Raw genomic sequence first — 55,503 nt, 5'->3', positions numbered from 1 at the left:
GTCGAGATGCGCCGCTGGGCGCCTCAGGGTGGCGCCGGCGCCAACGCCACGCCGCTGGCTTTCGCGCCCAAGGACCACGTCGACCTCGGCGCGCCGCTGGGGCTCGATTTCGAGATGGGCGCCAAGCTCTCGGGCTCGCGCTTCACCGTCATGAAGGGCCCGATCGCCCGCCTGCACCGCGCGCTGGCCCAGTTCATGGTCGACCTGCAGACCGAACAGCACGGCTACACCGAGTGCTACGTGCCCTACGTGGTCAACGCGGCCACGCTCAGCGGCACCGGCCAGCTGCCCAAGTTCGAAGGCGACCTGTTCGCCGCGAAGAAGGGCGGCCAGGACGGTGAGCCCGCGCCCGACCATTCGGCGCTGTACCTCATCCCGACCAGCGAAGTGCCGCTGACCAACTTCGTGCGCAACGAGGTCGTGCCCGAGGCGCAACTGCCCATCAAGCTCACGGCCCACACGCCGTGTTTCCGTTCCGAAGCCGGCAGCGCCGGGCGCGACACGCGCGGCATGATCCGCCAGCACCAGTTCGACAAGGTCGAGATGGTGCAGATCGTGCACCCCGAGAAGAGCTACGACGCGCTCGAGCAGATGACCGGTCACGCCGAAGCCGTGCTGCAGGCGCTGGAGCTGCCGTACCGCGTGGTGCTGCTGTGCACCGGCGACATGGGTTTCGGTTCCACCAAGACCTACGACCTCGAGGTGTGGCTGCCCGCGCAGAACACGTACCGCGAGATCAGCTCGGTGTCGAACTGCGAAGCCTTCCAGGCGCGCCGCCTGCAGGCCCGTTTCAAGAACGCCCAGGGCAAGAACGAGCTGGTGCACACCCTCAACGGCTCCGGCCTGGCCGTGGGCCGCGCGCTGGTCGCCGTGCTGGAGAACCACCAGAACGAAGACGGCTCGATCAACGTGCCGGCGGCGTTGCGTCCGTACCTCGGCGGCCTCGAAGTTTTGCGCGGTTGAAGCGCAGGGCGTCAAAAGTCAGATTTTTCTGGCTATAATCTGAGGCTCGACAGCACCGGAGAGGTGGCAGAGTGGTCGAATGTACCTGACTCGAAATCAGGCGTACTAGCGATAGTACCGAGGGTTCGAATCCCTCCCTCTCCTCCAGATTCAAGCCCCTGTAGCAGCCCTGCTACAGGGGCTTTGTCTTTGGGCCGCCCATGTCGCCTCATGGCGCCCGCTGCTGCGGCTCCCCACACCCCCTGCGCTGCAGCACCGGCAGCAACTGCGGCCCCAGCGACTTCAGCAGCTGCGTCGGCAGCGCGCTCGTGAACCGATGGCGCGCGGCGTGGGGCTCGTGCACGTAGGCCAGGATCGTGCCGAAGTAGCGGTCGCCGATCATGAACACGAAGGTGGCCGAGCGGTCGATCTTGCGCTGCGAAATCACCCGTCCGCCGCGGCCGGTCTGTTCGTAGCGGTGGTCGCCGGTGCCGGTCTTGCCGCCGATCTCGAGGGCGCGGCCGCTCTCGTCCACCAGCGCGCCCTTCAGCCGCCGTGCGGTGCCGTCGTTCACCACCTCGACCAAGGCACGGCGCACCGTGGCGGCCACCTCGGCGGGCAGCACCTGCTGTGCGCTCGCATGGCGCGGCTCCAGCCGTGTCTCGTAGGGCGTGTCGCGCGCGAAGTGCAGGGCGCCGACCCGTTGCGTGGGCAGCCGCACGCCGTCGTTCGCGAGGATGCCCATCAGCTCCGCCAGGGCGGCCGGCCGGTCGCCCGATGCGCCGATCGCGCTCGCATACGACGGCGTCAGCGACGCGAACGGGTAACCCACGCGCTGCCATGAACGATGAATCTGCGCAAAGGCGTCGAGCTCGATCAGCTCGCGCAGGCGCCTGTCCTGCGCGCTCTTGTGGCGCGTCTTGAAGAGCCAGGCGTAGACCTCCTGGCGTTCGCGCGTGCTCGCGTCCAGCACCTCGGTCAGCGAGGCGCCGGGGTGGCGCCGCAGGTAACCGACCAGCCAGAGTTCCAGCGGATGCACGCGCGCGACGTAGCCGCGATCGGCCAGCGACAGGCCGGCGTAGGTGCTGCGCAGCGCGCCCAAGGCGCGCGGCGAGCCGGCGCCGCGGCCCAGCCGCTGCACCAGGAGCGCGTCGAGCCGTGCGTCGTCGGCCCCGGGCTCGATGGTGAAGAGCACGCTCGCCAGGCGCGGTGCCGATGGCCTCAGGCCGCGCAGCAGCAGCGCCTCGGCGTCCGCGGCCGGCAGGTGCTGGTACTTGCGATGGAAGCGGGTGAGGAAGGCCGAGCCTTCGCGGTCGGCAAAGCGCGCGAGCAGCTCGCGCCGGCCCGGGTCGGCGGGGTCCTTCAGCAGGCGCTCGGCGCCCGACGCGCCACCGAACATGCGGTGGCGCACCAGGTCGCGCATCAGGCGGATGAACACCAGGTTGACCGAATGCTTGAAGCCTTCGCGCACGGTCATCGAGCTGCTGTTGCGCGAGCGCTCGAAGTTCTCGAACTGGTGCAGGCCGCCGCCGGTGAAGAAGGCCTCGCCCGGGTTTGCCGAGTACTTGCGCTCCATCGCCGCCTCCAGCATCGGCTGAAGACGCCGATCCTTGGCGCGCAGGAGGTACTGCCGCGCCCACGTGCCCAGCGGGTCGCGCGGGTTCGGCGCCAGCGCCGACAGCTGGGCCGGGCTCAGGTCGACCCAGCCCGCGTGCAGCTCGGCCACGAGCTCCAGGTAGCTCACCAGGGTGCGCAGCTTGGCGGTCGAGCCCAGGTCCAGCCGCGCGCCCTGGTTCACGTCGAACGGCTGGTCGATGTTGTCGGCCTGGATGCGCAGCAGGTTGCTCCCGGCGCTGCGCTCGAACAGCGTGAAGCTGTAGATCAGCGGGCTGGGGTCGGCGCCCGGGTCGAGCATGTGGGAGCCCACCAGCCCCGCCGCCTTCGTCGCGGCGGGCGTGCGCAGGCCGGCCAGCACGCGCGCCACGAGCGCCTGCGCTTCGCCGTCCAGGCTGGTTTCGGCCTCGAGGTCGAGGCGCTCCAGGTCGTAGGCCCGCGGCACGTCGAGCAGCGTGCCGATGTGGGTGCGCAGCGCGGTCGCGGCCTTGCGCTGCACGAAGTCGGGCCGGGGCGTCGGCGGCAGCGGTGGCTGCAGGTGCAAGGACAGCGGCAGCGCCGCGTCGCGCAGCGTGGGCGAGATCAGGCCGGCCTCGGCCATCAGCCGCAGGTAGCTGTCGGTCAGCCGCGCCAGGCTGGCGCCGTCGCCGAGCAGGTGCTGCGACGGGCGGCGCTGCGCGATCATCAGCGACAGCGCCTGCTTGAAGGCTTCCGCCTGCTGCCGCAGCGCCTCGTCCGTGGGCGCTGCCGCCTCTTCCGCCTGGTCGGCGAGCAGGCGGTTGATTTCACCGAAGTCGCGCCCGTACCAAGCCCACAGGCCGTCGCCCAGCCCGTGCACCTCGCCCATGCCCGGGCGCGCGGCCAGCGGCACGGTGTCGAGGTAGTCGACGACGATCTGGCGGCGCCGCGCCTGCGTGTCGTCGCCGTCCTGGTAGGCACGCAGCGAGGCTGACGCCATCTGGCGCAGCTTGTCGCCGACGGACCCGGTGCGGCCCTGCGGCGAATGGCGGTACTTCTCGAGCTGGGTGGCCAGCGTGCTGCCGCCCGTCGCCGTCTGGCCCAGGCCGACCGCGCGCAGCGCCTGTTCGAGCGCCGCCTTGGCGAAGCGCTCCGGATCGATCGCGGGGTTGCGCTGCAGCGGCTGCGCGTCCAGCAGGTGGCGGTCCTCGACGAAGAGCAGGGCGCTCACCAGCAGCGGCGGCACCTCCTCGAAACGCTCGTAGGCGCGCTGCGGCACGCGGGTGTGCAGCAGCGCCGTGTCCCGGCAGTCGCGCACGGTCAGGCCGGCCTGGTTTTTCTCACGGTAGGGCGCGAAGAGCCCGTAGTCCTGCAGTTCGATCAGCCGTGGCGACATGCGGGCCTGGCGGGTGACGACATAGCCCTGCGGCGCCAGGCGCTCGATGTAGTCCGGCAGCTGGTGGTAGCCCAGCCGCTCGTCGTAGGGCCCGGTCCGGGGAAAGCGGATGGCGTCGCTGGCACCGTCTTCGACGCTGAAGCGGGCGCCCTCGGCCAGGTCGCGCCACAGGGCCGATTGCAGCCGGGACGTCTTCAGTTCGTCCAGCACGAACAGGGCAAGCCCGCCTCCCACGGCGAGTCCCGCGCCGATCCAGACAAGCTTCTTGAACCAAGTCATGCTCTGCCTCGCGAACAGTCCACACCATGGGTTCGTCAGTGACGATGATGCGCTTTTTGAGGCGATTTGGCATGCGTGCGACGACGCAATCGGCCGGAGTCATGCCCTTCCGCCGTGCGGCAGAAGAGGTACCTCGACACGCCGGAGCATGTCGATCTGCGCGGACGTGCGGATTTGTCTCAGGGAGGGCTTGGCCCGCTAACCCTTCACGACCCCGGACACCCCACTAGTCGTCGGAATCCTGCGGGCCCGCCAGCAGCCCGAGCACCAACCCGCCGAGGACGATGGCCAGGGCAAGAATCAGCGATGCCTCTGCGAGTAGTCTCATGGTGTCCTGCAATGAATCTCCCCCTCACGATGTGCCCGCCATTGAACGTGCGTTCACTGACTGTCGGCTGAGTGCGGAAGCAGAAGGGTTTTATGCGGGGCTTCAGCCTGTCTTCAGCTAAGGCGCGGATACTGGCGGCGACGGTCTTCTGGCGTTGGTAGAGGACGCTTCGGCACCCGCCCTTCGGGGTGGTTCCTCGAGGCCGGAGGTCGTCACGGTTTTCTTGTCGCGCGGGCGCATGCTCAGGCCCGCGCGCTTTCGCCGAGCCACACCGGCTCGTTCGAGGTGTCCGGGAAGTCCGCGGTGTCGATCAGCGGCGCCTCGTCGACGTCAGAGGCACACCGCGCGGCCGGCGCCATGTGCCGCAGCTCGTAGCCGCGCCCATACACCGAGACCAGCACGAACTCGCCGCCCTTGTGCAGCGACAGCTTGCGGCGGATGCTGGCCACGCAGCAGTCCAGCGTGCGGCTCGTGCGTTCGATGCGCGCATCCACCCACAGCGAGGCCAACAGCCAGTCGCGCTCCAGCAGCCGGCCGGCGTTGCGAAACAGCAGCAGCGCCAGTTCGAACTCGCGCGGCTTCAGGCGCACCTCGGTGCCGTGGCACACGACCACGCGGCGCTCGCCCAGGAACTGGTAGTCGCCGAAGCACGCGGCCGTGGCGTGCGGCTGCAGCAACGTGCGGTTGCGCCGCAGCGATTCGCGCACGCGCAACTCCACCTCGAACTCGTCGACGGGCAGCACCGCGAAGTCGATGCTCGCGCCCTGCGTCTCGCCGCCCGCGGCCGACAGCACGTCGACCAGCAGGTCGCGCTGCGAGGCGCGCGCCACCAGGAAGATGGGAATGCGCAGCGCGCGGCACATCGCCGTGAGGATCGGCCAGGCGCCTTCGTCCTTCAGCACCACCAGCAGCAGGCCGAACTGCAGGCCCTGGGTGATCGCCAGCAGGAAGTCCGTGCTGTCGTCGAAGCACACGGGATCGCAGCCCATCAGGCGCAGGCGGTTGCCCCAGCCGGCCTGTTGCGCCTCGTCGCAGCCCACCATCGCGATGCGGCGCGCGCCCTGCTGCGCGGCCATCACGCGCGGGCTCCCCGGCGTGCGACCTTCTCGTGGCGGGGCGTTGGCGTGGCAGGAGAGGTCTTCATGTCGGTGGCATCCATGCGAAGGTGGTGAAGGGCGTCCCGGGGCGATGGCATGGGCTCAGGGGCGGGCGGCGGCCGTGCTGCGCGGCAGCTTCCAGCCGATGCCCGCGTTGAAGCCCCAGTCCCGGCCCGTGCTGGACACGCCCATGCCCCAGGCCATGTCGCCGTCGTCCGAGCTGCGCTTGAAGCCCAGCGCCGCGGCCGAATAGCCCCGGTAGCTGCCGAAGGCCAGGCCAATGGACTGTTCGCCGGGCCGGTACGTCGGCACGTAGGCGGCCGACATCGCGATGGCCATGGCCGCGCCCGAGTAGGCGATACGCGCCGTCTCGCCGACGGCCGCGCGCACCGGGTGCAGCTGGCCCAGGTTGATGGCGTCGTCCGGGCGCACGGCGGGCGCCAGTTCGAAGGCCTGGGCGCCGGTGCACGCGAGCCACAGCATCAGCACCCGCAGGATCGCGGTGCGTCGGGGAGCGAAACGTGCGGACGCGTTCACGGCTGCTGTTCAGCCGGCGGCCAGCCGGGTGCCCGTGCCGGCCTGCGTCTTGCGCACACCGTCGGGGCCGTAGAAAGGTTGGGCGCGGGCCTGCAGGAAGTGCAGCGCCTGCTGCGTGAAGTCGAGGTGCGCGTACACCAGCGTGCCGTTGTGCAGGTTGCGGTTGCGCGCGTCTTCGGCGAGCGCGAGCAGTTCGCTCCAGGCCTGGCGCGTCGGCGCACCGCCCGCGGCCGCGGCGGCATCCGCACCCGCGCGGCCGGGCGCAAAGCCCAGCGCCGCCTGCAGCGATTCGCGCTGCCGGTCGAGTTCGGCCATGCGATCCAGCAGCGCGGTCTTGCGGCCGGCGATGGCGTTCAGCGCGTCGAAGTCGCTGGCGGACATGGCCTGCGCCTCCTGGTCCAGCGTGACAAGGAAGTCCCCGATGCAGCCTGCTTCCGCGCGCAGGTGCGCCAGCAAGGTGCTCATGCCTGGCCTTTCGGCGCGAGCAGCTCGCGCACGCTGGCCAGCAGGCCGTCGGCGATGCGCTCGGGGCGGATCTCGTAGCGGCCGGCGCGGATGTCCTCGCGGATCGCGGCCACGCGCGCGGCGTCGAAATCGCTGCCCCCCACGGCGGCGGGCATTGCATGGACGAGCGCGGAAACGGGCGCCGCTTCCTTCGGGCGCTGCACGGCCTCGGCGGGCGTCGACGGAGCCGGCGCGCCCGGTGCGGGCGTGCGGTGCAGGGGCGTGGCCGAAGGGGCGGTGGGATCGATTTTCAAGGTGATTCCTCAGGGGCTGACCCGTATATCGGCAGCCGGTGCAAGAACTTTAGGAAGGGCGTGCATGAAGTGAAGCCTGCGCCAACGCGGCGGCCGCTACTGCACCAGCCGGACCTGTCCTTCCTCGTCGGCCACGCCGCGGATCACCCGGCCGTCCAGCGTCCTGGCTTGCACCACCGCGCCCACCGCGGCGCCGCTCAGGGCCTTGGCCTCGGTGCTGACGACAAAACCCGGCCCCTGCGCCACCACCTTCACGGCCTGGCCCTGCTGGATCACGGCGACGCCGCGCAGCAGCTCCTTGCGGATCGGAGCGCCGGGCGCGACGCGGTTGGCGCTCACCACCCCGACCAGTTCGGCCGCGCTGGTGACCACCGAGCGCGGCAGCCGCGTGAGGTCGCCGGTGCGCTCGACCACGTCGCCGGCGCCCAGCGCCCGGCCCGCGTCGATGGCGCGCGCCGCCACCAGGTAGCGGCCTTCCACCGCGACACGCGCCTGCACGAAGCGCGTCCACGGCCGTTCGGCATGGCAACGCACACCCACCGAGATGCGGCCCCACGGCGTGACGCCCGGCGGCAGGAACACTTCGGGGGCTTCGCACGTGGGCAGGGCCTCGGTGCCGCGCCCTTCGAGGCTGACCGTCACCTTGCCCGGCAGGCCGGCGCTCTGCACCTGGAGGTAGGTCTCGACCGCCTTCGCGGCCGCGTCGCCTGCGATCGCACCGGTCGACATCGCGCACGACAGCCCCACTGCGCAGGCAGTGCGCAGCAGGCGTTGGCGAAGCGGCGAGAGGGTCATCGAAAGCGAAAGAAGAGGGCCAGAAAAATGAGGACGCCGATGCAGGAAAGCCGCAACCGGCGCCCCTGGATTCTTATGAATTCGCCCCGCAGGCGAAGGTGCGAGCAGCAGGCGAAACCCCCCTTTGTTCGGGCGATTGCCAACGCGCCGCATGCATAGACTTGCTTTCCATCGGTCGCTGCGCCCCGTGCACTGGCGACGCCTCAACAGATGGAACAAAGATGATCGACAAGCTGGATGCGGCGTTTCGCTTCCACCGCGAAGCGCTCCATCTCCGGGCCCAGCGCCAGGAGGTGCTCGCGGCCAACATCGCCCATGCCGACACGCCGAACTACAAGGCGCGCGACTTCGACTTCGGCGCGCGCCTGAGCGAGGCCGTTGAGCGCGGTCGCGCCGCATCGTCGGTGTCGATGGCCACCACCTCGTCGCGCCACCTCGCGGGCCAGGCGCAGGCCACGGCCGGCGACGACCTGCTGTACCGCGTGCCGCACCAGTCCAGCCTCGACGGCAACACGGTCGAGATGGACGTCGAGCGCGTGGCCTTCGCCGACAACGCGCTGCGCTACGAGTCGAACCTCACCCTCATCAACGCCAAGATCAAGTCGCTCCTGTCGGCGGTACAGCCATGAACATCTTCGACGTGGCGGGCTCCGCCATGACCGCGCAATCGCAGCGCATGAACGTGACCGCGAGCAACCTCGCCAACGCCGAGAGCGTGGCCGGCCCCGACGGCCAGCCCTACCGCGCCAAGCAGGTGGTGTTCGAGGTGGCGGCTTCGGGCCGGCGCGACATCGGCGGCGTCAAGGTGGCCGGTGTCATCGAAGACCCGTCGCCCGCCAAGCTGGTGTTCGACCCCAAGAGCCCGCACGCCAACGCCGAGGGCTACGTGGCGATGCCCAACGTCAACGTGGTCGAAGAGATGACCAACATGATCTCGGCCTCGCGCAGCTACCAGGCCAACGTCGAGGTGCTCAACACCGCCAAGACGCTGATGGTCAAGACGCTGACCATCGGCCAGTAACCCCCGCACGCACACGCGCCTCCCGCAGGAAGAACACCGACCCCATGGCCCTCTCCGACACCTCGTCCATCAGCGGGCTGAACGCGCCCACGGCGGCGAACAGCAACAACAACGTCTCCAGCGCCGACAGCGAGCAGCGCTTTCTCAAGCTGCTGGTCACGCAGCTGAACAACCAGGACCCGCTCAACCCGATGCAGAACGCCGAGCTCACTTCGCAGCTCGCGCAGATGAGCACCGTGAGCGGCATCGAGAAGCTCAACGCCACACTCTCCGGCCTGGTCAACCAGACCGGCGCCAACCAGCTGCTGCAGGCCACCTCGCTCATCGGCTACAACGTGCTGTCGCCCGGCGACGTGCTCACCACCAAGAAGCCCGAGGACGGCAAGGACCCCGCCACGCAGGCCTTCGCCGTGCAGCTGCCGGGCACCGCCGCCGACGTCGAGATCAAGATCGTCGACAGCACCGGCAAGGTGATCCGCACGCTCGACGCGGGCGCCATGAAGGAAGGCGTCAACGCCGTCACCTGGGACGGCAAGGACGACCTGGGCGTGGCGGTGCCGCCGGGCGCCTACCGCTTCACGGTCGATGCCAGCAACAACGGCACGACGGTGAAGGCCACCGCGCTCACCTTCTCGCAGGTGGCCGCCGTGAAGCAGGGCGCCGGCGGCGTCACGCTGGAGCTGGCCTCGGGCGCCAGCATCGGGCTGGGCGACGTGCGCCTGTTCCTCTGAGCTTTCGTCTTCGTCTTCGGCGTGGTCCGTGCGGGCCGCGCCCTTCGCACTCTTCTTCCTCGCACCGAACAAGGACCCCCTCATGAGTTTCTCCCAAGGCATCAGCGGACTCGGCGTGGCCGCGGCCAACCTCGACGTCATCGGCAACAACATCGCCAACTCGGGCACGGTGGGCTACAAGTCGGCCGCCGCCACCTTCCAGGACGTGTACGCCGGCTCGCGCGTGGGCCTGGGTGCCTCGGTGTCGGGCGTGACGCAGAACTTCACGCAGGGCGTGACGCAGTCGAGCACGCGCCCGCTGGACGTGGCCATCCTCAACGGCGACGGCTTCTTTCGCCTCGCCAGCCCCAGCGGCGAGGTCTTCTACTCGCGCAACGGCCAGTTCACGCGCGACAAGGACGGCTACATCGTCAACGCGCAGGGCCTGCAGCTCACCGGCTACGGCGCCAATGCCAGCGGCGGCATCAGCGGCGGCACGCCGGGCCCGATCCAGGTGCAGGGCGGCATGATGCCGCCCAAGCCCACGGCCAACATCGACGCGCAGTTCAACCTCGACGCGCGCAGCACGGTGCCTGCCAAGACGCCGTTCAACCCCACCGACGCCGCCACCTACAACTACCCGAACGCCATCGGCCCCATCTACGACTCGCTGGGCAATCCGCACGACGTGGCCGTGTACTTCGTGAAGACGGCGGCCAACACCTGGAACGTGTACGGCACCTCCGACGGCGCACCGCTGAACGGCGGCGCCGCGCTGTCCAACGTCACGTTCGACGCCAAGGGCGTCATGACCGCACCGGCTTCGGGCGCGTTCAACATCGGGCCGCTCACCTTCACCAACGGCGCCTCGCCGCTCACCGCCTCGGTCGACCTCACGGGCACCACGCAGTTCGGCAGCGCCAACGGCATGAGCAAGCTGGGCCAGGACGGCTACAAGTCGGGCGAGCTCACCGCGTTCTCGATCAACCCCGACGGCACCATCACCGGCAAGTTCTCCAACGAGCAGACGCGCCTGCTGGGCCAGGTCGTGCTGTCGTCGTTCGCCAACCCGAACGGCCTGGAGCCCAAGGGCAACAACGTGTGGGCCGAGACGCAGGCCTCGGGCAACGCGCTCACCGGCACGCCGGGCGAAGGCACCAAGGCCGGCTCGCTGGCCTCGGGCGCGCTGGAGTCGTCCAACGTCGACCTGACCTCCGAGCTGGTGAACCTCATCGTCGCGCAGCGCAACTATCAGGCCAATGCGCAGACCGTGAAGACGCAGGACCAGGTCATGCAGACGCTCATGAACATCCGCTGATCGGGAGCATTGCGTGGATCGAATGCTGTATGTCGCCATGAGCGGCGCCAAGCAGGCCATGGAGCAGCAGGCCGTGGTCGCCAACAACATGGCGAACGTCTCGACGCCGGGTTTCCGTGCGCAGATCGCGACCTTCCGCGCCGTGCCCGTGGTCGGCGAGGAAGCGCCCACGCGCGCCTTCGTGGCCGCCACCACGCCCGGCGCCGACTTCACGCACGGCCCGCTCACGCAGACCGGCCGCGCGCTCGACGTGGCCGTGGGCGGTGAAGGCTGGCTGGTGGTGCAGGCGGCCGACGGCGGCGAGGCCTACACGCGCGTCGGCAACCTGCAGATCGGCGCCGACGGCCAGCTCACGACGATGGGCGGACGCCCCGTGGTGGGCGACAACGGCGCGCTCACCGTGCCGCCGGGGTCGGCCGTGAGCATTGCGTCGAACGGCCTCGTGGGCTCGCGCGACGCGGCCTCGACCACGCTCACCGGCATCGCCGAGGTGGGCCGTCTCAAGCTCGTCAACCCGCCCGTGACCGACCTCGTGCGCGGCGACGACGGCCTGTTCCGCATGCGCGCCGACCTGCCGCCGGCCGAGGCCGACGAGGCCGTCACGCTCATCTCGGGCGCCATCGAGGGCAGCAACGTGCAGCCGGTCGATGCCATGGTGGCCATGATCGCCAACGCCCGCAGCTTCGAGATGCAGATGAAGTCGCTGCAGACCGCCGACATCAACGCGCAGACCGCCAACAAGCTGCTGGCCTACGGCTGACCCTCTTCCAGGAACTCCTTTCAATGATCCGCTCCCTCTACATCGCCAAGACCGGCCTGGACGCGCAGCAGACGCAGCTCGACGTGGTCTCCAACAACCTGGCCAACGTCGGCACCACCGGCTTCAAGCGCAGCCGCGCCGTGTTCGAAGACCTGGTCTACCAGAACCTGCGCCAGGTCGGCGGCCAGAGCTCCGACCAGACGCGCCTGCCTTCGGGCCTGCAGGTGGGCACCGGCGTGCACGTGGTCGCCACCGAGCGCATCCACTCGCAGGGCAACCTCACCAAGACCGACAAGCCGACCGACGTGGCCATCAGCGGCAGCGGCTTCTTCCAGGTGCTGATGCCCGACGGCACCACCTCGTACACGCGCGACGGTTCGTTCCAGACCGACCGCGACGGCCAGCTGGTCACGGCCAGCGGCTTTCCGGTGCAGCCGGCCATCACCATCCCGGCCAACGCCACCAGCATCACCGTGGGCCGCGACGGCATCGTGTCGGTGGTGCAGGCGGGCGGCACCAACACCGTGCAGGTCGGCCAGCTGCAGCTCGCGACCTTCGTCAACCCCACGGGCCTGCAGAGCAAGGGCGAGAACCTGTATGCCGAAACCGACGCCTCGGGCGCGCCCAACCAGGTGAACCCCGGCGTGGACGGCGCGGGCACGCTGAGCCAGGGCTATGTGGAGGCCTCCAACGTCAACGTGGTGGAAGAGCTGGTCAACATGATCGCCACCCAGCGTTCGTACGAGATCAACAGCAAGGCGGTCCAGACCTCGGACCAGATGCTGCAGCGCCTGGCCCAGTTGTGATGCGGGCGGGGGTGCGTCTTCTTCGCCGGGCGGCGGCGCTGCTGCTCGTGGCCGCGCTGGCCGCCGGCTGCGCGCAGGTGCCGCGCGAGCCGCTGGTGCACCAGCCGATGACGGCGCGTGCCGACCAGTACGCGGCGGTGCAGGCGCGGCGTGCGCCGGGCGCGATCTTCCAGGACGGACCCGGCGCCAACGCACTGTTCGAAGACCGCCGTCCGCGCAACGTCGGCGACATCCTCACCATCCTCATCAGCGAGAAGGTCAACGCGACCAAGAACTCGGGCGCCAATGCCAGCCGCACGGGCAACACGACCAGCGTGTTCGCGGCCATTCCGAAGCTCATCGGCGGCCTGCTCGACGGGCAGGAGACCAAGCTGTCGGGCACCAACACGCTCAACGCCAAGGGCGGCGCCAACGCCAACAACACCTTCAACGGCGTGATCACCGTCACCGTGACCGACGTCATGGCCAACGGCAACCTGCTCGTGAGCGGCGAGAAGCAGATGGGCATCAACCAGGGCACCGAGTACATCCGCTTCTCGGGCGTGGTGAACCCGCGCACCGTGTCGGGCAACAACACCGTGCCCTCGACGCTGGTGGCCGATGCGCGCATCGAGTACTCGGCCAAGGGCTACATCGATGAAGCCCAGCACATGGGCTGGATGCAAAGAATTTTCCTGAACGTGATGCCGTTCTGATGGCACACCTCCAGGCTTCACCTACTTCGAATCGCTGGCGCATCGCGGCGCTGTGCGCGCTCCTGTTCATCGCGCCCGCGCATGCGGAACGCCTGAAGGAGCTCGCTAGCATCCAGGGCGTGCGCGACAACCCGCTCATCGGCTACGGCCTCATGGTCGGCCTGGACGGCACGGGCGACCAGACGATGCAGACGCCGTTCACCACGCAGAGCCTGAACAACATGCTGCAGCAGCTGGGCATCACGATCCCGCAGGGCGTGAACATGCAGCTGAAGAACGTGGCGGCCGTGATGGTGACGGCCACGCTGCCATCGTTCGCGCGGCCGGGCCAGAACATCGACGTCACGGTGTCGTCGATGGGCAATGCCAAGAGCCTGCGGGGCGGCACGCTGCTGATGACGCCGCTCAAGGGCGTGGACGGCGCGACCTATGCGGTGGCGCAGGGCAACATGGTGGTGGGCGGCGCGGGCGCCGCGGCCAACGGCAGCAAGGTGCAGGTCAACCAGCTGAGCTCGGGGCGCATTCCCGCCGGGGCACTGGTGGAGCGCACGGTCGAGGCGCCGGTGGGCGCGGAGGGCTCCTTCACCATCGAGCTGAACCGCTCCGACTTCGGCACCGCGCAGCGCGCCACGGACGCCATCAACCGCCAGTTCGGCGCCGGCACCGCCGAAGCCATGGACGCGCGCGTGATCCGCGTGCAGGCGCCCGAGCCGCAGCGCCGCGTGGGCTTTCTCGCGCAGCTGCAGGAGCTCGAGGTCACGCCCACGCAGGCCGGCGCGCGGGTGGTGGTGAATGCGCGCACGGGCTCGGTCGTGATGAACCAGGCGGTGCGCGTGAAAGACTGCGCCATCGCGCACGGCAACCTGTCGGTGGTGATCAACACCGAGCCGGTGATCAGCCAACCGGGCGCGTTCTCGGGCGGCAGCACGGTGGTGGCGCAGACCTCGCAGATTTCCGTCAACCAGGGCGGCGGCGCGATCCAGATGGTGCGCGGCGGCGCCTCGCTGGCCGATGTGGTCAAGGGGCTGAACAGCCTGGGTGCGAACCCGCAGGACCTGGTGTCGATCCTGCAGGCCATGAAGTCGGCCGGCGCCTTGAGCGCCGAGCTCGAGATCATCTGAGGCCGCAGTCATGACCATCTCCGCCAACACAGCATGGACCGGCGCCGACGCGGCCAGCCGCAGCGGCGCGCTCGACCAGCGCTTTGCACTCGACGTGCAGGGCGTCGATGCGCTGCGGCGCACCGTGCGCACCTCGCCCGAAGAGGGCCTGCAGCAGGTCTCTCGCCAGTTCGAGGCGCTGTTCATGAACATGGTGCTCAAGAGCATGCGAGAGGCGACGCCTTCGAGCGGCTTGCTCGACAGCCAGGACCAGAAGGTCTACCTCTCGATGTTCGACCAGCAGCTCACGCAGAACCTCTCGGGGCGCGGCGTGGGGCTGGCCGAGGCGATGCTGGCGCAGCTGCGGCGGCAATTGCCCTCGGCGGCGACCGAAGCCGACGATGGCATCGGCACGCGGGCGATGTCGCTGGAGCCGCCCCCCGGCCTGCCGTACGGCCCGCGCGCGGGCATCCCCATCGGCTCGGCGCCCGGTGCGCGCGTGTCGACGGCTGCCGATCTGGGCGTCTATCAAGTCAAGAGCGGACCCGCACCAGCCGCGAACGCCTCGCTGCAAGGCCAGGTCGATGCGTTCGTGGACCGCATGGGCGCTTCGGCACAAGCGGCCAGCGCCGCCAGCGGCGTGCCCGCGCCGCTGATCCTGGCGCAGGCCGCGCTCGAATCGGGCTGGGGCAAGCGCGAGATCCGCGCCGACGACGGCACGCCCAGCTTCAACCTCTTCGGCATCAAGGCCGACAAGGGCTGGAAGGGCGCGACGGTCGAGACCACGACCACCGAATACATCGACGGCGAGCCGCAGAAGGTGCGCGCGAAGTTCCGCGCCTACGCCTCGTACGAGGAGGCCTTCACCGACTACGCGCGCTTCATCACGCGCAACCCGCGCTACGCGAACGTGCTGGCCACCGCCGACCCGGCGCAGGCGGCGCACGGCCTGCAGCGCGCGGGCTATGCCACCGACCCGCGCTACGGCGAGAAGCTGGTTCGCATCATGCAGAAGTTCGGCTGAGCCCTTCGCACAGCCTGACTGCCCGGACCCGAGAACAACGACACGAGAGGCCCCGAGAGGAGACAAGCGAATGACGATAAAGAACTGGACGATCGGAATGCGGCTGGGCGCCGGCTTTGCGCTGGTGCTGGCGCTGCTGGTGGCCGTGGCGGGCATCGGCGTGCTGCGGCTGCAGGGCGTGGGCGAGGCCACGCAGGACATGGCGTCGCGCACCCTGTCGAAGGAGCGCCTGGCCACGGCCTGGCAGCTGGGCACGGCCACCAACAGCGTGCGCACCTTCTCGCTGCTCAAGAGCGACGACGCGCAGGTGCAGGCCCACCTGCAAAAGCAGATCGCCGCCACCAGCGCCACCATCTCCGAGACACAGAAGGCGCTCGAGGCGCTGCTCGTGTCGCCGGAAGAGCTGGCGCTGAGCGCCGACATCCAGAAGCGGCGCGGCGAGTACATCGCGCTGCGCCAGCAGATCCTCCAGCTGAAGACCGAAGGCCGCAAGGACGAGGCCGCGACGCGCACCGACACGCAGCTGCTGCCGATGCTCGACGGCTACGACGCGGGCATCCGCGCCATGGTGGCGCACCAGCAGAAGCACATCGACAGCACCGCCGCCGCCATCGACGCGCAGTACCGCACGGGCCTCCTCTACATCGTCGCGCTGGCCGTGGCCGCGCTGGCGCTGGGCGCGGTGCTGGCATGGCTGCTCACGCGCAGCATCGCCGATCCGGTCGCCGAGGCGCTGCTGATCGCCGAGACCGTGGCCTCCGGCGACCTGAGCCAGGAGTTCGAGACCGAGCGCGGCGGCGACTTCGGCCGGCTGCTGCGCGGCATGGGCGAGATGGAAGACACGCTCACCGACCTCGTGACGCGCATCAAGGCCTCGACCGATTCGATCGCGGTGGCGTCGCGGCAGATCGCGGCGGGCAACCAGGACCTGTCGTCGCGCACGGAAGAGCAAGCGAGTTCGCTGGAGCAGACGGCGGCGTCGATGGAGGAGCTGACCTCGACGGTCAAGCAGAACGCGGACAACGCACGGCAGGCGAACCAACTGGCCGTCTCTGCTTCTGAAGTGGCAGTGAAGGGTGGCGCGGTCGTGTCGCAGGTGGTGGACACGATGGGCTCGATCAATGCGTCGTCCAGGAAGATCGTCGACATCATCGGCGTGATCGATGGCATCGCGTTCCAGACCAACATCCTGGCGTTGAATGCAGCGGTTGAAGCTGCGCGTGCTGGTGAGCAAGGTCGCGGATTCGCCGTCGTAGCCTCCGAAGTGCGAAGCCTCGCTCAACGCTCAGCCGCAGCCGCCAAGGAAATCAAGACCCTGATCGGCGACTCGGTGGAAAAGGTCGAAGAAGGCAGCAAGCAGGTCGCCGAAGCGGGCCGCACGATGGAAGAGATCGTCGGCAGCGTCAAGCGCGTGACCGACATCATGGGCGAGATCACGGCCGCGAGCCAGGAGCAGACCTCCGGCATCGAGCAGATCAACCAGGCGATCACGCAGATGGACCAGGTGACGCAGCAGAACGCGGCGCTGGTCGAAGAGGCCTCGGCGGCGGCGCAATCGTTGCAGGAGCAGGCCGGCGCTCTGGTCGAGGCCGTGAGCACCTTCAAGCTCGACGCCGACGAAGCCGTTGCGGCCTGAACGCCCCGTGTCCACGCATTTCCATCCGAAAGCCCTGCGCCGCGTCGGCATGGGCTTCGCCGCATTGCTTCTGCTGCTGGCCTTGGCGCTCTTCCTCGGCTTCCATGTCGGCACCGGCTGCGCCTGGGCGCTCCATGCCGTGTGGGCGCTGGCTGGCGCCGCCGGCCTGACGGGCCTGGGTCTCGCGGGCGTCGCGGCGCACGCACGAGCCCGTGCAAGCCACCACGACGCCAAGGTGGCCGAGCGGCTGGACCGGGTGTTCCAGCACGTCAACGCCACCGACGCCTGACAGGGAACGCATGCGCCCGCGCCCCGATCCGCACCGATATTCAGAAAAAAGACTCAAGTCTGGCGGCGCGCTGCCGATAACAGGGAGACGGGGTGGCGCAGGCCGCCGTCCCGCCATGCCGTCATGTCATGCCGGTGGTCCGCCGCGCGATGCGGCCACCGTCCCCCGTTATTGAAGGAAGAGAAGCGCAATGAGTTTGAAGGATCTGAAAATCGGCACCCGCCTGGGGCTCGGCTTCGCGGTGCTGCTGCTGCTGATGGCGTTCATTGCGGGCACGGGCGTGCTGCGCCTGACGAACGTGGGGCAGGCGACCGACGAGATGGTGCAGGGCGCGCTGGTCAAGGAACGGCTGGCGGCCGAATGGCTCAGCCTGCTCAAGTCGAACACGGTGGCCAACTATGCGATGGTCAAGACCACCGACCCCGAGGTGGCGGCCTATTTCGCCAAGCTCCAGGCGGCGGGTTCGGCGCGCATCACGCCGGCGCAGAAGCAGCTGGAAGCCATGCTCGCCACGCCGGAAGAAAAGGCGCTCTATGCCGCGGTGGTCGCGGCGCGCGTCGTGGTGCTCGAGACCGTGGGCACGCTCAACAAGCTCAAGGACGAGAAGAAGATCGACGAAGCCAATGTGCTGGTCGACACCAAGTTCAGCGCGGCGCTCGCCGTCTATGCCGGCGCCGTCGAAAACCTGGCCAACCACCAGCGCGAGAAGATCGACGCCGCCGCCAAGGGCATCGCGGCCGACCACACCGAGGGCCGCACCACGCTGCTCGTGCTGTCGGCCATCGCGCTGGCGCTGGGCGCGCTGTTCGCCTGGCGCCTCACGCTGGGCATCGTGCGCCCGCTGGGCCATGCGCTCGAAGTGGCCGAGACGGTGGCCGCCGGCGACCTGAGCGCGAACATCCGCGTGGACAGCCGCGACGAGACGGGCCAGCTCATGCAGGCGCTGAAGGACATGAACGCCAACCTGGCGAAGGTGGTGGGCGAGGTGCGCACGGGCACGGAGACGATCGCCACGGCGTCGGGACAGATCGCCTCGGGCAACCAGGATCTTTCTTCGCGCACGGAAGAGCAAGCCAGCTCGCTGGAGCAGACGGCGGCGTCGATGGAGGAATTGACTTCGACGGTGAAGCAGAACGCGGACAACGCACGGCAGGCGAACCAGCTGGCGGTCTCCGCTTCGGAAGTCGCTGTGAAGGGCGGCGCTGTGGTGTCGCAAGTCGTGGACACGATGGGCTCGATCAATGCTTCGTCCAAGAAGATTGTCGACATCATCGGCGTGATCGATGGCATCGCGTTCCAGACCAACATCCTGGCGCTGAACGCGGCCGTTGAAGCGGCTCGTGCAGGTGAGCAAGGTCGTGGCTTCGCAGTCGTGGCTTCTGAAGTCCGCAGCCTCGCCCAACGCTCCGCAGCCGCCGCCAAGGAAATCAAGACCCTGATCGGCGACTCGGTGGAAAAGGTCGAAGAAGGCAGCAAGCAGGTTGCCGAAGCCGGCCGCACGATGGAAGAGATCGTGGGCAGCGTGAAGCGCGTGACGGACATCATGGGCGAGATCACGGCCGCGAGCCAGGAGCAGACCTCCGGCATCGAGCAGATCAACCAGGCGATCACGCAGATGGACCAGGTGACGCAGCAGAACGCGGCACTGGTCGAAGAGGCCTCGGCCGCCGCGCAGTCGCTGCAGGAGCAGGCCGGCAGCCTGTCGCAGGTCGTTGGCGTGTTCCGCCTCGGCGGCAGCAGCAGCCACGGCAACGCACTGGCCCTGGCCTGAAGGCGACGCACCGGCCATGCGTGTCAATCTGCCCGTCACCGACATCGAATACGAACTCTCGAAGGAAGAGGCCCTGGTGTCCCGCACCGACCTCAAGGGCCGCATCACCTACGTCAACCCGGCCTTCGTCGCGGCCAGCGGCTTCACGGCCGGCGAACTCCTGGGCAAGGCGCACAACATCGTGCGCCACCCCGACGTGCCGCCCGAGGCCTTCGCAGACCTGTGGCGCACGCTCGACCAGGGCCTGCCCTGGACCGGGCTGATCAAGAACCGGCGCAAGAACGGCGACTTCTATTGGGTGCTCGCCAACGTCACGCCGATCCGCCACCAGGGCCGCGTGGAGGGCTACATGTCCGTGCGCAGCCGTCCCGCGCGCGAGGACGTGGCCGCCGCCGATGCGCTCTATCGCCGCATGCGCGAGGGCGAGGCCAAGGGCCTCGAGCTGTTGCAGGGAGAGGTGGTGCGCAGCGGCTGGGTCAATCCGTTGGCGCGGCTGCGGCGCATCCCGGTGCGCCGCCGCGTGTTCGGCGTTACCGTCGCGGCGGCTGCGCTGTCAGCGGGCCTGGGCGCGATGGGCTGGATGGAGGCGTCCCGCCTGGCCGCTGCGTCGGGCGCGCACAGCTGGCTGCCCACCGCCGTGGCAGCGGGCAGCCTCGGCGCCGCGTTGGCCTGGCTGGGCCTCGGTGCGTTCCTCGGGCGCACGGTGTTCCATCCGCTCGACGAAGCGATCGAGGTCGCACGCACCATCGCCGGCGGCGACCTCGTGCGCTTCACGGTGCGGCCCGGCGACGAGATCGCGGGGCTGCTGCGCGCGTTGAACCAGATGAGCGCCAACCTCTTCGCGATCGTCGCGGACGTGGGCGCGAACGTCGCCGGCGTGATGTCTGCGTCGAGCCAGATCGCTTCGGGCAACGAAGACCTGTCCTCGCGCACCGAGCAGCAGGCCAGCTCGCTCGAGCAGACGGCGGCGTCGATGGAAGAGCTGACCTCGACGGTGAAGCAGAACGCGGACAACGCGCTGCAGGCGAACCAGCTGGCCGTTTCCGCATCCGAAGTGGCCGTGAAGGGCGGCGCCGTGGTGTCGCAGGTGGTGGACACGATGGGCTCGATCAACGCCTCGTCGAAAAAGATCGTCGACATCATCGGCGTGATCGACGGCATCGCGTTCCAGACCAACATCCTGGCGCTGAACGCGGCCGTGGAAGCCGCGCGTGCGGGCGAGCAGGGCAAGGGCTTTGCGGTGGTCGCGTCGGAAGTGCGCAGCCTCGCGCAGCGCTCGGCCGCGGCCGCGAAGGAAATCAAGACCCTCATCGGCGACTCGGTGGAGAAGGTCGAGGCGGGCAGCAAGCAGGTGGCCGAAGCCGGCCGCACCATGCAGGAGATCGTGGGCAGCGTGAAGCGCGTGACCGACATCATGGGCGAGATCACGACGGCGAGCCAGGAGCAGACCTCGGGCATCGAGCAGATCAACCAGGCCATCGCACAGATGGACCAGGTGACGCAGCAGAACGCCGCATTGGTCGAAGAAGCATCGGCCACGGCGCAGTCGCTGCAGGAACAGGCGGAGGGCCTGGTCCGGGCCGCAGGGGTATTCAGGACCGGGGCGGGCGAGGGTGCCGGCGCCCGGGATGCGTATTGAACGAGGAGAAGAACACATGCTGAACAACACCAGAGACACCACATCGCCGCGATCGAATGGCGCGGCGCCGTCCGCGTCCACCGTGGCCAACCGCCTGGAGGTCGTGACCTTCAAGCTCGGCGACGAGGAATACGGCATCGACATCCAGAAGGTGCAGGAGCTGCGCGGCTACGACGCCGTGACGCGCATCGCGAACGCGCCGGACTACATCAAGGGCGTGGTCAACCTGCGCGGCATCATCGTGCCGATCATCGACATGCGCATCAAGTTCGAGCTGGGCGCGCCCACCTACGACCAGTTCACGGTGGTGATCGTGCTGAACATCGCGGGCCGCGTGGTGGGCATGGTGGTGGACAGCGTGTCCGACGTGATCACGCTCACGGCCGAGCAGATCAAGCCGGCGCCCGAGATGGGCTCGGTGCTCGACACCGACTACCTGATCGGCCTGGGCACGCTGGACGAACGCATGCTGATCCTGGTGGACATCGACCGGCTGATGTCCAGCGAAGAGATGGGCCTCATCGAAGCCGCCGCCACCGTTTGAGGACCACCCCATGACATTCTTTTCGAACCTTCGCATCGGCACCCGCCTGACCCTTGCCTTCGCCATCGTGCTGGGGCTGACGCTCATCTCCAGCGCGGTGGGCCTGATGTCGGCGCACAAGAACGCCGAAGCCACGCGCATCATGATGCAGAGCCCGCTGGCCAAGGAGCGGCTCATTTCCGACTGGTACGTGCTGACCTACTCGGCCATCGCGCGCACCTCGATGATCGCGCGCACCACCGACGAGGCGCTGCCGATGCTGTTCGCCGACGTGATCTCCGAGAGCGTGAAGAAGGGCAGCGAGACCATGGCCAAGGTCGAGGCGCTGCTGGTCACCGACGAAGAAAAAGCGACCTACAAGTCCATCGTCGAGCTGCGCGCCAAGTACCAGGCCGCCAAGGACGAGGTGACCCGCGCCAAGGCCAGCGGCAACACGGTCGAGACCGTGCGCGCCTACCAGCTGTCGTTCCAGCCGGCCGCCAAGGCCTACGAGAACCGCGTGCTCGAGCTGCTGGCCATCGAACGCCGCGCCATCGACGACATGAGCCACGCCATCGACGCGGCGAATGCGAAGAGCTTCAACCTGCGGCTGCTGCTGACGGCGCTCACGGTGCTGCTGGGCGGCCTGTTCGCCTTCTTCATCTCGCGCAGCATCGTGCGCCCGCTGGCCAAGGCCGTGGGCGTGGCCGAGACGGTGGCGGCCGGCGACCTGAGCGCGAACATCCGCGTGGACAGCCGCGACGAGACGGGCCAACTGATGCAGGCGCTGAAGGACATGAACGCCAACCTGGCGAAGGTGGTGGGCGAAGTGCGCACGGGCACGGAGACGATCGCCACGGCCTCGGGGCAGATCGCTTCGGGCAACCAGGATCTGTCGTCGCGCACGGAAGAGCAGGCGAGTTCGCTGGAGCAGACGGCGGCGTCGATGGAAGAGCTGACTTCGACGGTGAAGCAGAACGCGGACAACGCGCGGCAAGCCAATCAATTGGCGGTGTCGGCCTCTGAGGTCGCCGTCAAGGGTGGCGCGGTCGTGTCGCAGGTCGTGGACACGATGGGCTCGATCAATGCATCTTCCAAGAAGATCGTCGACATCATCGGCGTGATCGACGGCATCGCGTTCCAGACCAACATCCTGGCTTTGAACGCCGCTGTTGAAGCAGCGCGTGCGGGTGAGCAAGGTCGCGGATTCGCAGTCGTGGCTTCCGAGGTGCGCAGCCTCGCACAGCGCTCCGCCGCAGCCGCCAAGGAAATCAAGACCCTGATCGGCGACTCGGTGGAGAAGGTCGAAGAAGGCAGCAAGCAGGTCGCCGAAGCGGGCCGCACGATGGAAGAGATCGTGGGCAGCGTCAAGCGCGTGACCGACATCATGGGCGAGATCACGGCGGCGAGCCAGGAACAGACCTCCGGCATCGAGCAGATCAACCAGGCGATCACGCAGATGGACCAGGTGACGCAGCAGAACGCGGCGCTGGTCGAGGAAGCCTCGGCCGCCGCGCAGTCGCTGCAGGAACAGGCCGGCGCCCTCGTGCAAGCCGTGAGCGTCTTCAAGCTCGACGCGAACGCGGTCGCGACGACCCGCGCCAGCTTCACGCGCATCACGCCGATTCCCAAGCCGCCGAAGCCGGCGCCCAAGCCACGTGCCAAGGCGCTGCCCACGCGCCGTGAACCCACCGGCGCACCGCAGCTGGCCATGGCTGGCGACGCCAAGGGCGACTGGTCGGAGTTCTGAGCCAGGCGCAATGACACCGCGCGCCCTCAACTTCGGGCGCGCGCTGCCGATAACCATGGGGAGGCATCGCGTGATGCCGCTCCCCCACACCCCTTTGACAGGTAAAGCCTTATGTCCGGAAGCATGTTCTACACAGGTCTGAGCGGCCTCGCGGTCGCCCGCACCGCGCTGATGACCACGGCCCACAACACCGCCAACGTGTACACGGCCGGCTACAGCCGCCAGATCGCGCAGATCGCCTCCGCCGGCGGCATTGCCAGCGGCTCGGGCTTCATCGGCTCGGGCGCCAACGTGACGACCGTGTCGCGCAGCTACGACCGCTACCTCACGGCGCAGCTGGCCACCGCGCAGTCGCAGTCGGCCGCGCTGGCCACCAACGGCGTGCAGGTCAACCGCATCGACCAGCTGCTGGCCGACAAGACCTCGGGCATCGCGCCGCTGATGCAGAGCTTCTTCACCAGCGTGCAGGGTGTGGCCAACACGCCGGCCGACCCGGCGGCGCGCCAGCAGATGATCAGCGCGGCGCAGTCGCTGGCCAGCAAGTTCCGCGCGACCGACCAGTACCTGTCGGACCTGAACACCTCGGTCAACGAGCAGATCGTGGGCAGCGTGAGCCAGATCAACACCTACGCCGCCAAGATCGCCAGCCTGAACCAGCAGATCAGCCAGATGAGCGCGGTGGCCGGCGGCCAGGCGCCGAACGACCTGCTCGACCAGCGCGACCAGCTCGTGAGCGAGCTGAGCCAGGTGGTCGACGTGCGCGTGCTGCAGCAGGACGACGGCAAGTACAACGTGTTCATCGCCACCGGCCAGTCGCTGGTGGTGGGCGACCACGCCTCCAAGATGGCGGCGGTGACGTCGTCGGCCGACCCCACGCGCCAGGTGGTGGCGCTGTCGGGCTTTGCCGGCAACACCGTCGAGCTCGACGACAGCGCCTTCACCGGCGGCGTGCTCGGCGGCCTCATGGCCTTCCGCAAGGACACGCTGATCCCCACGCAGAACGCCGTCGGCCGGCTCGCCATGTCGGTGGCCGACGCGGTGAATGCGCAACACAAGCTGGGCGTGGACCTGAACGGCGCGCTGGGCCAGAACTTCTTCTCACAGGCCGTGCCGGGCACGATCGCCAACGCCGGCAACAGCGGCAACCTCGAGCTCGGCGCCACGCTGACCGATGCGTCCAAGCTCACCACCAGCGACTACAACGTGAGCGTGACCGACGTCGGGGGCACGCTCACCTACACGGTCACGCGGCTCTCGGACAAGACGCCGATGGGCAGCTTCACCACCTTCCCGATCAGCTTCGACGGCGTGAGCCTCACGGCCGCGAGCGGCACGGCACAGGCCGGCGACTCGTTCCTGGTGCAGCCCACGCGCACCGGCGCACGCGACCTCGAGGTGCTGGTGCGCGACCCGGCCAAGGTGGCCGCCGCCTCGCCCGTGATCACCGGCAACACCGCGGGCAACAAGGGCAGCGGCGCACTGGGCGCGGCCACCGTCGACGCGGCCTACCCGGGCTCGCCGCTGGCCGGCAACGTCACGCTGAGCTTCAACGCGGGCACCGGCACGCTGTCGGGCTTTCCGGCCGGCTCGGCCGTGACCGTCACGCGCGCCGACGGCACCGCCACCAGCTACCCGGCCGGCACGCCCGTGCCCTACACGGCCGGCGCGAAGATGAGCTTCGACGGCATCACCGTGGCCATGACGGGCGCGCCCGCGCAGGGCGACACCTTCACCATCGGCAAGAACACCGGCGGTGTTTCCGACGGCGGCAACGCGCTGCTGCTGGGCGCGCTGCAGCGCAAGACCACGATGTCGAACGGCACCGCGACCTTCAACGGCGCCTACTCGCAGCTGGTGAGCGACGTCGGCAACCGCGCCATGTCGATCAAGGTGGCCGCCGTCACGCAGGACAGCGTCACCGGCCAGATCAAGGCCAGCCAGCGCGCGATTTCGGGCGTGGTGCAGGACGAGGAAACCGGCAACCTGCTGATGTTCCAGCAGATGTACCAGGCCAACGCCAAGGTGATCCAGACCGCCTCGGCGATGTTCGACGCCATCCTCGGCATCCGTAGCTGAACCCTTTTGTACAGATTCCAGGACCCGCGATGCGCATCAGCACCCAATCCTTCTACGAACAGAGCCTGCAGTCGATGGGCCTGCAGCAGCAGAAGCTGTTCAAGGTCCAGCAGCAGCTGGCGACCAACTCCAAGTTCCTGTCGGCCGGCGACGACCCGGTGGGCGCGGCGCGCGCGCTCGGCGTGAGCCAGACGCTGGCGGAGGGCGCCCAGTTCGCCACCAGCCGCCAGCGCGCGGCACTGGCGCTGTCGACCGAAGAGAACGCGCTCGACTCGGTGACGTCGATCCTGCAGCACGTGAAGACGCTGGTCGTGCAAGCCGGCGGCGGCGGCCTGTCGGACGCCGACCGCGGCTCGCTTGCCACGGCCATCCAGAGCAGCCTGGAGCAGCTCGTGGGCGTGGCCAACAGCGACAACGGCAGCGGCCAGTACCTGTTCGCCGGCTACAAGAGCGGCAGCCCGCCCTTCGTGATGGCTGCCGGCGGCGGCGTGCAGTACGTGGGCGACCAGGGCGAGCGGCTGATGCAGATCGACGTGGCGCGCCAGATGTCGACCTCGGACGACGGCCGCAGCATCTTCCAGTCGGTGCAGGGCGGTGCGGGCTACGTGACCTCGGGCTCGCCTGCCAACACCGGCTCGGGCGTGTTCGGTGCCGTGAGCATCACCGACGCCACCGCACCGAACTACGGCAAGGACTTCACCATCCGCTTCACCGGCACCGACTACACGGTGATGACCAAGGACACGCCGCCCGTGGTGGCCGCGAGCGGCCCGTTCACCGCCGGCACCCCGATCTCGTTCGGCGGCGTGCAGATCGCCATCAGCGGCACGCCGGCCAACGGCGACAGCTTCGACGTGTCTACCGCGCAGAACGCCGGCACCGACATCTTCGCGGCCCTGGGCGAGCTGGTGACAGCGCTGCGCGCACCGCTCAACGGTGGCGGCGCGGCGGCCCAGGCGCAGCTGCGCAATGCGTTGAGCACCGCCAACGTGAAGGTCACGAACGCGCACGACAACGTGCTCACGGTGCTGTCGTCGGTGGGCTCGCGCCAGGTCGAGCTGCAGGCGCTCGACAGCGCGGGTGCGATGAACAAGCTGCAGGAAGAAAGCTACCTGTCGTCGATCGAGGACCTCGATCCGTACACGGCGATTTCCGAGTTCTACCAGCGGCAGTCTTCGCTGCAGGCGACGCAGATGACGTTTGCCAAGCTGAACAGCATCTCGCTTTTCAACTACCTGTGAGGGTGGGGTGGCCAGCGGCTGCGTGCTGGCCACTGGAGGGGGAAGCCGATCGTCGCGATGGACGCGGGCAGAATGCGTCGACTGGCTGCCGTCGGTCGTCCGCCTGGCAGCAGCGCACCACGCCCACCTTCCTCGGAGAATCGATCCATGGCCGAACGTGCATATGGGGCACCGGCACCTGCGACCCGGACCACGCTGGCTGGAGAGCGCTGGTACGGGAAGGACATCGACCGGCAAACCTACACCGCCGTCCTGTTCAGCGATCTGGACATGACGGAGGCCAGGAACACCGGCTCGGTGTTCACCGACTGCACGTTCCGGAGCGCGCGCTTCAATTCGTCGGTCCACACGGATGCGGCTTTCGTCAATTGCACGTTTGTCGCCTGCAAGTTCTTCGACGCCAGCTTCGTCGATTGCAAGTTCATCGGCAGCATGTTCGATGGCTGCATGTTCGAGGTGATGAAAGCGGTCGGCGGCGACTGGTCGTTTGCCGGCCTTCCGGGTGCCGACTTGCGCAAGGCGTCGTTCAACGGCACACGGATGCGCGAGGTCGACCTCACGGGCGCACGATGCGACGGCGGCGTGCTTCGCGATGTCGATCTGTCGGGGGCCTGGCTGCACAGCGCCAACCTCTCGCGGTGCGACCTGCGTGGCAGTGACCTGAGCGCACTCGAACCGCAGCACGTGCAGCTCCAAGGCGCAGTCATCACCGCCGTGCAAGCCTTGACCATCGCCGAGGCGCTGGGAATGGACGTCAGGCCGGAGGAATAGAAACGAGACAGCGCGGGTGCGATGAACCCGCCGCAGGAAGCAAGCTACCTGCCGTTGGCGTGGGATTGCTTCTCCACTTGCGTCTTGCGAGGCGGGCCACCGGTTCCCGTGGCCTCCCACAAAAGCGGTATTTCGTTTGCGAATCGTCGGGCTAGATTCAGGCGCCATCCTGGAGGAGAAAAGCATGCCGATCGTTCGCACCCTGGCCCTGAGCGTCTTCCTGCTGGGCACGGCCTTGCCCGCCCTGGCTGCGAACGACGGCACCGACAGCCATTGCGTCATCGGCAAGGACAGCACGCTTTTCAACCAGTGCAACTACAGCGTCGACGTCGGCTTCTGCGTCGAGAACCCGCGGCAGACCAAGCACTTCTTCGACAGCTCCGAGGCCTTCCAGTGCCCCAACGGCGGACTCAGCACGCTGGGCCCCGGCAAGAAGGAGGGCAACCTCCTGCACGGCACCGTGCACTGGTGGGCCTGCTCGACCAAGCACCGGGGCACGGGCCGCTGGCGGTACGTGGAAGGACGGGGCTACCGGGGGTACTGCTTCTCCGAGAAGGAGGCGAAGGCTGCGAATCCGGCGCCCTCGCAGCGAACGCGCGCCTCCTCCGAAGAATGCAAGGCGCTGCAGCAACGCGCCACGCAGGCCTCGGGCCCCAGCGCGGACCGGGTCCACAACTACACGATGATCGAGTACCTCGACCGCAGCTGCGGCAACCTGACGCCCGACGACCGCGTGGCCACGCGCAAGGTCTATCAGCAGGAGTACGTGCGGCTCGTCTCCGAATGCAGGCATTCGGGCGCGAGGAACTGCGACTCGGCCGCCATGCCGAACGAGGCCGCGGCGCCGGAACGTCCGACGGTTCAGGCGGGCAGCGTCCCCGCAGCGAGAGCATCCTCGCGCAGCGAACCCTCCGTGGACATGCTGATGTCGCGGTGTTCGGACGCCCTGCGGACCGCCATCGACACCTTCTATCAATCGGAGGTGGAGGCCGACCGCTACTACCGCCGCACGCACACCGGGTCTCGCGAGCGCGTGCAGGGCTGGATGACGGAAAAAGCCAGGGTCGAATACGCCGCAGGCGCGCTGGCGGTTCCGCCCCAGTCGCTGGCCGAGTACCACGCGGGAGCGCTGCAGGAGGCGGCGAGCCGGACCCGGCCGATGGGCAATGGCCTGCACGATCCCCATCGCGAACAGGCGCTGCTGCGGGCCTGCTACATGAAGGCGCGCCTCGACAGCCGCTAGAGGCCCGTGCGTGCGCGACGGCGCAGCGCCTTGTTCAGGCGCGGATGTGCAAGGGCGCGAACGACTTCACCAGGTCGTCCAACGCCTTCAGCTGCGTGAGGAAAGGCTCCAGCTGGTCCAGCGGCAGGGCGCTGGGGCCGTCGCATTTCGCCTGCGCCGGGTCGGGGTGCGCTTCGAGAAAGAGGCCCGCCAGGCCCACCGCCAGTCCCGCACGCGCCAGCTCGGCCACCTGCTCGCGCCGCCCGCCCGAGGCGATGGCGTTGGCCTCGCGTTGCTGGAGTGAATGCGTCACGTCGAAGATGACCGGCAGGTCCCCGGTGACCTTCTTCATGGTGCCGAAGCCGAGCATGTCGACCACGAGGTTGTCGTAGCCGAAGCAGGTGCCGCGGTCGCACAGGATGACGGAGGCATTCCCCGCCTCCTTGAGCTTCTCCACGATGTTGAGCACCTGCGTCGGGCTCAGGAACTGGGGCTTCTTGACGTTGATGACCTTACCGGTCTTGGCCAGCGCGACGACCAGGTCGGTCTGGCGGGCGAGAAACGCGGGCAGCTGCAGGACGTCCACCACTTCGGCGACGGGTTTCGCCTGCCAGGGCTCGTGCACGTCGGTGAGAACGGGCACGCCGAACGCCGCCTTGACGGCCTCGAAGATCTTCAGGCCCTCTTCCAGGCCCGGACCCCGGTAGGAATGGATCGACGAGCGATTGGCTTTGTCGAAGCTCGCCTTGAAGACATAGGGGATGCCGAGCTTCTGCGTGACCCGCACGTACTCTTCCGCGGCACGCAGGGCCATGTCTTTCGACTCGAGGACGTTCACGCCGCCGAACAGGACAAAGCCGTTGCTGTTACTGACGTGGATGGCGGGGGTGATGGCGACGGTGGTCAAGGCGAGCTCCTCTGAAGTGTCTGTTGCCCCGCATTCTCGCGGTTCGGCTTCTGGCCCAGAATGGGCCCTGGCCTGAACCTGCCTGGCCGATAGGGGCGGTGCACGAAAGCGAAGCGGGGCCGGCGCACCGTGATCCGCGTTAGGCTGCAGCGAACGCCATGAAAGTACTTTTCCCCAATCCCTTTGGCCGCGCACCGGCCTCCGCACAGGCGGTCGACGCGCTGCAGCGCCGCCTCGGTTTCTCCGACGCCTACGCCACCTTCCTGCGAACCCAGAACGGCTTCTCGCTGTACGAGATGGAACAGGCAGGCGACATCGCGGCCTACGTGCAGCCAGACGGCACGGCGAGCAGCGCCTCGCACGCCAACTTCCGGGTGCTCAACAGCTTCGGCGCATCGGACCCCCACTGCGACCTGGAGACGTTGCAGGCCGAGAGCCTGCTGGCCGCCTGGTTTCTGGACATCGGCAGCGACCCCGCGGGCAACCCGTTCGTGGAGGTGCTGCACGGCCGGCACAAGGGCCGTATCGCCAGCCTCGACCACGACCTCTTTGCAGGCAAGCTGGACACGCAGGAGTTCTTGGCCGACATGGAACTGGCCCACCTCCCATCGCTCAGCCTGGACGCGCAGGCCGATGCGCTGTGCGACGAGGCGCAGGGCCTGGTGTGGTTCCACGCCAGCGGCATGCAGTCCTTCCTGGACCATTGCATCCACTGCGACGACGATTTCTGGGGCTTCGTGGTGGACGAACGCGCGCCCTGACGCAGTCGGATCAGTTTCTCGCCACGCTCCTGAACGCCGCAGACAGTGCGTCCACGGCCTCGCGCGCCCGACCCTCCCGGACCCTGGAGTGCAGCAGGACCGGCAGGCGGGGCAGGTCGGGCAGGCCCAGCTTGGGCCCCACGTCGACGCAGCCTAAGGGCAGCATGCGCGGCGCCAACGCCGCGACGCCCAGGCCGGCCATCACCGCCGCCGCCACGGCCGCGACGCCGCCCCCCACAAACACCTCGGTCCACGGGATGCCGGCCGTGTCCAGAAGCTGCTCCGCCAACGCGCGCACCCCGCAGGGCTGCGCCATCGTGGCCAGCGGCAGGGGCTCACCCACGCGGTGCTGCCAGCCTGCGGCAGCGAACCAGCCGAAGCGCTCCTGCGTCAGAAGCTTTCCGTCCGTGCGTCCGGCGTGCAGCCGGACGATGACCGTGTCGAGTTCCCGTCGGTCGTAGCTCTGGAGCAGATCGCCCGACGAGCCGATCCGGATGTCGATCAGCAGCTGCGCGTCTTGCGCGTTCATGCGGGCGATCAGCGCGGGCAACTCCGGGCCTGCCACGTGGTCGCTGATGCCGATGGTCAGCCGCTGGCGGGCGCTCGCAAAGGCCGCCAGCGTGCGATCGTGGACCGCCAGGAGTTCCCGGGCATGTCCGAGGAAGGCGGCACCGCGCGCCGACAGCTCCACGTGCCGGGGCGTTCGCTCCAGAAGCCGGCAGCCCAGCCTGTCTTCCAGGCGCTTCAGTTTCAGGCTGATCCCTGCCTGCGTGGTCTGCATGACTTCCGCGGCGCGCGTGAAGCTGCCCAGCTCGGTGATGCGAACGAAGGCCTGAACGGCGTCGAGATCCAGCGGGCGATCAGTCATGACAAAAGATTGTTATTGAGATAAGTATCAATAGCAAATCTGAATACATAACATCCGCTGTTCCACCATGACCCGGAGCAGCGATGCCCACCATTCACATCTCGATGCGCGCGGGAAAGCCAGAGGCCTACCGGCAGGCGATCTTCGACAGCCTCTATCGCGCCCTGCGCGACACGTTGAACGTGCCGCAAGACGACCAGTTCATGACGATCACCGAGCACGAGGCCGCCAACTTCCGATATGGAGGCGCCTTCGGCGTCGCGCGCAGCGACGATCTCCTGTACATCCAGATCACCGTTTTCAACACGCGCACCGCGCAGCAGAAGAAGGCGCTGTTCCAGCGCATCGCGCAGCTGCTGGCCGAGAGTCCGGGGATACGCCCGGAGGACGTGTTCGTGACCCTTGCCGATGCACCCAGGGAGAACTGGTCCGTCGGACATGGGTTGGCGCAATTTGCCTGAGGAATGGCTCCTTCAGCCTCCAAAAGAAAGCCTGCATCCATCGCGCGATCCCAGAAAACTGGCGGACGGAATTTGAAAGAGGCCGGCTTCCTCTTCCCGACCGGACGCTTGCTGACAACGCCACAGACCGCGTGCCTACTTCGCCAGGAGCGACGCAATCGCCGGCCCGGCCAAGCCGATGGTGGCACCCAGTGCATCGGCGTGGCCATTGGGACTGTTCATCTCGACATACTCTGCCGGCGTGCCTTGCGCCTTGAGGATCTCCACGGCGCGTTTGGACAGGAGCGGCGGAAAGATCTGGTCCGAGCTGATGCCCACGAACAGCGACCTGGCCTTGATGCGTTCTGGCTTGGCGCTGGGCAGCTGCAAGGCCTTCAGCGTGTACAGCCAGCTGTTGGCGTCCATGCCCTTGGCACGCGCTTCGCCGATCTTCTCGAGGGTGGCATCGACCGCAAACTGGTTCGCAGCCGCTTCGCCGGGGTTCTTGCCCGGGTCGGCCCACTTCTGGCCGAAGGCCTTGTCGGCCCAGGCGAAGCTGAGCGCGTCGAGCGTGACGAGACGCATGGCCTGCGTCATGCCGGCCAGCGGCTCGGCCTTGCCGTGGTAGTCGCCGTGGGCCCAGTTCGGGTCCAGCCGCACGGCCGCACCCCACGAGCTCATCTTGGCGATGGCGTAGGCCGGGCTGTTGACGCCAGGACCCACGATGGACACCAGGCGTTGCACGCGCTCCGGGTAGGCCGAGGCCCATTCCACCGACATCCAGGCGCCGGCCGAAGCGCCCGCCACGGCGTAAATGGTTCGAATGCCCAACGCATCGAGCAGGGCCTTCTGCACCTCCACCGTGTCCCGCGCAGCCAGCACCGGGAAGCGCGGGCCATACGGCTTGCCGGTAGCGGCGTCGATGCTGGCCGGGCCGGTGCTGACGACGGTGGCCGATGCGCGATTGGGGTTGGACAACGCGTCGGTTGCGATGACGAAGAATCGATCGGTGTCGATCGGCAGGCCGGCGCCGATGATCGTGTCCCAGTAACCCGGCGCGGCGTCGCTCGCCGCATACCGGCCGGCGGCGTGCGAGGTGCCGGTGATGAAGTGATTGATGAGGATCACGTTGTCTCGCGCCGCATTCAGGCGGCCATAGGTTTCATAGCCGATGCGCACGCCCTTGATGACCTGGCCGTTCACGGTCGTGTAGGTGGGCAGGTTGAACACCTGCTTTTCCACGATGCCGTCGTAGGCCTGTGCGTTCGTCGTGACGAGGGCCGCGCAGACGGCGGCCGCGGCGCAAAGCAGCGTGTGCGAAAGAGAAGAAGATCGTTGCATGGGGACTCCCGGGTGGTGAGGTCTGCACTGTCGGCGGCCGCAGCCAGGCGCGCATCCGGTTTGGTGCCCAAACGCCCGGTGGAGGGCATCAACGGTCGTGAGGCGGCATCGAGCGGTCGCCGTTCGGTCCCCTCAAACAACGGCTCGAGGACAAACTCGCCCCCACGAGCCCTCGATCGGTGGCGGCATGGCGTGCCAACCTCTACAGTGGCGCGATGCATGCAGCCGACGGCCACCCGTGATCCGCGTTGATTCACCGATTCCCGCCCGATGGCTGGGCGCCGTGCGGCTGACGGCCGGCGCGTTCCTGCTGTGCGCGATCGCGGCCGGGCTGCTCTTCTGGGCCGCTCCTGCGCTCGAAACACCGGCGCGCCTGTTCGTCTTCGTCGAATGTGTCGGCATGGTGTTCGTTGCGTGCGTCGCGGTGCTGGGCCGCTTTGGACGGCTGCGGCGAATGCAGGCGCTGCCCCGTTGGCTTCTGACCGGCGCGATCGCCATCCCGACGGGGTACTTCGGGGGGCACCTGGTCGCGCTCCTGATCCTGGACGAACCGATCGGCCGCGTCGTGGGTCATGACAGCGACTACATGGTGGCGTTCGCCTTCGGCCTGGTGCTGGCCATGTTCGTCCTCTACGTCGCTGCAACGCGTGACCAGCTTGCCAAGGAGGCGGTCGCCCGATCCGACGCCCAGCGCCTGGCCACCGAATCGGAATTGCGGCTGCTGCGCGCGCAACTCGAGCCTCACATGCTGTTCAACACGCTGGCGACTCTGCGCTCGCTCGTCGACGAAGACCCGCGACAGGCCGAGCGCATGATCGACCAGCTGATCGTCTACCTGCGCAGCACGCATGCCGCGTCACGCGACGAGGTGACGACGCTGCAGTCGGAGTTCGCCCAGCTGAGGGCGTACCTCGACATCATGTCCTTGCGCATGGGGCCCAGGCTGGCCTATCGGCTCGACTTGCCCGCCGAGCTGGAGCGGATCGCCATCCCGCCGATGCTGTTGCAGCCGCTGGTCGAGAACGCCATCAGGCACGGCCTGGAGCCGAAGTTGGGCGCAGGGGGCGTCGAAGTGCTGGCACGTTCGATCGAGGGCGGCATCGAGGTCGCTGTGGACGATTCCGGTCTGGGCTTGTCGCCGCACCTGCCCGCTTCGGGTGGCGACGAGGTCTGCGGGGCCGGACTGAAAAATGTGCGTGACCGCCTCCAGACCCGCTATGGCTTGCGTGCGTCCCTGTCTCTGCAGGCCCGATCGCCGTGCGGCGTGCGCGCGGTCGTGAGGATTCCATCGTGAGCGCGTGGCGCGGCGTGATTGCCGAAGATGAACCGGTGCTGTCCAGAACGCTGCAGCGCTTGTTGCACGAAGCCTGGCCCGAGCTGGAGATCGTGGGCGTTGCCGACGATGGCCTGAAGGCGATCGAACTGGCCCAGACCCTGGCGCCCGATGTGATGTTCCTGGACATCAAGATGCCGGGCAAGACCGGCCTGGAAGTCGCCGAGGCCGTCGCCGACGAGTGGCCCGACGACCAGGCCGAACCGCTCTTCGTCTTCATCACCGCGTACGACAATTTCGCGATCTCGGCGTTCGAGCATGCGGCGATGGACTACATGCTCAAGCCGGCGACGCTCGAACGCCTGCAGGTCTGCGTGCAACGCCTGAAGCACAGGTTGCACGAGCGCGCCCGGACACCGGCTGCCGGTGGCATGGCGGCCCTGATGGAGCGCGTGCAGTCGATCACCGATCCGGCCGATGTGCCTGAAAAGATCAAGGTCATCCGCGCCGGCGTCGGCAACACCGTGCGGATGATTCCGGTCTCGGAGGTGATCTGCCTGGAAGCCGCCGAGAAGTACGTCAATGTCGTCACGGCCCAGGGCGAGGCGCTGGTGCGCATGAGCCTGCGCGATCTGGTGTCGCGGATCGACGCCACCGACTTCACGCAGGTGCATCGCGGCGTGCTCGTCAACACCCACTGCGTCGTGAGCGCCACCCGCGACGAGAACGGGCGCTACAGCCTGTCGGTGCGGGGCCTGGCGCGATCGCTCAAGGTCAGCCGGGCGTTCGGGCACCTGTTTCGCGCGATGTAGCGGGAGCAGGCTTGTTGATGGCCGGGGCCGGGGTCATCGTCTCGGGGCGCGCAGCCTCGCGATGCCGAAGCCCAAGGCCACGGCGACGCACAAGAATGCCAGCACGGCCAGCCAGGTCGATTGGGTGAAGTAGTAGGCGCCCAAGGCCGCACCCGCCGCCACGAAGGCGCCCAGCCATTCCAGGGCGGGGTCGAGCCAGCTCTTGGCCGCGTGCGCCTTGGGTTCCGCGAACGCGCGATCGTGTTCGTCGATCTGCTGTGTTGTTGTCGGCGATCTGCGGGCCTTCCGTTGTCGCGGGTCGGGGAAGTGTTCTCGCACCGCCGGCGTGGGCCAGGCGCCATCGCTGGATGACGCGAGGCCGCTCAAGGTCCAGACCGGGTCCACATCTTGCCTCGCAAGATCCGACATCAGGCTTTCGAGCGCCTTGCTGTCGTGGAGACCGTCGATGTCCCCAAGATCGGCGCGCAGCCATGGCTCGGCGTCGGCCGCATCTGGCAAGCCGGAGGTGCGCAGCAGGAGGTAGTCCCCGAAGTGCTGCGCAATCAGTGCTTCAAAGGACGCGTAGATCGGGCGGTAGCGCTCTCCGATGGCGCCGAGGATCGCTTCACGCCGTGTCGCCAGCCGCGCAACCGCTGCGGCCTTGTCAATGACGAGGTAGGGGTAGGTCGCGTCGGCGCCGAAATCCTCGATGCATTCCTCGCGGTCGACGGCCGAGGCTTCGTCGTCGATGTCGTATTCGTCGATGAAGCGCGCGTACCGGATGTCGCTGGTGCTGAAGAGTGCCCGCCAGAACAGAGGGAAGAACGCGTTGGCCTCCAGCTCGGCGCCGTCGCCGAAGAAGCTGCGCCATTCGTTGCGGCTGCCTTCCGGCATCCGGGGCAGGGAGGAGCTGGACAGATAAATGGGGTGTGACATGCGCGACCTTCCGTGTTGCGGCCGGAATCATCTTAGTGGGAGTGGCGCGCCATCCCCTCAGCGCCGCAACCCCTGCGTGAACCGCAGCATGTTCGAAAGCGACTCCGCAAACCGCGGCTCCAGGAACGCCGCCAGGTGCGGCATCAGCAGCTGCAGCATCACCAGCCCCGCCAGCAGCGTGAGCGGAAAGCCCACTGCGAAGATGCTGAACTGCGGCGAGGCGCGGTTCAGGATACCCATGGCGAGGTTGAGCGTGAGCAGCGCGGTGATCAGCGGCAGCGCCAGCAGCAGGCCGCTCGCGAAGATGTCGCCGCCCGCGAGCACCAGGAACATCCAGCCGCCGGCCGCCAGTGGCGCATCGGCGATGGGCAGCGTGTGAAAGCTCGCGGCCAACGCCTCCAGCATGAGCAGGTGGCCGTCCAGCGCCATGAAGATCAGCATCGCCAGCATGTTCAGCAACCGCGACACCACCATCGTGCTGCCGTGGCTCATGGGGTCGAAGAAAGATGCGAACGACAACCCCATCTGCAGGCCGATGTACTCGCCCGCGGCCAGCACGGCCGTGAAGATGAGGCGCATCGAGAAGCCCATGGCGGCGCCGATCAGCACTTGCTGCACGATGATCCAGAAGCCGCCCGCCGACACCACGGGCACCGCCGGCAGCGGCCCGATCGTGGGCGAGATCACCAGCGTCAGCACGGCGGCGATGCCCACCTTCACCTGCCGCGTCGCCCAGGGCTCGCCGAACACCGGCGCCGTGGAGACCATGGCCAGCATGCGGACGAAGGGCCAGAGGAAGGCCACCAGCCAGGCCTCGAGCTGGCCCGAGGTGACGGAGAAAACCGAGGGCGTCACGCCAGCATCTGCGGGATGCTGGCGAACAGGGCGCGCATGTAGTCGAGCATGCGGTCGAGCATCCACGGCCCGGCGATGACCAGCGTCGCGAACACCGCGAGCAGCTTGGGAATGAAGGACAGCGTGGCCTCGTTGATCTGCGTGGCCGCCTGGAAGATGCTGACCACCAGGCCGATCACCAGCGCCACCAGCAGCAGCGGTGCACCCAGCAGCAGCGAGATTTCCATGGCCCGGTGGCCCATGGTCATGACGGATTCGGGCGTCATAAATAAAAGCTCTGCGAGAGCGCACCGATCAGCAGCTGCCAGCCGTCGGCCAGCACGAACAGCATGAGCTTGAAGGGCAGCGCGATGGACGCGGGCGGCACCATCATCATGCCCATCGACATCAGCACGCTCGCCACCACGAGGTCGATGATGAGAAAGGGAATGAAGATGGTGAAGCCGATCTGGAAGGCCGTCTTCAGCTCGCTGATGACGAAGGCCGGCAGCAGGATGCGCAGCGGCACGTCTTCGGGCCCCTGCATCTCGGGCGCCTTGGCGAGCCGTGCGAACAAGGCCAGGTCGGTCTCGCGCGTCTGCTTGAGCATGAAGGTCTTGAAGGGCGCGATGCCGCGCTCCAGCGCTTTTTCGGCGCTGAGCTTGCTTTCGGAGAAGGGCACGTAGGCCTCGGTGTAGGCCTTGTCGAACACCGGCGACATCACGAAGAAGGTGAGGAACAGCGACAGCCCCACCAGGATCTGGTTGGGCGGCGAGGTCTGCGTGCCGATGGCGGTGCGCAGCAGGCCCAGCACGATGAGGATGCGCGTGAAGCTGGTCATCGACAGCAGCAGCGCGGGCAGGAAGGTGAGCGAGGTCAGCAGCACCAGCGTCTGCACGCTCAGCGACCAGGTCTGGCTGCCGCCGGGGCCCGGCGTGCTCGTGAGGCCGGGCAGCCCTTGTGTCCACGCGGCGGCGGGCAGCGTGGCGGCGAGCAGCAGCAAGGCGGTGCGCAGGCCGCGGTGCAGGGCAGGGCGCGTCATGGCGCGGTGCGCGCTTTGCCGGCGAGCGAATCGCGCAGCTTCTGGGCGAAGAGGCCCACCGGGTTCTGTGGCGACATGGGTGTGACTGTCGCAGGCGTTGCCTGGGCCGGCAGCGTGTGCAGCGTGCGGACCTGGCTGCTGGTGACGCCCAGCACCAGCCACTGGCCGGCCACGTCCACCACGACCACGCGCTCGCGCGGGCCGACCATGGCGGTGGACACCACCTTCACCACCTGGCCGCCGCCCAGCCGCTGCAGGCCGAAGCGCCGCGCCAGCCACGCGCACAGGAAGATCAGGCCGACGACCGCCGCCATGCCGAAGCCCGCCTGCAGCAGGCCCGCGCCGCCGACCGCAACGGGCGGCGCGGCTTCACGCACCGGCGTGGGCACGGTGGGCAAGGCCGCATGCGCCGCATGAAAGCCCAGCGCCAGCAGCGCGGCGCTCCGCGCAAGCAGCGAAGACACCCGCGCCAGGTTCATGCGCGCGCGAGCTTCTGCATGCGCTCGGAGGGCGTGACGATGTCGGTCAGGCGGATGCCGTACTTCTCGTTCACCACCACGACCTCGCCCTGCGCTATGAGGTAGCCGTTGATCAGCACGTCCAGCGGCTGGCCGGCCAGGCCGTCGAGCTCCACCACCGAGCCCTGCGACAGCTGCAGCAGGTTCTTGATGGTGATGCGCGTGCGGCCGATCTCGGCGGTGAGCTGCACCGGCACGTCGAGCACGCGCGCGATGTCCACGGGCGTGGCGGACGAGGCAGCCGGCGCATCCTGGATCTGCTGGAAGACCTGCGCCGTTGCGGGAGCCACGGCCGGGTCGGGCGCGGGCGCGCTGGCCGCGGTCTGCTCGGCCAGTGCGCTGGCCCAGTCGTCCGCGTCGCTGGCGGCAGAGGTGTTGTCAGTCATGGTCGTTCTTCGAATCGCTGTCTTGGTGGGAGATCATGTGTTGCACGCGCAGGGCGTAGCGCTCGTTGGAGGTGCCGTAGCCGCAGGCCATCACCGGCACGCCGCCGACCTTGGCGACCACCGTCGCCGGCAGCTCGATGGGAATCACGTCGCCCACGCGCAGCTTCATCACCTCGCCCAGCGTCGAGGGCATGGTCACGAAGTCGGCGGTGAGCTCGACGTCGGCGGCCTGCATCTGGCGCGACATCTGCGTGACCCAGCGCTTGTCGACTTCGACCTCGTCCTGGATCGGGTTGGACAGCAGGTCGCGGATCGGCTCGATCATCGAGTAGGGCAGGCACACGTGCAGGAAGCCGCCGATGGGGCCGAACTCGATCTGCAGCGTGGTGTTGATCACCACCTCGTTGGGCGCGACGATGTTGGCGAGCTTGCCGTGCATCTCGGCGCGCACGTAGTCGAAGGCCAGCGGAAACACCGGCTGCCATGCGTCGCCGTAGCACTGCAGCGACAGGTCGAGCAGGCGCTTGATGATGCGCTGCTCGGTGCGCGTGAAGTCGCGCCCTTCCACGCGCACGTGGTAGCGCCCGTCGCTGCCGAACAGGTTGTCCACCACGAGGAACACCAGCTTCGGGTCGAACACGAAGAGGGCGGTGCCGCGCAGCGGCTTCATGTGGACCATGTTGATGTTCGCGGGCACCGGCAGGTGCCGCACGAACTCGCCGAACTGCTGGATCTGCACGGGCCCCACCGAGATGTCGGGGCTGCGGCGCATGAAGTTCAGCAGCGCGCTGCGCAGGCCGCGCGCAAAGCGGTCGTTGATGACCTCCAGCGTGTGCATGCGGTTGCGCACCACGCGGTCGGGCGCACCGAGGTCGTAGGCCGGCAGGCCGTCGGGCGGCGGCGCGGGCGCGGCGGCCTGGTCGAGGTCGCCGCCGGTGACGCCCTGCAGCAGCGCATCGACCTCGTCCTGGGAGAGCACCTGTTCATACGCCATGGATCGCGGGTCCGCAAACGGGCATCGTCGTCACTGCACGACGAAGGAGTTGAAGGACACGCTCGCGATGCCCAGCTCGGGCAGGCCCTCGGCCAGCGGTGCGTTCAGCGCGCTGTGGATCTCCGTGGCCAGCCGGGCCTTGTCTTCCGAGGTGACCAGCGATTCGGGCGGGCGGTTCGACAGCAGCACCAGCAGGCGGCTGCGCAGCTCGGGCATGAACTCCACGATCTGCGCCTTGGCCTGCTCGTCGCGCACCTTCAGCGCCATGCCGATCTGCAGGAAGCGCGAGCGGCCTTCGGACTGCAGGTTGACGGTCAGCGGCTCCAGCAGCAGGAAGATGGGTTTCTCGGGCACCGGTGCCTTGGCCGTCTCGGCGGCGGCGTGCTCGGTGAAGCGGGGCAGCACGAAGACGTACGCGGCCGCGCCGGCCACGGCCAGGCCGAGGACGGTCACGAGCCCGATCAGCAGTTTCGAGGTGCGGCGCGAGGCCGGCGGGTCGGTCGCGACCGACGCAGCCGCGGTGGCGGCGGGAGAAGAGGTAGCCATGGTGAAACGGTGGACGGGTCCGATCTATTCTTTGCGAAGTCGCCCGCCGGCGAACGGCCGAACAAGCGCACAAAGGCGCTTCACATCCGTTCATTGCGGGAGGCGGGCGGGGCGGTTTCAGGCGAAGGTGTCGACGCCCGGGCCCGTGCGTGGGGTGGCAACGGGGCGGGGTGCTGCCGTTGTCGTGCGGGCGATGTCGGTGGCCGCGGAAGTGCCCTGCGGTCGCCACGCGCCCTGTCGTTGGTGTTGCTGCTGTTGCTGCTGCGCGAACGCCGCGTCCTGCCCGAACGGCGCGCGCGTGTCCGCGCCCACCGAGGTCTGGCCCAGCGTGATGCCCTGCTCCGACAGGCTGGTGCGCAGCTGCGGCAGCGCAGCCTCGACGGCCTTGCGCACGCTCTCGTGCGCCGACACGAATGCGGCCTGCGCCTGGTGCTCGCCGACCGACAGCGTGACCTTCAGCGGGCCGAGGCCGGCGGGGTTGAGGTTCAGCTCGGCGGTGTGCGTGCCGCCGAGGCTCATGCGCGCGAGCTGCTGGCCGAGTGCGGGTGCCCATTTCTCGCTGCCGACTTCGGGCGCGAGCGTGTGCACGGCGGGGCGTGCGGCGGGGCTTTCGGTCGTGCGCTCAGTGGAGACGGTCGCGGGCTGTTGAAGCGCGAACGGGGTGGTGGACGGAGTCGTCGCGTCGTCGCCCGAGGTGCTGGCCGACACTGCGACGACGGGGGCGGCGTCCACTGTCGCGGGTTTCGCGTCGCCGGCAGGCTGGGCCTGCGCGGCGGCTGCGAGCTGTTCGGTGGTGGTGGCGCTCACGGTGCGCGGTGCGCCCGCGCGGCCCGGTGCGGCGGTGCCGACAGGCGGACCTGCGGGTGCGGTGGCCGGCTTCTTGCCATCGACAGCCATCGGCTGCGCGGCCACGGCGGCGCGCACGATCTCGTACAGCGAGGGCGGTGCCGCGTTGTCGGCTTCAGGCGCTGCGCTTTGTGCGGCGGCAGTGGCGGTGGGCGCGGAAGCGTCTTCGGTGGCGATGGCGGGCGCGGGCGTGGTGGCGGCTTCGCTGCTCAGGCGGACCGTGCTAGCAGGCAGGCCGGCTTGCGCGTCGGGCGTGACCGGCGCCAATGAAGTTTCTGGCGCACCGCTGCCCTGCGTGGCCGCACCGCCCGCAAGCACCGGTGCCTGTTGCGGCGTGACGGCTGCCGCAAGAAAAGCGAGATCCGGCTCCGCAGGCTGCGCATCCCGCACCTCTTCCGCAAGGTCCGTCTTGCGCAGCGGCTTGGCATCCGCCACCACGGTGTCGGCATCCGACGCCTTCTCAGCCTGGCTCGCGCGCGAACGTTCGAGCGCGGCACCGAACGCGCGGCCCTGCGCTTCGTCGGCACTGCGGCCACGTGCGCCGCCCTGCGCCACCGGCGAAGTGGCGGCAGGCGTGACGGACGGCGGGATCATGGGAGGCATGTCGGTTCCTGGAGGAGGTTCAGTGGGTGGGGTGCGAGGCGCGGTCGAAGAACTGGCGGGCGGCGCGTTCGTCGCTGTCGCGCTGCTCGCGCTTGGCCTGCGCCATCAGCTCCTGCGCGCGCACGCGATCGGCCAGCGTGTCGAAGGAGCTGAGGCGGCGCTTTTCGCGCTGCCAGTCGGTGCGGCCCCGGTCGAGCTGGTGCCCGGCCCGCTCGGCGATGGCGCGCTGCTGCGCAATCGCATGGTCGAGCGTGCCGAGGAAGTTGCGGTAGTTGCGCCACTGCGACGACGGCAGGCCGCCGCGCATCAACGTGTCGAGCTGCGCGTGGTAGTCCTGGCGGTACTGCAGCAGCAGCTCGAGCTTCTGCTGCGCGCTCAGGTGCGCGCTTTGCAAGGCGCCCAGGCGGCGCGCGGCGTCGTCGGTCTGGCTTTGCGCCAGGTCGATGAGCATGCCGAGGGGGAGCTTGCTGCTGCTCATGGGCGTCCTGGGGAAGGTGTGTTCGTGAACAGGCTGTCCATGTGGGCGATGGCCTCCTCGTAGCCGGTGCGTTCGTGCATCGACTGCTGCAGGAAGGCCTCGATGCGCGGGTACATCGCGATCGCTTGGTCCAGCTGCAGGTCGTGCCCTGGCGCGTAGGCGCCTACGCTGATCAGGTCGCGGTTGCGCTGGTAGCGCGACAGCATCTGCTTGAAGCGGCGCACGGTGTCGAACTGCGCGGGCGCAATCAGCGACGTCATTGCGCGGCTGATCGAGGCCTCGATGTCGATGGCCGGGTAGTGCCCCGCTTCGGCCAGCGTGCGCGAGAGCACGACATGGCCGTCCAGGATCGCGCGCGCCGAATCGGCGATCGGGTCCTGCTGGTCGTCGCCTTCCGAGAGCACGGTGTAGAAGGCCGTGATCGAGCCGCCGCGCCCCTGCGCATCGCGCGCGCCGTTGCCGGCGCGCTCCACCAGCGCAGGCAGCCGCGCGAACACCGAGGGCGGGTAGCCCTTGGTGGCGGGCGGCTCGCCCACGGCCAGCGCGATCTCGCGCTGCGCCATCGCATAGCGCGTGAGCGAATCCATGATGAGCAGCACGTCCTTGCCCTGGTCGCGAAAGTACTCGGCCAGGCAGGTGGCGTAGGCCGCGCCCTGCAGGCGCAGCAGCGGCGAGTTGTCGGCCGGCGCGGCCACCACCACGGCGCGCGCCAGGCCCTCTTCGCCCAGCGTGTTCTCGATGAAGTCTTTCACCTCGCGCCCGCGTTCGCCGATGAGGCCGACCACGATCACCTCGGCGCTGGTGTAGCGCGCCATCATGCCCAGCAGCACGCTCTTGCCCACGCCCGAGCCGGCAAACAGGCCCATGCGCTGGCCGCGGCCGACGGTGAGCATCGCGTTGATGGCGCGCACGCCCACGTCGAGCACCGAGTCGATGGCCGCGCGCGACAGCGGGTTGATCGGCGGCGCCGCCAGCGGCACCTGGCGTGCCACGTCGAGCGGGCCCAGGCCGTCGAGCGGGCGGCCGGCCGCATCGACCACGCGGCCCAGCATGCCTTCGCCCACGGGCAGGCGCTTGGTGTGGGCGTCGCCGGTCGCACCGGGTTCGCGCAGGCCGGGCCGCGCGAACACGCGCGCGCCGGGCAGCAGGCCCGCCACCTCGGTCTGCGACATGAGGAAGAGGCGGTCGCCCGCGAAGCCCACCACTTCGGCCTCGGCATGGCGCTGCGGATGGCCGGGCGGCAGTTCGATCAGGCAGTCGCTGCCCACGGGCAGCTGCAGGCCCACGGCTTCGAGCACGAGGCCGACGGCGCGTGTGAGGCGGCCCGAGGCGGTGGTGGTCGTGCTGCGGGCGACGGCGGCGCGCGCCTGTTCCAGCACGGCGCGCACGCTGTTCAGATGAGGGTTGGTGGGCGCGGTCTGCATCGGCTCAGGAGGCGTCGCCACGCAGCGCCGCGCCCACGCGCTCCCAGCGCGTGGCCAGGCTGGCGTCCAGCTCGCCCGTGGCCGACTGCACGCGGCAGCCGCCGCGCGCCAGGCTGTCGTCGGCACGCAGCTGCCAGCCGGCCGCCTCGATCTCGTTGCCCAGGCTGTTCTTCACCAGCGCGATGTCGTCGGGGTGCAGCAGCAGGCGCGGTTCGCCGCGCAGCGCGGGTTCGGCGTGCAGCAGGTCGCGCACCAGCGGCAGCACCCATTCGGGCTCGGCCTGGTAGGTGCGGTGCACCACCTGGCGCGCCACGTCGAGTGCGAGCGCGAGCACGGTCTCGGCCAGCTCGGCCTCGGCACCGCGCAAGGCTTCGGGCAGCGAACGGGCCAGCGCGCGCAGGCGTTCGGCGTGCACGCTGGCGGCGGCGAGGCCGGTGGCCAGGCCTTCGGTGTGGCCGACCTGGCGGCCTTCGGCCAGCCCGGCAGCGCGGCCCTCGGCCTCGCCCGCGGCGCGTGCTTCCTTGCGGATGCGGGCCAGCTCGGCGAGGTCGACCTTGGGCGCGGGAGGCGCAGGAGGCGGGGAAAGGCGCTGTGCTGTTTGACGCGAGAGGGTCGTGCCTGAGGGCGCCTTGCCATCGAGCGTGCCCATCTCCCAGCGCTCCCACGCCGACAGCGCGGGCGTGCCGGCGCCCGCCTGGCGTGCGGCCGCATGGATGGCGGCGAGGCGCTCGCGCGAACTGTTGGAGGCGCCGAAGGCGCCGGGGTCAGACGAAGTCATCGGTGCCAGGCGCCGCGATCACGATCTCGCCGGCGTCCGCCAGACGGCGGGCGACCTGCAGGATGGCCTTCTGTTCGGTCTCGACCTGCGACACGCGCACGGGGCCGCGCAACTCCATGTCCTCGCGCAGCGTTTCTGCGGCGCGCTGCGACATGTTGCTGAGGAACTTGTCGCGCAGCTCCAGCGGCGCGCCCTTGAGCGCGATGATGAGCGAGTCGCTCTCGATGTCCTTGAGCAGGCGCTGGATGCTGCGGTCTTCCAGGCCCAGCAGGTTCTCGAACACGAACATCTCGTCGACGATGCGCTGGGCCAGCGCCTCGTCCTGCTCGCGCACATGGGCGATGGCTTCTTCTTCCACCGTGGTGCTCATCAGGTTGACGATTTCGGCCGCGGTGCGCACGCCGCCCAGGCGGCTGCGGCGCAGGCCCTGGCCCGCGAGCATTTCGGTCAGCACCTCGGTGAGTTCGTTGAGCGCCGACGGCTGCACGCCGCCGAAGGTGGCCACGCGCATGATCACGTCGTGGCGCAGGCGCGCGGGCAGCTTCTCGAGCACCTCCGAGGCCTTCATGCGGTCCAGGTGCACCAGCAGCGTTGCAAGGATCTGCGGGTGCTCGTCGCGGATGAGCTCGGCCACCTCGCCGGCCTCGAGTTCGTTCAGGCGCTCGATGCCGCCGTGCGGCTCGTCGGGCTGCAGGATGTCCTCGAGCAGGGTGCTCGCGCGGTCGTCGCCCAGCGCCTTCTTGAGCACGGCGCGGATGTAACTGGTCGAGCCCAGGTGCAGCGCCGACAGCTGCTCGGTCTCCTGGCGGAACTCGGCCAGCACCGAGGCCAGCTCGTCGCGCGAGACCGCACTCAGCTTGGACATGGCCAGGCCCAGCGCCTGCACCTCGGAGGTGGGCAGCAGGTGCAGCGCGGCGGCGGCGCGGTCTTCGCCCAGCGCCATGAGCAGGATGGCGCTCTTGCGGGTGCCTGCTTCGCTGCTAGTCATCGGTGTGCATCCAGTGCTGGATCAGGGCGGCCACGAGCTTGGGGTCCTTGTCGGCGGTCTGCTGGGCGTAGTCCATGTCGGCCTTCTGGCGTGCGGACTCGCGCTGCTGCAGGGTTTCTTCGGGCTCGGCCGGGGCCGTGCCGGTGGGGGCCACGGCGCTTGCATCGGTCACGGGCGGCGCGGGCGGCGGCGCGGCCAGGTGCCGGCGCATCAGCGGACGCCCCACGGCGAACCAGGCGAACAGCGCGAGCAGGCCGATGAGCAGGTAGGGGACCAGCGTCTTGCCGAACGCGAGGGTGTCGCGGTCGCGCCAGAAGGGCACGTCGGGCGCGGGGCCGGCCTCGCTGTCGCCGTCGCGGGCGAAGGCGCTGTTGACCACGTTGAGCGAGTCACCGCGTTCCTGGCTGAAGCCCATCGCTTCCTTGGCGAGGTTGCGGATCTGTTCCAGCTCGGCCGGCGCGAGCGCGCGGGCGCTGGTCTTGCCAGCCGCATCGACCGTGTCGCGGTGGTTCACCACCACGGCGACCGACAGGCGCTTCACGCCGCCGGCGGCCTGCTGCACGTGGCGGATGGTGCGGTCGAGCTCGTAGTTGGTCGTGACGTCCTTGCGCGTGTTGCTCGGGCCGGCCGGTGCGGCGGTGGGAGATGCGTTCGGCGTGTTCGGTGCGCCCGGTGCGTTCGGTGGCTTGGGCGCGGTGATCGGCGCCGTCGGGTTCACCGGCGGCTGGTTCGACAGCGCGCCCGGCACGCCGCCCGGCGGCGCGCCGTTGTGCTGCGCCGATTCGCTGGACTGCTGGCTGCGGATCGCGGCCTGCGCCGGGTCCTGGTTGGGCCGGTACTTCTCGTCGGTGTGTTCCACCACCGAGAAGTCGATCTCGGCCGCGACCTGCGCGCGCACGTTGCTCGCGCCCACCAGCGGCTGAAGAATGGCTTCGATGCGGCGCACGTAGCCCTGCTCGATCTCCTGTGCGTACTTGAGCTGGCTCACGTCCAGCCCCTGGCTGGTGCCGCGCGCCGACGACAGCAGGTTGCCGCGCTGGTCGACCACCGTGACGTTCTTGGCGTCCAGGTCGGGCACGCTGGCGGACACCATGTGCACGATGGCGCTCACCTGGCCTTCGTCGATGCTGCGCCCGCGCATCAGCGTGAGCACCACCGAGGCCGAAGGCTTCTTCTGGTCGCGCACGAACAGCGACGGCTTGGGCAGCGCCAGGTGCACGCGCGCCGCTTCGATGCTGCCGATCGATTCGATGGAGCGCGCCAGCTCGCCTTCGAGCCCGCGCTGGTAGTTGACCTGCTCGGCGAACTGGCTGGTGCCGAACTTCTGGTTGTCCATCAGTTCGAAGCCCACGCCGCCGGCCTTGGGCAGGCCCTGCGCCGCGAGCTTCAGGCGCGTCTCGGCCACCTTGTCGCCCGCGATCAGGATCGCGCCGCCGCCCTCGGCGAACTTGTAGGGCACGTTCATCTGCTGCAGCGACGCGATGATCGCGCCGCCGTCGCGGTCCGACACGTTGGTGTAGAGCACCTTGTAGTCGGGGCCGCGGCTCCACAGGAAGAAGGCGGCCGCCACCGTCGCCAGCGCCGCGGCGCCAAGGATCAGCGGCAGCCGGGGCTGCGCGCGCATGCGCTCCAGCATCGGGGGCAGGCCGTTGGCGCCCGCCGCCAGGCCGCCCGTGGGCGCGGCCGTGCTCATCGGCGCGCCTTCGCCGGGGCCGTTGCGCCCTGCAGGGCCGGCGCCGGAGTGAGAGAGGGGATTCGGTGTTGGGATGTCATGCCGGTGGCCGGCGACGTCGTGCGCGGCCTGTGGTTTCGCGAACGATTGTCAGCAGGCGATGTGGAATTCGATCGGTCGAACAGCCGGGGGTTTTGCCCTCAGTTGCGCGTTTGAATGGGGGTCTTCCCTTGATACGCTGCCTGCCGGTTGGAGCGCTCGCGCGCTCCGTGTCAAGTCAGCTGGAAGTGAACTTTTCCCCATGTCCATCAATGCCATCGAATCCGTCCTGCAGCAGATGCGCGCCACCGCGCTGGCCAGCGGCATGGGGCCCGCGACCTCTGCGCCGGCCGGCGCGGGCGGCTTCGCGGCCGAGCTGCAGCGCTCGCTTGCCAACATCAGCGGCGCGCAGCAGCAGGCCTACGCGCAGGCCGAATCCTTCGAGCTGGGCAAGCCCGGCGTGGCGCTCAACGACGTGATGGTCGACCTGCAGAAGGCCAACGTGGCGTTCCAGACCGGGCTGCAGGTGCGCAACCGGCTGGTGACGGCCTACCAGGAAATCATGAGCATGCAGGCATGACGAGGCAGAGGGCGGCAACGTAGAACTTTTTTCGTTGCAGCCCTAAAGGTTTGCGGACACCCGCCGATATCCCCTTCAACGATGGCTTGAGTCTCACCGTGGAAGCGGGTCCAGCGTTACGGCCGATGGCCGGAGTCCACAACCTTTTGTCAATCAGGAGTCGAACATGGCGCAAGTCATCAATACGAACAGCCTTTCTCTTCTCACGCAGAACAACCTCAACAAGTCGCAATCGGCCCTGAACACGGCCATCGAGCGCCTGTCGTCCGGCATGCGCATCAACAGCGCCAAGGACGACGCCGCCGGCCAGGCCATCGCCAACCGCTTCACCGCCAACATCAAGGGCCTGACGCAAGCCGCGCGCAACGCCAACGACGGCATCTCGATCGCGCAGACCACCGAAGGCGCGCTGACCGAAGTCAACAACAACCTGCAGCGCATCCGCGACCTGTCGGTGCAAGCCGCCACCGGCACCAACTCGGCCACCGACCTGGACTCGATCCAGTCGGAAATCGGCCAGCGCCTGGACGAAATCAACCGCGTCTCGGAGCAGACCCAGTTCAACGGCGTGAAGGTCCTGTCGGCCAACGCCGGCAAGCTGACGGTGCAAGTGGGTGCGAACGATGGCGAAACCATCGACATCGACCTGCAGGAAATCAGCGCCAAGACCCTGGGCCTGGAAAGCTTCAACGTGAACGGCACGGGCACGCTGAACAAGGCCGCCACCAAGGACGACCTGACGCTGGCTGGCGCTGTCGCCAACGGCGCACCGGTCAACGGCACGCAGAAGTACGACGTCACGGCCACCAACACGCTGGCCACGCGCAGCCAGCTGCTGGCGGGCGCCAAGGCGGGCGACTCGGTCGTCACCGCAGGTTCCACCTACACCTACAACGCTGCGAAGTCCGCCTTCACCTTCGGTGAAACGGGCCGCACGAACGCTGCCACGATCGCTTCGCTCCAGCCCGCAGCGGGCTCGAGCAAGACCGCCACGGTCACGATCGGCGGCACCTCGCTGGACGTCAAGATCGACAGCGCCGGCACGATCACGGCGACCGACGGCTCTGCATTGTTTGTCGACAACGTGGGCAACCTGACGCAGAACAGCGCTGGCGCTGGCGTTCAGGCAGCCACGCTGACGAGCCTGACGACCAGCATGGCGTCGGCTACCGGCACGGGCGGCACCATCAAGGTCGGCGGCACCACCTACACGGCAACCGCCGGTGCAGCCAACTTCGACGTGACCGGCGACGAAATCTCGGCCGCTGCGCTGAACGACAAGCTGGCCGCAGGTGCTGGTACCGCCGTGTTGGCATCGACCATCGGCGGCGTGGCAGGTGTCACGATCACTGCTGGCGGCACGGTTGCTGGCGCCTACGTGGGCGCCGACGGCTCGCTCGGCAACTCCCTCACCACCGTGTCGACCTACAGCGTGCACAGCAACGGCGCAGTGACCGACGGCGCTGGCAATGCGGTCTACGCCGATTCGGCCAAGGCTGGCGCCTTCACGCTGAACGCCCGCAGCGGCAAGACCTCGACGGTCGACCCGCTCAAGGCCCTGGACGCCGCCCTGTCGAAGGTCGACAAGCTGCGCTCCTCGCTGGGTGCGGTGCAGAACCGTTTCGACTCGGTGATCGCCAACCTCGGCACCACCATCACCAACCTGTCGTCGTCGCGTTCGCGCATCGAAGACTCGGACTACGCCGTGGAAGTGTCGAACATGACGCGCGCGCAGATCCTGCAGCAGGCTGGTACCTCGGTGCTGGCCCAGGCGAACCAGACCACGCAAGGCGTGCTGTCGCTGCTGCGTTGATTCGCTGAGACCGCCGGGCGCCCCTCACGAGGGTGGCGCCCGGTGTCTTGCTTTTTTGCTCGCAGGCCTTCGGGGCGACCCGAAGCCGCCTGCGTTGTCCTGTGCGGCCACGCTTGTGGCGAGGCCGCACAGGACAACGAACTCCAGAAGAAGAACGCAGACCATGTCCCAGCCCGTACCCGCCGCCTCCGCCGTGGAAAGCCCCTGGCTGCAGCAACTGCTTGCCGGCCGCACCGGCGGTGCCGCTGCGGCCGCCGCCGAGGCCGCCGCACTGCGCAAGGCCGAGGCCGAAGTCGAGGAGGCGACACCGGTGCAGATCGAGATGGCGGTGAAGTCCGTCAATGCGTCGCTCGAGAGCCGCTCGATCAGCCTGCAGTTCGAGGTCGACCGCGACACCGACAAGCTCATCGTCAAGGTGGTCGACCGCAGCAACGGCGAAGTCATTCGCCAGATTCCGACCGAAGAGGTCGTTCGCATCGCCAAGGTCATGGACCGGCAGGCCGGGCTTCTGGTGAGCCAGCAAGCCTGATCACGACCCGCTCCAGACCTCTTCATTTCATTCGCATTTCAGGACACCCCCGACATGGCATCGATCAGCAGCATCGGCGTTGGCGCCAACCTTGACCTGGGCGCATTGCTCACCCAGCTGCAGACCGCGGAGAACCAGCCGCTCGTGGCCCTGAAGGCCAAGCAGACCAGCTACAACAGCAAGCTCTCGGCCTACGGCACGCTGCAAAGCGCGCTCACCGGCATCCAGGCCGCAGCCAAGAAGCTGGGCGACCCGGCGCTGTTCCAGGCCATCACCGGCACGCCGAGCGTGAGCGGCATCCTGGCGGCGAGCGGCACCGATCCGCGCTCGGTCGGCACCTATGCCATCGACATCTCGCAGCTCGCGCAGGCGCAGTCGGTCATCGCGAAGGGGCAGGCCAGCACCACCGCCGCGATCGGCAGCGGCAAGATCACCATCGACTTCGGCAAGGTGTCCGGCGGCACGCTGGACCCGGCGACCGGCCAGTACACCGGCGCCACCTTCGACAAGGACGCGACGCGCACGGCCAAGCCGATCACCATCGATGCGACCAACAACACGCTGGGCGGCATCCGCGATGCGATCAACGCGGCCAACGCGGGCGTGTCGGCCACCATCGTGAACGACGGCAGCGGCACGCCCAACCGGCTGGTGCTCACCTCCACGCAGACCGGCGAGGCCTCGGCCATGCGCATCTCGGTGGACGGCGACGCCGCGCTGCAGAACCTGCTGGGCAACGACCCCGCCGGCACGCAGAACCTGAAGCAGACGGCCGCGGCGCAGAACGCCAAGCTCACCGTCAACAACATCGCGGTCACCAGCACGAGCAACTCGGTGACCGACGCCATCCAGGGCACCACGCTCACGCTGGTGCAGACCGGCAAGCTCAGCCTGGTGATGAAGGCCAACACGACGTCGGTGAAGACGGCCATCACCGATTTCGTGAAGGCCTACAACGCGCTGCAGAGCACCGCGAAGTCGCTCACGGCCTTCGACACCGACGCCAAGGCCGCCGCGCCGCTGGTGGGCGACTCGACCTTGCGCAACCTGCAGACGCGCATCCGCCAGGCGCTGGTCGCACCGCAGGTGGGCGGCCCGAACGACCTGAAAGTGCTCACGTCCATCGGCATCTCGTTCCAGAAGGACGGCACGCTGGCGATCGACAACGACAAGCTCGACAAGGCCATCGACACCAACCTGGAGGGCGTGGCGAAGCTGTTCTCCAGCGGCACCGGCAGCACCGCCGGCTACGGCAAGCAGCTGACGGCGCTGGTCGACGACCTCACCGGCACCAAGGGCGCGCTCAAGGTCGCCACCGACGGCGTGACGAGCTCGCTCAAGCAGCTGGACACCCAGTACACCGCGATGAAGGAGCGCGCCGACGCGACGGTGGAGCGCTATCGCAAGCAGTTCGTGCAGCTGGACGTGGCGATGAACAAGATGAACGGCACGCTGAAATACCTCGCGCAGCAGTTCGACGCGATGAACGCCAGCAAGGGCTGAGGACAGGAAGCGACATGTACAGCTCTCACCACTCCCGCACCGGTGCCGGCGTCTACGCGCGCGTCGGCGTGGAGACGCGCGCCATGAGCGCGTCGCCGCTGCAACTGATCCACATGCTGTTCGACGGCGCGAAGACCGCCATCGGCGCGGCGCGTCTGCACATGACGGCCGGCGACATCGGCGCCAAGGGCCAGGCCATTTCGAAGGCCATCAACATCGTCGACAACGGCCTGAAGGCCAGCCTCGATGCCGAGGCGGCCGGCGAGGCCGGCGGCGACATCGTCGGCAACCTCTCGTCGCTGTACGACTACGTGGTGCAGCGCCTGCTGCTGGCCAACCTGCGCAACGACGTGCAGGCGCTGGACGAGGCCGACCGCCTGCTCGACCACCTGGCGTCCGCCTGGCGCGAGATCGACGACAGGCCTTCCAACTGATGATGCAGAGCGTGACCTGGGGGCAGGAACAGATGGCCGTGCGCAGCGAGATCGTCCATTGCTACGAGCAGCTGGCTGCGTGCATCTCGACGATGCTGGCGCTGGCCCGTGCCAAGGAGTGGGGGCAGCTGCCCGAGCTGGAGGCCCGGTGCTCGGCGTCGGTCGAGCGCCTGAAGGCGATCCAGCCGCTGGCGTCGCTGGAGCCCGCGCAGCGCGACCTGGTGCTGCGCCTGCTCGAACGCATCTGCACCGAGCAGGCCGAGCTGTCGGGGCTCATCAAGCCGCAACTCGACGACCTGATCCGCCGCATGGATTCGCTCAACCACCAGAAGAACCTGGGCAAGGCCTACGGCCTCGCGCACTGACGCGAACCGACAGGACGACACCACCGTGGCCATGCTGGGACTCACCGGACTGATCGATGCACTGAGGGCCGCGCGCCTGACGCCGCCGCTCGACCTGCTTGGCCTCCGGCCCGAGACCACGGTGGGCGCGCCCGGTGCGGCGGTGGCCGTGCCGAAGACGGCGAACGACGTGCGCCTGCCGTCGCGCGCGGCGCTGGACCGGCTGGTGCCCTCGGGCGCGTCCGGTGGCGAGGTGGCTGCGCCGCCTGCCGGTGGCGCGCCGCCTTCGATCGACACCCGCCTGTCGCTGGCCGCGCGCGTGATCGGCGCGGTGCTGGCCGACCTGCAGGCCGCGCCGGGGCCGGTGCGGGGCGAGGCGCCGTTGCTGCTGCCCGTCGCGCGCCAGGGCACGAACACCGTGGCACTCGCGGGCACGCTGGCGCAGACGGTGGCGGACAGTGGGCTCTTCTACGAATCGCACCTGGCCGAGTTCGCGGCCGGCACGCGCACGCTCGCGCAGATGGCGCGGGAGCCGCAGGCGCGCTGGGCGAGTCCGGTGATGGTGGCGACGACGACAGCGGCGGCAGCAGTGCAGGGCGTGGTGGTTGCGGCGACGGCGCTGGCTGCGGTCGATGTCGCGACGCCGCCCGCGCCGAATGCGCCGGTGCAGGCCCCGCAGGTCGACGCGCCGGAAGCCGACATCGCACAAGCAGCGCGTGGGGCTGCGCGCAGCGAGACCGCCGCCGCGCCCGCACCGGATGCGGCGCGCGTGCAGGCGGCCTACGGCCTCTCCGATGCCGCGCCGGAAATGCCCGCGCCCCGCCTCGCAGAACACGCACGCGCTGCAGCCGACGTCACCAGCACGTCGGCCCCGCGCAGCGCCGAAGTGATCCATCCGCAAGCCGTCACCGTCGTGCACCAGCAGCTCGACCTGCTGGCCAGCGCCGCCTTCCGCTGGAGCGGCCACGCCTGGCCCGAGGTGCCGATGGCGTGGACCATCGAGGAAGACCCCGCCAGCTCCAACGCACGCGAAGGCGAACCCGCCGAGGAAGAAGCCGCGCGCCGCTGGTCGACCACCGTGTCGCTCGTGCTGCCGCGCCTGGGCGAAGTCGACCTGCGCCTGAGCCTCAGCGGCCCGACCGTGCAGGCGCAGCTGCAGGCGCGCGAGCACGCCACCGTGGCCCGCCTGCGCGGCGACGCCGGCCGGCTCGCGCAACGCTTCGAGGCTGTCGGGCTTCAACTGCAGCAGCTGCAGGTCACGGAGAAGGCGCCGGCATGACCGATGACCTTCGCAACCGCCACAGCGCCGTCGTGCTCTCGCATGCGGACACGCGCAAGGCCCCCGTCGTCGTCGCCAAGGGCTATGGCGTGGTCGCCGAATCGATCCTGCGCGAGGCGCGCGCGCACGGGCTGTATGTGCATGCGTCGGCCGACCTCGTGAAGCTGCTGATGCAGATCGACCTCGACCGCCAGATCCCGCCGCAGCTGTACCAGGCGGTCGCGGAAGTGATGGCCTGGATCCATCGGCTGGAAGGCGGCGCCGAGGCTGCGGCGCCTTGATCGGCGGTTGTTCTATGGAAAGTCATTGACCTATTGAAAGACCCTGAATAAAGCCGCCGATTAACGCTCGGCTGCGTTCGATAGTCTTTATAAATTCAATTGGCGAGGGGATTGCCAATTGCCGGAATACGCACGCTCGTAACAATTGCTTGCGCTATGTGACCGCGCGCCGGTGCCAGGACTGAAACCGCTTCGCCAGAGGGAGGTCTGAAGCCTTCCGTCGGAAACCGCGTCGAAACCCTTTTACTTTTTGGTCTACTTTGTCTTCGAAGTGTAAATAAGTGTGTATATAATGTATACATGTTGGATGGACGTGCGGAGTCGACATGGAATCGGAAATGGAAGTAGACGTGGAAAATTGCAATGTCAACGCAGGCGGCGTGATTTCGAAGGAAATCGGCGAGATCAATCTGGCCTACATGCTGCTCGCGCAGAAGCTCGTGAAGCGGGACCGGGCGGAAGCCATGTTCCGCCTCGGCGTGGGGCGCGAACTGGCCGATCTGCTCATGAACATGTCGCTCAGCCAGATCGTGAAGCTGGCCGCGTCCAACTTCCTGCTGTGCAGCTTCCGCCTGGACGACCGGCCCATGTTCGCGGTGGTCGGCGAGGGCAAGGAGCCCGCGCTGCAGCAGGCCCACATGTCGATCCTGATGAGCGCGCGCCAGGCACAAGCCCAGGCCCAGCCGCAGATGCGCAAAGCAGGTTCGGCCAGCGCATGACTGCCAAGAGCATCCTGGGCGAGGTGCGGCAGGTGCAGCTCGCGGTCGAGCTCATCGGCCTGGGTGCGCGCCTGCAGTTCCTGGAGGCCGTGGTCGCGCTCAGCCGCGAGCGCCTGATCCGCCTGTACAAGGAACTCAAGGGCGTCTCGCCGCCCAAGGGCCTGCTGCCGTTCTCCACCGACTGGTACATGACCTGGCTGGCCAACATCCACTCGTCGATGTTCTACAACATCTACCGCTTCATGCGCGACGAGGCCGGCGAGGGCGAGCTGCCCGCGCTCATCAAGGCCTACCGCCTGTACACCGAGCAGGTCGAGTCGCAGGGCAGCGAGGTCGTGCTCGACTTCACGCGCGCCGAGACCATGGTGCGTTTCTTCGACAGCGACATGCTGCAGCTGAGCCCGTGCAGCCGCTGCGGCGGCCACTTCGTGGCGCATGCCCACGACCACAAGCACGGCTACGTGTGCGTGCTGTGCCGCCCGCCCTCGCGCGCGGGCAAGGCGCGCAAGCCCAAGCTCGAACCGGTGCGCCGCGGCGGCCTCATTGCCGGCGGCCCGGTGCTCGACATCGGCGGCGCCGTCTCGTGAAAGTGCCCCGGCGCCCGGCGCGGGTTTTTTGTTTTGGACGCCTCAGGGCATAGGGGAAGCGCGTGCTGGTTCTGGTGGGATATCTGGTGGTGATCGGCGCCGTCTTCGGCGGCTACGGCCTCATGGGCGGGCATTTCGGCGTGCTGTTCCAGCCCGTGGAGCTGCTCATGATCGGCGGCTCTGCGCTCGGCGCATTCATCGCGGGCAACAACGGCAAGACCATCAAGGCGACCATCCGGGAGCTGCCGCTCTTGCTGCGTTCCTCGAAGCACAACCGGCAGCTCTACATGGACCTGCTGGCGCTGCTGTACGAGCTGCTCGCCAAGGCCCGCAAGGAAGGCATGATGAAGCTCGAGTCCGACGTGGAAGCGCCGGAGCAAAGCGAGATCTTCGGCCGCTACCCGACCATCCTGGCGCACGAGGGCATCACCGTCTTCCTGTGCGACTACCTGCGCCTGGTCATCAGCGGCAACACCGACGCGCACGAGATCGAGGCCCTCATGGACCACGAGATCGACACCATCCGCCACGAGGCCGCCGTGCCCGGCCACAGCCTCTCGCGCGTGGGCGACGCGCTGCCTGCGCTGGGCATCGTCGCGGCCGTGATGGGCGTGGTGCATGCGCTGGGCTCGGCCCACCTGCCGCCGTCGGAAATGGGTGCGCTCATCGCGCACGCCATGGTCGGCACCTTCCTGGGCGTGCTGCTGGCCTACGGCTTCGTGTCGCCGCTGGCCTCGCTGATCGAGCAGAAGGTCGAGGAGGGCATGAAGATCTACCAGTGCGCCAAGGTCACGCTGCTGGCCAGCCTGAACGGCTACGCGCCGCAGCTGGCCGTGGAGTTCGGCCGCAAGGTGCTGTTCTCGACCGAGCGCCCCTCGTTCACCGAGCTGGACGACCACGTGCGCGAAGTCAA

At 68.6% G+C, this 55,503-nt stretch carries 58 protein-coding genes and 1 tRNA gene (2 of these 59 cut by a window edge); 36 read left to right on the top strand and 23 right to left on the bottom strand.

The features are described from left to right. Both serS and AC57B8_RS34520 read left to right on the top strand, forming a co-directional pair. Positions 1-963: the 3' portion of a serine--tRNA ligase gene (gene serS, locus AC57B8_RS34525; RefSeq protein WP_496482121.1), read on the top strand. It extends 369 nt beyond the left edge of the window; only the last 963 of its 1,332 coding nucleotides appear in the window; its start codon lies off the left edge, out of view; it ends in the stop codon at positions 961-963. Between the two features lie 57 nt (positions 964-1,020). Further along, positions 1,021-1,110: transfer RNA gene (locus tag AC57B8_RS34520), tRNA-Ser, on the top strand. Positions 1,111-1,171: 61 nt separating this feature from the next. Here the strand turns inward: AC57B8_RS34520 and AC57B8_RS34515 are convergent. The 6 genes from AC57B8_RS34515 to flgA all read right to left on the bottom strand — a co-directional run bounded on the left by AC57B8_RS34515 (position 1,172) and on the right by flgA (position 7,704). After that, the gene (locus AC57B8_RS34515) at positions 1,172-4,189 is read right to left on the bottom strand and encodes a transglycosylase domain-containing protein (protein WP_496482120.1); all 3,018 of its coding nucleotides are present in this window, start codon (positions 4,187-4,189) and stop codon (positions 1,172-1,174) included. 570 nt (positions 4,190-4,759) lie between these two features. Then, complete coding sequence (locus AC57B8_RS34510) at positions 4,760-5,593, bottom strand: response regulator transcription factor (RefSeq protein ID WP_159274360.1); 834 nt, start codon at positions 5,591-5,593, stop codon at positions 4,760-4,762. Between the two features lie 123 nt (positions 5,594-5,716). Beyond that, positions 5,717-6,151: a YadA-like family protein gene (locus tag AC57B8_RS34505; protein ID WP_496482119.1), complete on the bottom strand. Its 435-nt coding sequence runs from the start codon at positions 6,149-6,151 to the stop codon at positions 5,717-5,719. Positions 6,152-6,160: 9 nt separating this feature from the next. After that, positions 6,161-6,616, bottom strand: coding sequence for a flagella synthesis protein FlgN (locus AC57B8_RS34500; protein ID WP_496482118.1), 456 nt, complete (start codon positions 6,614-6,616; stop codon positions 6,161-6,163). After that, positions 6,613-6,909 carry a flagellar biosynthesis anti-sigma factor FlgM gene (flgM, locus tag AC57B8_RS34495; RefSeq protein WP_159278104.1) on the bottom strand — a complete coding sequence of 99 codons (297 nt, stop codon included), beginning with the start codon at positions 6,907-6,909 and terminating at the stop codon, positions 6,613-6,615. Before flgM ends, AC57B8_RS34500 begins: the two co-directional genes overlap by 4 nt. Before the next feature lie 96 nt (positions 6,910-7,005). Further along, complete coding sequence (flgA, locus tag AC57B8_RS34490) at positions 7,006-7,704, bottom strand: flagellar basal body P-ring formation chaperone FlgA (protein WP_496482117.1); 699 nt, start codon at positions 7,702-7,704, stop codon at positions 7,006-7,008. 221 nt (positions 7,705-7,925) lie between these two features. Between flgA and flgB the strand changes: the two genes are divergently transcribed. The 19 genes from flgB to AC57B8_RS34395 all read left to right on the top strand — a co-directional run bounded on the left by flgB (position 7,926) and on the right by AC57B8_RS34395 (position 28,077). Beyond that, positions 7,926-8,333 (top strand): flagellar basal body rod protein FlgB, encoded by a 408-nt coding sequence (gene flgB, locus AC57B8_RS34485; protein WP_062469229.1) that lies wholly within the window; start codon positions 7,926-7,928, stop codon positions 8,331-8,333. Beyond that, positions 8,330-8,725, top strand: a complete 396-nt coding sequence (flgC, locus tag AC57B8_RS34480) for a flagellar basal body rod protein FlgC (protein WP_062469232.1) — start codon at positions 8,330-8,332, stop codon at positions 8,723-8,725. Before flgB ends, flgC begins: the two co-directional genes overlap by 4 nt. Before the next feature lie 44 nt (positions 8,726-8,769). Next, entirely contained in the window at positions 8,770-9,456 is a 687-nt protein-coding gene (locus AC57B8_RS34475; RefSeq protein ID WP_070061527.1) for a flagellar hook assembly protein FlgD, read from the top strand. Between the two features lie 82 nt (positions 9,457-9,538). Beyond that, complete coding sequence (flgE, locus tag AC57B8_RS34470) at positions 9,539-10,753, top strand: flagellar hook protein FlgE (RefSeq protein WP_095747489.1); 1,215 nt, start codon at positions 9,539-9,541, stop codon at positions 10,751-10,753. Between the two features lie 13 nt (positions 10,754-10,766). Next, complete coding sequence (locus AC57B8_RS34465; RefSeq protein ID WP_354343121.1) at positions 10,767-11,513, top strand: flagellar basal body rod protein FlgF; 747 nt, start codon at positions 10,767-10,769, stop codon at positions 11,511-11,513. 23 nt (positions 11,514-11,536) lie between these two features. Then, a complete protein-coding gene (gene flgG / locus AC57B8_RS34460; protein WP_070061530.1) occupies positions 11,537-12,319 on the top strand; it encodes a flagellar basal-body rod protein FlgG in 783 nt (260 codons plus the stop codon). Beyond that, positions 12,319-13,014 (top strand): flagellar basal body L-ring protein FlgH, encoded by a 696-nt coding sequence (locus AC57B8_RS34455; protein WP_062469249.1) that lies wholly within the window; start codon positions 12,319-12,321, stop codon positions 13,012-13,014. Before flgG ends, AC57B8_RS34455 begins: the two co-directional genes overlap by 1 nt. Further along, the gene (locus AC57B8_RS34450; RefSeq protein WP_496482116.1) at positions 13,014-14,135 is read left to right on the top strand and encodes a flagellar basal body P-ring protein FlgI; all 1,122 of its coding nucleotides are present in this window, start codon (positions 13,014-13,016) and stop codon (positions 14,133-14,135) included. Before AC57B8_RS34455 ends, AC57B8_RS34450 begins: the two co-directional genes overlap by 1 nt. Before the next feature lie 10 nt (positions 14,136-14,145). Then, positions 14,146-15,138 carry a flagellar assembly peptidoglycan hydrolase FlgJ gene (gene flgJ / locus AC57B8_RS34445; protein ID WP_496482115.1) on the top strand — a complete coding sequence of 331 codons (993 nt, stop codon included), beginning with the start codon at positions 14,146-14,148 and terminating at the stop codon, positions 15,136-15,138. Positions 15,139-15,208: 70 nt separating this feature from the next. Beyond that, on the top strand, positions 15,209-16,774 hold the full coding sequence (locus AC57B8_RS34440; protein ID WP_496482114.1) for a methyl-accepting chemotaxis protein: 1,566 nt from the start codon (positions 15,209-15,211) through the stop codon (positions 16,772-16,774). Between the two features lie 7 nt (positions 16,775-16,781). Beyond that, on the top strand, positions 16,782-17,063 hold the full coding sequence (locus AC57B8_RS34435) for a hypothetical protein (RefSeq protein ID WP_496482113.1): 282 nt from the start codon (positions 16,782-16,784) through the stop codon (positions 17,061-17,063). A 190-nt stretch (positions 17,064-17,253) separates the two neighbouring features. Then, positions 17,254-18,834 (top strand): methyl-accepting chemotaxis protein, encoded by a 1,581-nt coding sequence (locus tag AC57B8_RS34430; protein WP_496482112.1) that lies wholly within the window; start codon positions 17,254-17,256, stop codon positions 18,832-18,834. Positions 18,835-18,850: 16 nt separating this feature from the next. Then, complete coding sequence (locus AC57B8_RS34425; RefSeq protein WP_496482111.1) at positions 18,851-20,473, top strand: methyl-accepting chemotaxis protein; 1,623 nt, start codon at positions 18,851-18,853, stop codon at positions 20,471-20,473. Positions 20,474-20,489: 16 nt separating this feature from the next. Further along, complete coding sequence (locus AC57B8_RS34420; protein ID WP_496482110.1) at positions 20,490-21,017, top strand: chemotaxis protein CheW; 528 nt, start codon at positions 20,490-20,492, stop codon at positions 21,015-21,017. Positions 21,018-21,027: 10 nt separating this feature from the next. Beyond that, the gene (locus AC57B8_RS34415) at positions 21,028-22,746 is read left to right on the top strand and encodes a methyl-accepting chemotaxis protein (protein WP_307637171.1); all 1,719 of its coding nucleotides are present in this window, start codon (positions 21,028-21,030) and stop codon (positions 22,744-22,746) included. Positions 22,747-22,857: 111 nt separating this feature from the next. Continuing rightward, a complete protein-coding gene (gene flgK, locus AC57B8_RS34410) occupies positions 22,858-24,822 on the top strand; it encodes a flagellar hook-associated protein FlgK (RefSeq protein WP_496482109.1) in 1,965 nt (654 codons plus the stop codon). A 29-nt stretch (positions 24,823-24,851) separates the two neighbouring features. Continuing rightward, positions 24,852-26,063, top strand: a complete 1,212-nt coding sequence (flgL, locus tag AC57B8_RS34405) for a flagellar hook-associated protein FlgL (protein ID WP_159274373.1) — start codon at positions 24,852-24,854, stop codon at positions 26,061-26,063. Positions 26,064-26,210: 147 nt separating this feature from the next. After that, the gene (locus tag AC57B8_RS34400; RefSeq protein ID WP_496482108.1) at positions 26,211-26,834 is read left to right on the top strand and encodes a pentapeptide repeat-containing protein; all 624 of its coding nucleotides are present in this window, start codon (positions 26,211-26,213) and stop codon (positions 26,832-26,834) included. Between the two features lie 184 nt (positions 26,835-27,018). Then, on the top strand, positions 27,019-28,077 hold the full coding sequence (locus AC57B8_RS34395) for a hypothetical protein (protein WP_496482107.1): 1,059 nt from the start codon (positions 27,019-27,021) through the stop codon (positions 28,075-28,077). Positions 28,078-28,111: 34 nt separating this feature from the next. On the opposite strand, the gene kdsA is transcribed toward AC57B8_RS34395, so the two are convergent. Then, a complete protein-coding gene (gene kdsA, locus AC57B8_RS34390) occupies positions 28,112-28,963 on the bottom strand; it encodes a 3-deoxy-8-phosphooctulonate synthase (RefSeq protein ID WP_496482106.1) in 852 nt (283 codons plus the stop codon). A gap of 158 nt (positions 28,964-29,121) precedes the next feature. Between kdsA and AC57B8_RS34385 the strand changes: the two genes are divergently transcribed. Further along, positions 29,122-29,724 (top strand): SMI1/KNR4 family protein, encoded by a 603-nt coding sequence (locus AC57B8_RS34385; protein WP_307586315.1) that lies wholly within the window; start codon positions 29,122-29,124, stop codon positions 29,722-29,724. 10 nt (positions 29,725-29,734) lie between these two features. Here AC57B8_RS34385 and AC57B8_RS34380 read toward each other — a convergent pair whose 3' ends face one another. Next, complete coding sequence (locus AC57B8_RS34380; protein WP_496482105.1) at positions 29,735-30,592, bottom strand: LysR family transcriptional regulator; 858 nt, start codon at positions 30,590-30,592, stop codon at positions 29,735-29,737. 83 nt (positions 30,593-30,675) lie between these two features. On the opposite strand from AC57B8_RS34380, the gene AC57B8_RS34375 reads away from it, so the two are divergent. Next, entirely contained in the window at positions 30,676-31,053 is a 378-nt protein-coding gene (locus AC57B8_RS34375; RefSeq protein ID WP_062469294.1) for a tautomerase family protein, read from the top strand. Positions 31,054-31,188: 135 nt separating this feature from the next. Here AC57B8_RS34375 and AC57B8_RS34370 read toward each other — a convergent pair whose 3' ends face one another. After that, a complete protein-coding gene (locus AC57B8_RS34370; RefSeq protein ID WP_496482104.1) occupies positions 31,189-32,373 on the bottom strand; it encodes an alpha/beta fold hydrolase in 1,185 nt (394 codons plus the stop codon). A 238-nt stretch (positions 32,374-32,611) separates the two neighbouring features. On the opposite strand from AC57B8_RS34370, the gene AC57B8_RS34365 reads away from it, so the two are divergent. Then, entirely contained in the window at positions 32,612-33,667 is a 1,056-nt protein-coding gene (locus AC57B8_RS34365) for a sensor histidine kinase (RefSeq protein WP_496482103.1), read from the top strand. Next, positions 33,664-34,458, top strand: a complete 795-nt coding sequence (locus AC57B8_RS34360; protein WP_496482102.1) for a LytR/AlgR family response regulator transcription factor — start codon at positions 33,664-33,666, stop codon at positions 34,456-34,458. Before AC57B8_RS34365 ends, AC57B8_RS34360 begins: the two co-directional genes overlap by 4 nt. 33 nt (positions 34,459-34,491) lie before the next feature. Here the strand turns inward: AC57B8_RS34360 and AC57B8_RS34355 are convergent, their stop codons facing one another. The 14 genes from AC57B8_RS34355 to fliF all read right to left on the bottom strand — a co-directional run bounded on the left by AC57B8_RS34355 (position 34,492) and on the right by fliF (position 46,503). After that, positions 34,492-35,373, bottom strand: coding sequence for a hypothetical protein (locus tag AC57B8_RS34355; RefSeq protein WP_496482101.1), 882 nt, complete (start codon positions 35,371-35,373; stop codon positions 34,492-34,494). Between the two features lie 57 nt (positions 35,374-35,430). After that, positions 35,431-36,228: a flagellar biosynthetic protein FliR gene (gene fliR, locus AC57B8_RS34350; RefSeq protein ID WP_496482100.1), complete on the bottom strand. Its 798-nt coding sequence runs from the start codon at positions 36,226-36,228 to the stop codon at positions 35,431-35,433. Further along, positions 36,225-36,494 (bottom strand): flagellar biosynthesis protein FliQ, encoded by a 270-nt coding sequence (gene fliQ, locus AC57B8_RS34345; protein WP_062469313.1) that lies wholly within the window; start codon positions 36,492-36,494, stop codon positions 36,225-36,227. Before fliQ ends, fliR begins: the two co-directional genes overlap by 4 nt. Then, positions 36,491-37,249: a flagellar type III secretion system pore protein FliP gene (gene fliP / locus AC57B8_RS34340; protein WP_062469318.1), complete on the bottom strand. Its 759-nt coding sequence runs from the start codon at positions 37,247-37,249 to the stop codon at positions 36,491-36,493. The genes fliQ and fliP overlap by 4 nt, the downstream gene beginning before the upstream one ends. After that, positions 37,246-37,728 carry a flagellar biosynthetic protein FliO gene (gene fliO / locus AC57B8_RS34335; RefSeq protein WP_496482099.1) on the bottom strand — a complete coding sequence of 161 codons (483 nt, stop codon included), beginning with the start codon at positions 37,726-37,728 and terminating at the stop codon, positions 37,246-37,248. Before fliO ends, fliP begins: the two co-directional genes overlap by 4 nt. Continuing rightward, the gene (gene fliN, locus AC57B8_RS34330) at positions 37,725-38,153 is read right to left on the bottom strand and encodes a flagellar motor switch protein FliN (RefSeq protein ID WP_062469325.1); all 429 of its coding nucleotides are present in this window, start codon (positions 38,151-38,153) and stop codon (positions 37,725-37,727) included. The genes fliO and fliN overlap by 4 nt, the downstream gene beginning before the upstream one ends. Next, a complete protein-coding gene (gene fliM, locus AC57B8_RS34325; protein WP_062469328.1) occupies positions 38,146-39,147 on the bottom strand; it encodes a flagellar motor switch protein FliM in 1,002 nt (333 codons plus the stop codon). Before fliM ends, fliN begins: the two co-directional genes overlap by 8 nt. Before the next feature lie 30 nt (positions 39,148-39,177). Beyond that, positions 39,178-39,693, bottom strand: coding sequence for a flagellar basal body-associated protein FliL (gene fliL, locus AC57B8_RS34320; RefSeq protein ID WP_496482098.1), 516 nt, complete (start codon positions 39,691-39,693; stop codon positions 39,178-39,180). Between the two features lie 117 nt (positions 39,694-39,810). Beyond that, a complete protein-coding gene (locus AC57B8_RS34315; protein WP_496482097.1) occupies positions 39,811-41,142 on the bottom strand; it encodes a flagellar hook-length control protein FliK in 1,332 nt (443 codons plus the stop codon). 19 nt (positions 41,143-41,161) lie between these two features. Continuing rightward, positions 41,162-41,620, bottom strand: coding sequence for a flagellar export protein FliJ (gene fliJ, locus AC57B8_RS34310; protein WP_062469337.1), 459 nt, complete (start codon positions 41,618-41,620; stop codon positions 41,162-41,164). Continuing rightward, positions 41,617-43,044 carry a flagellar protein export ATPase FliI gene (gene fliI, locus AC57B8_RS34305; RefSeq protein ID WP_496482096.1) on the bottom strand — a complete coding sequence of 476 codons (1,428 nt, stop codon included), beginning with the start codon at positions 43,042-43,044 and terminating at the stop codon, positions 41,617-41,619. The genes fliJ and fliI overlap by 4 nt, the downstream gene beginning before the upstream one ends. 4 nt (positions 43,045-43,048) lie before the next feature. After that, the gene (fliH, locus tag AC57B8_RS34300; protein WP_496482095.1) at positions 43,049-43,822 is read right to left on the bottom strand and encodes a flagellar assembly protein FliH; all 774 of its coding nucleotides are present in this window, start codon (positions 43,820-43,822) and stop codon (positions 43,049-43,051) included. Further along, positions 43,809-44,810: a flagellar motor switch protein FliG gene (gene fliG, locus AC57B8_RS34295; RefSeq protein ID WP_496482094.1), complete on the bottom strand. Its 1,002-nt coding sequence runs from the start codon at positions 44,808-44,810 to the stop codon at positions 43,809-43,811. The genes fliH and fliG overlap by 14 nt, the downstream gene beginning before the upstream one ends. Further along, positions 44,803-46,503: a flagellar basal-body MS-ring/collar protein FliF gene (gene fliF, locus AC57B8_RS34290; RefSeq protein ID WP_496482093.1), complete on the bottom strand. Its 1,701-nt coding sequence runs from the start codon at positions 46,501-46,503 to the stop codon at positions 44,803-44,805. Before fliF ends, fliG begins: the two co-directional genes overlap by 8 nt. A gap of 280 nt (positions 46,504-46,783) precedes the next feature. Here fliF and fliE point away from each other — a divergent pair, with 280 nt between their 5' ends. The 11 genes from fliE to motA all read left to right on the top strand — a co-directional run. Further along, positions 46,784-47,101 carry a flagellar hook-basal body complex protein FliE gene (fliE, locus tag AC57B8_RS34285; protein WP_095946630.1) on the top strand — a complete coding sequence of 106 codons (318 nt, stop codon included), beginning with the start codon at positions 46,784-46,786 and terminating at the stop codon, positions 47,099-47,101. A gap of 166 nt (positions 47,102-47,267) precedes the next feature. Next, positions 47,268-48,914, top strand: coding sequence for a flagellin N-terminal helical domain-containing protein (locus AC57B8_RS34280; protein ID WP_492694237.1), 1,647 nt, complete (start codon positions 47,268-47,270; stop codon positions 48,912-48,914). Between the two features lie 163 nt (positions 48,915-49,077). Continuing rightward, a complete protein-coding gene (locus tag AC57B8_RS34275; RefSeq protein ID WP_095744080.1) occupies positions 49,078-49,443 on the top strand; it encodes a flagellar protein FlaG in 366 nt (121 codons plus the stop codon). A 54-nt stretch (positions 49,444-49,497) separates the two neighbouring features. Continuing rightward, the gene (gene fliD, locus AC57B8_RS34270) at positions 49,498-50,946 is read left to right on the top strand and encodes a flagellar filament capping protein FliD (protein ID WP_495271093.1); all 1,449 of its coding nucleotides are present in this window, start codon (positions 49,498-49,500) and stop codon (positions 50,944-50,946) included. Positions 50,947-50,960: 14 nt separating this feature from the next. Then, positions 50,961-51,380: a flagellar export chaperone FliS gene (gene fliS / locus AC57B8_RS34265; protein ID WP_070061560.1), complete on the top strand. Its 420-nt coding sequence runs from the start codon at positions 50,961-50,963 to the stop codon at positions 51,378-51,380. Continuing rightward, the gene (locus AC57B8_RS34260) at positions 51,380-51,745 is read left to right on the top strand and encodes a flagellar protein FliT (protein ID WP_223301366.1); all 366 of its coding nucleotides are present in this window, start codon (positions 51,380-51,382) and stop codon (positions 51,743-51,745) included. The genes fliS and AC57B8_RS34260 overlap by 1 nt, the downstream gene beginning before the upstream one ends. A 31-nt stretch (positions 51,746-51,776) precedes the next feature. Beyond that, complete coding sequence (gene fliK / locus AC57B8_RS34255) at positions 51,777-53,003, top strand: flagellar hook-length control protein FliK (protein ID WP_496482263.1); 1,227 nt, start codon at positions 51,777-51,779, stop codon at positions 53,001-53,003. Next, positions 53,000-53,284 (top strand): EscU/YscU/HrcU family type III secretion system export apparatus switch protein, encoded by a 285-nt coding sequence (locus AC57B8_RS34250; protein ID WP_062469365.1) that lies wholly within the window; start codon positions 53,000-53,002, stop codon positions 53,282-53,284. The genes fliK and AC57B8_RS34250 overlap by 4 nt, the downstream gene beginning before the upstream one ends. 350 nt (positions 53,285-53,634) lie before the next feature. Next, positions 53,635-54,003: a flagellar transcriptional regulator FlhD gene (gene flhD / locus AC57B8_RS34245; RefSeq protein WP_370680118.1), complete on the top strand. Its 369-nt coding sequence runs from the start codon at positions 53,635-53,637 to the stop codon at positions 54,001-54,003. Continuing rightward, complete coding sequence (flhC, locus tag AC57B8_RS34240; RefSeq protein WP_062469371.1) at positions 54,000-54,590, top strand: flagellar transcriptional regulator FlhC; 591 nt, start codon at positions 54,000-54,002, stop codon at positions 54,588-54,590. Before flhD ends, flhC begins: the two co-directional genes overlap by 4 nt. Before the next feature lie 62 nt (positions 54,591-54,652). Continuing rightward, positions 54,653-55,503: the 5' portion of a flagellar motor stator protein MotA gene (motA, locus tag AC57B8_RS34235; RefSeq protein WP_070061563.1), read on the top strand. It continues 10 nt past the right edge of the window; only the first 851 of its 861 coding nucleotides appear in the window; its start codon is at positions 54,653-54,655; the stop codon falls past the right edge of the window.

This window comes from Variovorax sp. BGA-UO-ETr-C22 (genome assembly GCF_059567965.1).
Note: the sequence above shows the minus strand (reverse complement) of the source record. Positions and strands in the feature narration are given on the sequence as shown.

Coding starts and splice junctions, on each gene's coding strand:
- AC57B8_RS34515 (WP_496482120.1), bottom strand. CDS start 4,189: ATGACTTGGTTCAAGAAGCTTGTCTGGATCGGCGCGGGACTCGCCGTG.
- AC57B8_RS34510 (WP_159274360.1), bottom strand. CDS start 5,593: ATGGCCGCGCAGCAGGGCGCGCGCCGCATCGCGATGGTGGGCTGCGAC.
- AC57B8_RS34500 (WP_496482118.1), bottom strand. CDS start 6,616: ATGAGCACCTTGCTGGCGCACCTGCGCGCGGAAGCAGGCTGCATCGGG.
- flgA (WP_496482117.1), bottom strand. CDS start 7,704: ATGACCCTCTCGCCGCTTCGCCAACGCCTGCTGCGCACTGCCTGCGCA.
- flgB (WP_062469229.1), top strand. CDS start 7,926: ATGATCGACAAGCTGGATGCGGCGTTTCGCTTCCACCGCGAAGCGCTC.
- flgC (WP_062469232.1), top strand. CDS start 8,330: ATGAACATCTTCGACGTGGCGGGCTCCGCCATGACCGCGCAATCGCAG.
- AC57B8_RS34475 (WP_070061527.1), top strand. CDS start 8,770: ATGGCCCTCTCCGACACCTCGTCCATCAGCGGGCTGAACGCGCCCACG.
- flgE (WP_095747489.1), top strand. CDS start 9,539: ATGAGTTTCTCCCAAGGCATCAGCGGACTCGGCGTGGCCGCGGCCAAC.
- flgG (WP_070061530.1), top strand. CDS start 11,537: ATGATCCGCTCCCTCTACATCGCCAAGACCGGCCTGGACGCGCAGCAG.
- AC57B8_RS34455 (WP_062469249.1), top strand. CDS start 12,319: ATGCGGGCGGGGGTGCGTCTTCTTCGCCGGGCGGCGGCGCTGCTGCTC.
- AC57B8_RS34450 (WP_496482116.1), top strand. CDS start 13,014: ATGGCACACCTCCAGGCTTCACCTACTTCGAATCGCTGGCGCATCGCG.
- flgJ (WP_496482115.1), top strand. CDS start 14,146: ATGACCATCTCCGCCAACACAGCATGGACCGGCGCCGACGCGGCCAGC.
- AC57B8_RS34440 (WP_496482114.1), top strand. CDS start 15,209: ATGACGATAAAGAACTGGACGATCGGAATGCGGCTGGGCGCCGGCTTT.
- AC57B8_RS34430 (WP_496482112.1), top strand. CDS start 17,254: ATGAGTTTGAAGGATCTGAAAATCGGCACCCGCCTGGGGCTCGGCTTC.
- AC57B8_RS34425 (WP_496482111.1), top strand. CDS start 18,851: ATGCGTGTCAATCTGCCCGTCACCGACATCGAATACGAACTCTCGAAG.
- AC57B8_RS34420 (WP_496482110.1), top strand. CDS start 20,490: ATGCTGAACAACACCAGAGACACCACATCGCCGCGATCGAATGGCGCG.
- AC57B8_RS34415 (WP_307637171.1), top strand. CDS start 21,028: ATGACATTCTTTTCGAACCTTCGCATCGGCACCCGCCTGACCCTTGCC.
- flgK (WP_496482109.1), top strand. CDS start 22,858: ATGTCCGGAAGCATGTTCTACACAGGTCTGAGCGGCCTCGCGGTCGCC.
- flgL (WP_159274373.1), top strand. CDS start 24,852: ATGCGCATCAGCACCCAATCCTTCTACGAACAGAGCCTGCAGTCGATG.
- AC57B8_RS34400 (WP_496482108.1), top strand. CDS start 26,211: ATGGCCGAACGTGCATATGGGGCACCGGCACCTGCGACCCGGACCACG.
- AC57B8_RS34395 (WP_496482107.1), top strand. CDS start 27,019: ATGCCGATCGTTCGCACCCTGGCCCTGAGCGTCTTCCTGCTGGGCACG.
- AC57B8_RS34385 (WP_307586315.1), top strand. CDS start 29,122: ATGAAAGTACTTTTCCCCAATCCCTTTGGCCGCGCACCGGCCTCCGCA.
- AC57B8_RS34380 (WP_496482105.1), bottom strand. CDS start 30,592: ATGACTGATCGCCCGCTGGATCTCGACGCCGTTCAGGCCTTCGTTCGC.
- AC57B8_RS34375 (WP_062469294.1), top strand. CDS start 30,676: ATGCCCACCATTCACATCTCGATGCGCGCGGGAAAGCCAGAGGCCTAC.
- AC57B8_RS34370 (WP_496482104.1), bottom strand. CDS start 32,373: ATGCAACGATCTTCTTCTCTTTCGCACACGCTGCTTTGCGCCGCGGCC.
- AC57B8_RS34355 (WP_496482101.1), bottom strand. CDS start 35,373: ATGTCACACCCCATTTATCTGTCCAGCTCCTCCCTGCCCCGGATGCCG.
- fliQ (WP_062469313.1), bottom strand. CDS start 36,494: ATGACGCCCGAATCCGTCATGACCATGGGCCACCGGGCCATGGAAATC.
- fliP (WP_062469318.1), bottom strand. CDS start 37,249: ATGACGCGCCCTGCCCTGCACCGCGGCCTGCGCACCGCCTTGCTGCTG.
- fliO (WP_496482099.1), bottom strand. CDS start 37,728: ATGAACCTGGCGCGGGTGTCTTCGCTGCTTGCGCGGAGCGCCGCGCTG.
- fliN (WP_062469325.1), bottom strand. CDS start 38,153: ATGACTGACAACACCTCTGCCGCCAGCGACGCGGACGACTGGGCCAGC.
- fliM (WP_062469328.1), bottom strand. CDS start 39,147: ATGGCGTATGAACAGGTGCTCTCCCAGGACGAGGTCGATGCGCTGCTG.
- fliL (WP_496482098.1), bottom strand. CDS start 39,693: ATGGCTACCTCTTCTCCCGCCGCCACCGCGGCTGCGTCGGTCGCGACC.
- AC57B8_RS34315 (WP_496482097.1), bottom strand. CDS start 41,142: ATGCCTCCCATGATCCCGCCGTCCGTCACGCCTGCCGCCACTTCGCCG.
- fliJ (WP_062469337.1), bottom strand. CDS start 41,620: ATGAGCAGCAGCAAGCTCCCCCTCGGCATGCTCATCGACCTGGCGCAA.
- fliI (WP_496482096.1), bottom strand. CDS start 43,044: ATGCAGACCGCGCCCACCAACCCTCATCTGAACAGCGTGCGCGCCGTG.
- fliH (WP_496482095.1), bottom strand. CDS start 43,822: ATGACTTCGTCTGACCCCGGCGCCTTCGGCGCCTCCAACAGTTCGCGC.
- fliG (WP_496482094.1), bottom strand. CDS start 44,810: ATGACTAGCAGCGAAGCAGGCACCCGCAAGAGCGCCATCCTGCTCATG.
- fliF (WP_496482093.1), bottom strand. CDS start 46,503: ATGAGCACGGCCGCGCCCACGGGCGGCCTGGCGGCGGGCGCCAACGGC.
- fliE (WP_095946630.1), top strand. CDS start 46,784: ATGTCCATCAATGCCATCGAATCCGTCCTGCAGCAGATGCGCGCCACC.
- AC57B8_RS34280 (WP_492694237.1), top strand. CDS start 47,268: ATGGCGCAAGTCATCAATACGAACAGCCTTTCTCTTCTCACGCAGAAC.
- AC57B8_RS34275 (WP_095744080.1), top strand. CDS start 49,078: ATGTCCCAGCCCGTACCCGCCGCCTCCGCCGTGGAAAGCCCCTGGCTG.
- fliD (WP_495271093.1), top strand. CDS start 49,498: ATGGCATCGATCAGCAGCATCGGCGTTGGCGCCAACCTTGACCTGGGC.
- fliS (WP_070061560.1), top strand. CDS start 50,961: ATGTACAGCTCTCACCACTCCCGCACCGGTGCCGGCGTCTACGCGCGC.
- AC57B8_RS34260 (WP_223301366.1), top strand. CDS start 51,380: ATGATGCAGAGCGTGACCTGGGGGCAGGAACAGATGGCCGTGCGCAGC.
- fliK (WP_496482263.1), top strand. CDS start 51,777: ATGCTGGGACTCACCGGACTGATCGATGCACTGAGGGCCGCGCGCCTG.
- AC57B8_RS34250 (WP_062469365.1), top strand. CDS start 53,000: ATGACCGATGACCTTCGCAACCGCCACAGCGCCGTCGTGCTCTCGCAT.
- flhC (WP_062469371.1), top strand. CDS start 54,000: ATGACTGCCAAGAGCATCCTGGGCGAGGTGCGGCAGGTGCAGCTCGCG.